The organism is Streptantibioticus silvisoli (assembly GCF_027947535.2).
Classification (GTDB): domain Bacteria; phylum Actinomycetota; class Actinomycetes; order Streptomycetales; family Streptomycetaceae; genus Streptantibioticus_C; species Streptantibioticus_C silvisoli.
Genome location: NZ_JAAGKO020000045.1, coordinates 1 through 56949, shown reverse-complemented (window position 1 = coordinate 56949; position 56949 = coordinate 1). Strand labels below are relative to the sequence as shown.

The following is a 56949-nucleotide window of genomic DNA, read 5'->3' as shown; positions in this document are numbered from 1 at the left end:
ACTGGGCTCGAAAAAATTCATGCGGGTCTGGCTGCCGAGGCCATGATGTACGCGGCGGGTTTTATGGACAACTCGGCCGATCCTGAGAGCGGTGAAGTGGACGGCTATGCCACAGGTCCTCTTGCCATGGCGCACGAGGAGCGCTGGGACTGGTAATCACAGATCGGCTTGGCCTGCGGAGGAGGAATTGTACGCCGCGCAGGCCGGGTGTTGGCACATTTGGTGATCGATTCAATTCGACAGTAATTTGCTCTTCCCAGTATCCTGGGTCGGAAATTCGCTTCAGATATCTGGAGAGGTGTTCGATCGGCGTCGCTGTGGCGCGAGGTCCGTGTGGGGTTAACGGCGGGATCGGACTGCGTTCGGGAAAGGGTGCGTGCGCGTGCTATTTCGACGGCTACTCCTTCGGAGCGGGCATGGCCGTCCAGGGCCAAGTCTGGTCAACGGGGTGTTGTGGCAGCTGCGGGCCCGCGCCCCGCGGCGTGACCTGCCCGATCGCTACCGCCCCTGACAGTCGGTCCGTGAGCGGTTCGCCCCGCCGGGAGCCGTCCGCCACCTCGCCCCGGCTGCCGGAACGCGTCAACGTCGACGTCTGCGGCGGGGCATTGCCGCGCAGTTCGGCGGTGGCGTGGTTGGCGGCGGAGCCGTCCGGTGGGTTGCCGCGGTCGTGGTACTGGCCGGTGACGGGGTGGATGCGGACGTGGTGGCCGCGGGTGAAGACGGTGGTGGGGGCGCCGGCGGCGTCCGGTTGCGCCGGAATGGGGCTGTTGTCATGGCCGTATCAATAACTACAGTGCGTCCGTGATGTCATTCGCGCGGAGACTCCGCATCCTTCCGCTCATGGCCGTGGCGATCCTGGTCGCCGCGCTGACCGCGGCCGTCGCAGCGCCGGCCCAGGCGCACGCGGCGGCCGCCCGTACCGCCGGGCACACCGCCGCCCCGGCGGCCACCACCGGCACGCAGCCGGTGGACTCCTACGCCAACGCGGTCCGGCAGACCGTCTGGGTCGACACCGGGCTCGACGGCGACAAGGACGGCAAGTCCGACCGTGTCGCGGCCGACATCATCCGGCCGAGCGAACCGGCCGCGGCCGGCCAGCAGGTGCCGGTGATCATGGACGCGAGCCCGTACTACTCGTGCTGCGGGCGCGGCAACGAGAACCAGGTCAAGACCTACGACTCCAGCGGCAACCCCGTCATGTTCCCGCTGTTCTACGACAACTACTTCGTCTCGCGCGGCTACGCGGTCGTGCTGGTCGACCTCGCCGGCACCAACCGGTCCGACGGCTGCGTCGACGTCGGCGGCCCCTCGGACATCACGTCCGCCAAATCGGTCATCGACTGGCTCAACGGCCGCGCCACCGGCTACACCACGCACACCGGAACCACCCAGGCACAAGCGACCTGGGCCAACGGCTCGGTCGGCATGATCGGCAAGAGCTGGGACGGCACCATCGCCAACGGCGTGGCGGCCACCGGCGTCGAGGGGCTGAAGACGATCGTGCCGATCAGTTCGATCAGCTCCTGGTACGACTACTACTTCGCGCAGGGCGCCGCGCTCTACGACTCCGGCCCCGACGCCCTGGCCTCCGATGTGGAGAGCAGTACCGCGTCGTCGCACTGTTCGGCCGAGCAGACGGCCCTGCGCAGCGGCGCGCCGCGCGACGGTGACTGGACCAGCGCCTGGCAGCAGCGGGACTACGCGGCCGAGGCCGCCAACGTCAAGGCGAGCGTCTTCGTCGTGCAGGGCATGGAGGATCTCAACGTCCGCACGAAGAACTTCGGCCAGTGGTGGACCGCGCTGGCGGCCAACAACGTGCCGCGCAAGCTGTGGCTGTCGCAGACCGGCCACGTCGACCCGTTCGACTACCGCAGGTCGGCCTGGGTCGACACGCTGCACCAGTGGTTCGACCACTACCTGATGGGCATCGACAACGGCATCGACACCGCGCCGATGGCCGACATCGAGCGCACTCCGGACACCTGGACCACTGACGCGGTCTGGCCCCCGGCCGGCACGGCGGCGACCACCGTCGCGCTGCGGCCCGGCAGCGCGAACGGCCTCGGCACCCTGGGCCTGACCCCCGCGGCGGCCGGCAGCACGGAGAACTTCATGGACAACGCCTCGCAGAGCGAGGACGACTGGGCGTCGCAGGTGGACCAGGCGAAGTCCGACAAGGTGGCGTTCACCACCGGCGCGCTCACCCAGGACATGCGGCTGTCGGGCGGCGGCACGGTGACGCTGACCGCGAGCTCCTCGACCTCCAGCGCGCACCTGTCGGCCGTTCTGGTGGACCTGGGGCCGGCCACCATCCGGAACTACGAGGACAGCGGCGAGGGCATCACGACGCTGTCCACCCGTTCCTGCTGGGGCGACAGCACCGCCGGTGACAGCGCCTGCTACCTGGACACCGCCGCCGACACCGAGAGCACCGGTGCGACGATCTTCAGCCGCGGCTGGGCCGACCTCGGCCACTACGACCCGTCACTGACCGGAGTCTCGCTCACCCCCGGAAAGTCCTACACCATCACCCTCCAGCTGGCCGCCAGCGACCACATCGTCCCGGCCGGCCACCGCCTCGCCCTCATCGTCGCGGGCACCGACAACGGCCTGATCGTCGCGCCCTCCGGCACGCCGAAGGTCACCATCGACCTCGCGCACTCCAGCGCGAGCCTGCCTCTGGTCGGCGGTTCCGCGGTCTTCCCGCAGACCGCGACCCGCTGACCGGCCCGCCGCATCGCGTACGGGCCGACACGGCGTCGCCCCTGGCCCCCGGCATGCGCTGCCGGGGGCCACGCGCTGTCCCGCTGGAGGTCACCGGCGCGGCCGGAGCGGCGGGGCGGGGTCGGTAGCCGGGCGGGTCGCCGGGGCCAGCCCCGTGAAACGGGCGAACTCCGTTGCCGCCTGCCTGAGGCGCGCCACGGTGCGGCTGGTGCCGAGCCGCGGCCGGGCAACGCGGCAGGAGTTCGGGCCCAGTGAGTGCCCGCCGCCGCGAGGGAAGCCGTCCAGGGGGCGACCCCGTTGCTCGCCGGCGCGTCGGCCGACCCGTTCCGCAACGGCGTACGGGCGGAGGGGCTCCCCCCGCGACCGTCTCCCCTGCAACCCTCTCCGTCCACCGGTGGCATCTCCGCCTCCCGCGTCCTCCGTGCGGCCCCGCCGTTCCTCCGATTCCCCTTACCCCGGTCGTCAACTGCCTTGTCCACAAGCACCGTTCAGCCGGGGGAGACCTCGCCGCCCAGGCGTTCCTGCACCGGGCGAAGTGCCGGGGCCGGGCCGGCCACCGCCCAGTCGGTGCCGACCAGCAGGGAGCGGCCGGAGGTGCGGGAGGCGGCCTCCCAGTTCCGCATGCTGGCGGGGCTGCTGAAGGTGGCCATGACATAACTGCCGCGCGACGTCAGGCAGGTGCCCTCGCGCAGGCCGGACCGGTCCGCCTGCATGGCCGGTTCGCAGCCCGCGGCGGCCGCCAGCCCTTCCACCGTGGTCGGCCGGGGCCGCGACGGCTGGTGCTGGGGGACCGCGGGCCCGGCCGCGCATCCCGCCGTCAGTACCGCCACCGTCAGACCTGTCGCGACCATGCCCGCCGCCTTGCGGAATGCCACCCCGTGACCCGTACCGCTCCGACCCGTCATCAGTTCCTCCGTCCGTCACCGGCGTCCGCGCCGACGATGGACCGCGTACCCGGCCGGAGCCGTCCCACCCGTTCGAGCTCACGCGTACCGGAAGCACGGGCCGCCGCCGACCCGACGATCACCGACCGCCCTGACCAGCCAGAGCCCCCCACGCCGACCACGCGCTCCACCGGTACACGGAATTCGTCCGCGGAACCGGTGCGCCCCGTCCGGATGCCGTCGTCCGCGTGCTCCACCGTTGACGTACTCCGTACGCCCCCGCCGGAACGCCACCCTCCCCCCGCGTCCCCTGGCGCGTGGCGCCCCCGGCACGGGGCGGCGGCCACCTCGACGCCCGGCGGCACTCCGCAAGCACCCTGACAGCCCCCGGAACGTTCCCCGGCAGGCGCCGCCCCCACCGCCCCCGCCTCCAGGCCTCACCGTTCAAGCGACCCGCGGCCACGCACCCCCACCGCCACGCATCCCATCCGACCGGCACGCACCCCATCCCACCGGCGCTCACCCCATCCCACCGGCGCTCACTTCGGCGCTCACGCCACCCCCCACCCCCGCGCTGACCGTAACCGACCGGCTGGTCCGTGACGAAAGGACCCCGATCGGGCATACTCCAACCGCCACAGCCGCTGTGATCCCCCGGACCGTGACCCGGTCGGGGGCAGTGGCCTGCGGTCTTTCCGTCCGACGGCCACGGCCCACCACCCATGGCCGGCCGCCGCCCGCGCCCGACAAGACAGGAGCGCCCGCCATGCGTCCCGACGGCCCACAGCCGGTCGAACGTCAGCTGCCCACCGACGAGGCCCACGAACTGATGGCCCTGGTCCGTGATCTCGCCCGGCGCGAGGTGCGCCCGCGTGCCGCCGAGGAGGAGGACGCCGGCGTCTTCCCCCGCGGCGTGTTCACCACCCTCGGCACGTCCGGTCTGCTGGGCCTGCCGTACCCCCAGGAGTACGGCGGCGGCGACCAGCCGTACGAGGTCTACCTCCAGGTGCTGGAGGAGCTGGCCGCCGCCCGGCTCACCGTGGCCATGGGGCTGAGCGTGCACACGCTGTCCTGCTTCGGGCTCGCCGAGTACGGCACCAAGGAGCAGCGCGAGCAGTACCTGCCGGCGATGCTCGGCGGTCAACTCCTCGGCGCCTACTGCCTGTCCGAGCCGAACGCGGGCTCCGACGCCGCCAGCCTGCGCACCCGCGCGACCCGGGACGGCGCCACCTGGACGCTGAACGGCGGCAAGGCGTGGATCACCCACGGCGGGATCGCCGACTTCTACACCGTGCTGGCCCGCAGCGGCGCCGAGGGGCCGCGCGGCATCACCGCGTTCCTGGTGCCCGGCGACGCGGCGGGTCTGAGCGCCGCGCCGCCGGAACGCAAGATGGGTCTGAAGGGCTCGCCCACCGCCCAGATCCACCTGGACGGTGTGACGGTCGACGACGGCCGGCGCATCGGCGAGGAGGGCCAGGGCTTCGGTATCGCACTGGCCGCCCTCGACTCCGGCCGGCTGGGCATCGCGGCGTGCGCCGTCGGCGTCGCTCAGGCGGCCCTGGACGAGGCGTTGGCGTTCCTGGCCGGCAGACGGCAGTTCGGCCGCCCGCTGTCCGACTTCCAGGGGCTGCGGTTCATGCTCGCCGACATGGCCACCGCCATCGAGGCCGGCCGCGCGCTCTACCTCACGGCCGCCCGGCTGCGGGACGCCGGCCGCCCGTTCAGCAAGGAGGCCGCCATGGCCAAGCTGCTGTGCACCGACAACGCGATGAAGGTGACGATCGACGCCGTCCAGTTGCTCGGCGGATACGGCTACACTGCCGACTTTCCCGCCGAGCGTTACCTGCGTGAGGTCAAGGTGCTCCAGATCCTGGAGGGCACCAACCAGATCCAGCGGATGATCATCGGCCGCCACCTGCTCGGCCCGGAGACCCGCGCCTGACATCGTTGCCGGGGCCGTGTCCTGTAGGCGGGGCGCGGCCCCCGACGGTGCGTCATCCGGCGATGCGAATCCGCCTGCCGGTGAAGGCTGTTGACGTTACATCAGGTGACGGGACGTCAGGTGACTGCATGTCGCCTGACATCGCGTCAGTTGACGACACCGGTTGACGTCGCGTCAGTGGATCGTACGGAGGAACTCTTCGAGGACCGCGATGGCGGCCGCGTGCGGCGGCCGGCGGTCGTGGTGGGTGTTCTCAGTGGCGGCTGACAATGCGCTGGGCCGCCCGCAGCGGACGGGATCCGGGGCCGCCGGCGTGCGAGAACGGCTGGGTACGCCAGTCGAGCCCGGCGGGCAGCGTGAGCAGGACGGCCGCGTCCTGCGCCTCGGCGCCCTCCTCGTCGAGCGGCCGGGCGTCGGTGACCGTCCGGCCGGAGCCGGCGCACACCGTCAGCCCGAACGGGTTCCACGGCGACGAGCACTGCGCGTGCTCGGGCAGTCTCTCCTCGCCCTCCAGCAGGGCGATCGGCCGTGCACAGTCCGGGCAGTGCACCCGGAAGATGTCGTAGACGTCCTCGACGTCGGTGGCCGCCGTCGACTCGGCGTACGCCTCGTCGCCGTCGGCCTGATCCTGAGCGTCCGCGCCGAACTCGATGTCGGGCGCGGGCCGCGTGCGGACACTGCGGCTGGGCCGCTTCAATGCGCGCATGGTGGTTCTCCCCCTATGACGGGCACCCTTGTGGGTGATTGGGCCTGGCGTCCTCGCTCACGACCCGTGCAGAGCTTTTCCCGCCCTGTGGGGTCGATAACCGCGCCGCCGCCTTCGACCGGTCGCACGCCCTGTGGCATTGATCACACGCGGGGGCGCAGGGGGCGCACGTCATCTTCGCGGATGGTCCCGCCGTGCTCCAAATTCATCCGGCCGAAATCGGCCGCCGGTCACCCGCTCGGCCTGTTCCGGCCCGTCGGCGGCATCGGCCCAGGCCAGGCCGGCGGCCACCGTTCTCCGGGCCGGAACCCTCCCGCGGCGGTCGACCGCTGTCAACCCCGGCGACCAACACCGACCAACACCGACCGACGCCGACCACCATCGGCCACCGCGGACGGTCGGTGACCCTGATCCGCCTCCGTCAACCCCCGCTGACGATCACCGGCGGTCGTCGGGCACGGTCCGTCCCCGTCAATCCCCGCTGACCCTCGACGCCCGCCGCCACGCCGCCACCCCGTGGCCCGTTCCCCGCCACCGGTCCGTTCCCCGCGCCTCGCGGCTGTCGACGCGCCTTGCGACCCCGTCCGTCGTCGGAACGCCATCGACCCTCCGCCGTCGAAAATCCGCCGAATCGCCGTCGGCGGGACCGTCGGCTCAGGCCAGCCCGATCAGCGCGCTGATCCGCTTGCCGCCGGCGCGCTGGTCGATCTCCAGGCCGAGCGACAGCGCGCGCACGATCTCCAGGCCGTGCTGACCGATGCGCTCCGGGTCCGCCTCGCGCGGTACCGGCAGCACCGGGTCGGTGTCCCACACCGTGACGCGTGCGGTACCGGCGGTCAGCTCCAGTTCCAGCAGGAACGGGCCCGGCGCGTACTTGCCCGCGTTGGTGATCAGTTCGCTCACCACCAGCAGCACCGCCCCGGTCGCCCGGTCGTCCACCTCCATCGCGTGCTCGACGCTCGCCCGTGCCAGGAATTCCGACGCGAAATCCCGTGCCACGGCCGCTGTGCCAGGCCGGCCGTCGAACGCGGCGGCATCCGTTACCGACAACCGCCCGTTCATGGCCACGACTCCACAGGACACCCAGGCCCCCGTTCTCCGACGTACCGCCCCGGGCCTGACGCCCGCAGCTCGCGAGCCGTATACCCCCGATCATCCCCACCATGCGGAACCGGCCAACGGCGAGTCGTGCGCCGTCGTCGCGCACGATAGGTTGACGCCCGTGGAGGAGTTGGACCGGCGTATCGTGGAACTGCTCGTGGCCGACGGGCGCATGAGCTACACCGACCTGGGCAAGGCCACCGGCCTGTCCACCTCGGCCGTTCACCAGCGGGTACGCCGACTGGAGCAGCGCGGCGTCATCCGCGGGTACGCCGCGATCGTCGACGCGGAGGCCGTCGGCCTGTCGCTGACCGCCTTCATCTCGGTCGCCCCCTTCGATCCCAGCGCACCGGACGACATCGCGGACCGGCTGGCCGACGTCCACGAGATCGAGGCGTGCCACAGCGTGGCCGGCGACGAGAACTACATCCTCAAGGTCCGCGTCGCCACCCCCGGCGCCCTGGAACTCCTGCTGTCCCGCATCCGCACCCTGGCCGGCGTCTCCACCCGCACGACGGTCGTCCTCTCCACCCCGTACGAGGCCAGGCCGCCGCACATCTGACGGTCGCCCGCGTACGCCCCGAAAACCCACGCGCGTACGCCTTGGGATCGACGGTGTACGTCGTGAAGGCCGCCCGCGTACGCCTTGGGATCGGCGGTATACGTCGCGAAGACCGCCCCTGGAATCGACGGTATACGTCGCGAAGCCGCCCGCGTACGCCATGACGTCGGCGGCATACGCCTGAGAGCCGGCCGTGCGCCCCCTCTGACAGCCGCCCCCGCACGCCGGGCCATCCGTACGTAAGCGTCCGCCACCCGCGCGTAAGCGCCCCGCCGCCCATGTACCGGCGCCCGCCCCGCCCCGCGCGACCCCCCGCCCGCACCCCCGTCCCGTCCCGTCCCGCCGTCCCGCCAGACTGGTGTCATGAACGAGCGCACCCCCGGTACCGTCCTGCTGCGCAACGGCACCGTGTACAGCCCCGCCGACCCCTTCGCCACCGCCATGGTCACCGAGGGCGGCCACGTCGCCTGGATCGGGTCGGAGGGCGCCGCGGACGGCTTCGCGGACGGCGTGGAGGAGGTGGTCGACCTCGGTGGGGCGCTGGTCACCCCGGCGTTCACCGATGCCCACGTGCACGTCACCTCCACCGGGCTCGCGCTCACCGGGCTGGACCTGTCGGCCGCCACCGGGCTGGCGGACGCCCTCGCCCGGATCGCCGGGTACGCGGCGGGACGACCCGGCGACGAGGTCCTGCTCGGCCACGGCTGGGACCAGACCCGCTGGCCGGAGGGCCGGCCGCCGACCCGCGCGGAGCTGGACGCCGCCACCGGCGGCCGCGCCGCCTACCTCAGCCGCACCGACGTCCACTCGGCCCTGGTGACGCCCGCCCTCCTGCGCCGGGTGCCGGCCGTCCGGGACCTCGACGGCTTCCACCCCGACGGTCCCGTCACCCGCGACGCCCACCACGCGGTGCGCCGCGCCGCCTACGCCACGGTCGGCCCCGTCCAGCGCGCCGCGGCCCAGCGCGCGGCGCTCGCCCACGCCGCCTCCCGCGGCATCGGCTCGGTCCACGAGTGCGGCGGCCCGGACATCTCCAGCGAGGAGGACTTCACCTCGCTGCTCGCGCTGGCCCGCGCCGAGGCCGGTGTACGGGTCCACGGCTACTGGGCGCAGGCCGTGCACGGCGCGGAGGACGCCGAACGCCTGCGGGAGCTCGGCGCGACCGGCGCCGGCGGGGACCTGTTCGCCGACGGCTCGCTGGGCTCGCACACCGCCTGCCTGGCCGCCCCCTACGCCGACGCGCCGCACAGCGGCACCGCCTACCTCACCGCCGACGAGATCGCCGCCCACCTCACCGCCTGTACCGCGGCCGGACTCCAGGCGGGCTTCCACGCCATCGGCGACGCCGCGATCACCGCCGTGATCGACGGCGCCCGGCTGACCGCGGAACGCCTCGGCGCCGACCGGGTACGGGCCGCCCGGCACCGCGTCGAGCACGCCGAGATGCTCACCCCCGACGGCATCGCCGTGATGGCCGCCCTCGGGCTGGTCGCCTCCGTCCAGCCGGCCTTCGACGCGGCCTGGGGCGGTGACGACGGCATGTACGCCGCCCGCCTCGGCACCGACCGGGCCCGCACCCTCAACCCGTACGCCGCCATGCTGCGGGCCGGCGTGCCGCTGGCCCTGGGCTCCGACAGCCCGGTCACCCCGCTCGACCCGTGGGCCACGGTGCGGGCCGCCGCCTTCCACCGCACGCCCGGGCACCGGATCTCGGTGCGCGCCGCCTTCACCGCGCACACCCGCGGCGGCTGGCGGGCCGTCGGCCGCGACGACGCGGGCGTGCTGGTCCCCGGCGCGCCCGCCGACTACGCCGTCTGGGACGCCGGCGACCTGGTGGTCCAGGTGCCCGACGAGCGGGTCGCCAACTGGTCCACCGACCCGCGCTCCGGCACCCCCGGCCTGCCCGACCTCACCCCCGGTACGCGGCTGCCGGTCGCGCTGCGCACGGTGGTCGGCGGCCGTACGGTCCACACCCGGCCGAACGAGTGACGCGACCGTCCGCCGTACCGCCGAACGATGCGCCACCGGCCTGTCGTCCTCGTTCGACCGGCCCGCACTGACCTGCTGATTCATCGAATTGCCGCAGGTCAAGCGGCTGTTGACAGGCGACGGGCGCGGGCGAGTAGTTTCGGGCCGTCCACCACAGGACGTCCGACCCGGGAACCTCCGTGCTCCCCCCGCCCGCCGCTGGGCCACGGGGCGGCGTGCCGCACCGCCGGTACGCCGCCACTGGGAGCCAGGTCCAGCGCCCGCGGCGGGGGAGCACCACCCGCCAGGGCCCCTTCCCCGCTCCGGCGGGCGGAGGGGGGTGCCACCAGGCCGGCAGGTGCGACCCGGGTGGGGCCCGGACGTTCAGTAGACAACGGCTCTCGGTCGACCCGCAGCCAGCGGGTCCCAGGTCGGCCCGAAGAACGTTCCGGGTCCCCATCCGCAGCCCCCGGTGCCCCGAGGGGCGCGCTCCCGCACCGTTTCCGCCGCACCGGTTCCCCTCTCACCTGTCGCCGTCAGCGCACCGCTTCCCGCCTCACCCGCCCCCGTCAGCGCACCGGTCGGCGCCCCGCTTCCCCCGCACCGTCCCCGTCGGCGTGCCCTTGACATCCCCTTTGCGTCCCCACGGCCCGGGTTCACGGGTCGGCGGGGTACCGTCAGCCCAGCAGCGCGCCCCCGGCCCCGGTCTGCCCGCGGACGGGTTCGTTCTCCGGGGACACGGTTTCCGGGGGACACACAACAGACCCGCAGCAGAAAGGCCGCGACCGTGCCACCGCGACCCGACACGCACACCGACACCGCGCCCGACGCCGAGGACGGCCCCGCCGCCGGTCTGCCGGTCGGCGCGGCGCGGACCTCCGGGGGCCCCGGGGACGGCCCCGCGGGCCCGGACGGCACCGCACGGCGGCCGGGGCGGCTGCGGCGTGTCGGACGGGCGCTGCGCGCCGACTGGCGGCGCAGCTGCCTCGCGGCGCTCAGCGGTGTGGTGCTCACCCTGGCCTTCCCGCCGTTCGGCTACTGGCAGCTGTCGGTGGTGTCGGCCGCCGCGCTGAGCCTGCTGACCCGCGGACGGCGGGCCGGGCAGGCGGCGTGGACCGGGTTCGCGTTCGCGCTGCCGTTCTTCCTGTGGCTGCTGGAGTGGCTGCACGCGGTCGGCTGGGACGCGGTGGTCGGCCTGTCGCTCATCGAGGCGTGCTTCTTCGTGCCGATGGGCGCCGGTCTCGCGCTGACCTCACGGCTGCCGGGGTGGCCGCTGTGGGGGGCGTGCCTGTGGGTGACGCAGGAGTGGGCCCGCGACCGGGTGCCGTTCGGCGGCTTCCCGTGGGGGCGGCTGGCGTTCGCCAACACCGGCTCGCCGTTCACCGGCCTCGCCGCGGTCGGCGGCGCGCCCCTGGTGACGTTCGCCGTGGCGCTGTCGGCGGGGCTGCTGGCGGCTGCCGTGGTGGCCGGGCGGCGGCTGTGGAGCGAACCGGCCGCCCGACGGCGTGCCGGGGCCGTGCTGGGCGTCTGCGTGGTGCTGGCGGCGCTCGTGCTGGGGGCGGGCCGGACGGTGCCGTCGCAGACCACGCCGGACGGCACGCTGCGGGTCGCGCTGGTCCAGGGCAACGTGGCCCGGCCCGGGATGCACTTCCTGGGGCGCCCCATGGAGATCCTCGACAACCACATCGCCGCCACCATGAAGCTGGCCGCCGACATCAAGGCCGGCCGGGTGGCGAAGCCGCAGCTGGTGATCTGGCCGGAGAACTCCTCCGACATCGACCCGTTTCAGTACCCGCAGGCCTACGCCGCGATCGACTCCACCGTGCGCGCGGTCGGCGTGCCGGTGCTGGTGGGCGCCCTGGTCGACGGCCCGGACCCCGAACACGTGCAGAACGAGGGCATCCTGTGGGACCCGGTCACCGGGCCCGGCGCGTCGTACACCAAGCAGCACCCGGTGCCGTTCGGCGAGTACGTGCCGTTCCGCAAGGAGTTGACGCCGCTCATCCCGCAGCTGAAGGAGATTCCCCGGGACTTCTACCCCGGTGACCACGACGGCGTGATGCGGATGGGCCCGGCGACGCTCGGCGACGTCATCTGCTTCGAGGTGGCCTACGACGGCATCGTCCGCGACACCGTCAACGGCGGCGCGCACGCCATCGTCGTGCAGACCAACAACGCCACGTACGGGCGCAGCGGCCAGCCCGCGCAGCAGTTGGCGATGTACCGGCTGCGGGCGGTCGAGCACGGCCGGTCGGTGGTGGCCGCGGCGACCAGCGGCATCAGCACGTTCGTCGCCCCGGACGGCACCGTCAAGGCGCGTACCCAGGAATTCACCCGTGCGGTGCTGAACGTCAACGTGCCGCTGCGGTCGGGTTCGACGGTCGCGGACCGAGTCGGCGCGGCGCCCGAGTGGCTTCTCGCTATGGTGGGCCTCCTGTCCTGCGCCGCCGCGATCCGATTCGGCAGACGGGGACGTACGGAAACAAAGGGGAAGCAGTGAACGACGGCGGCAACGCCACCGTGGGCGCATCCGGAGCGCGGCAGTTCGCTCCGCTCGGCGAGGTCCTGGTGATCATCCCGACCTACGACGAAGCCGAGAACATCCAGCCGATCGTCTCCCGGGTCCGGTCCGCCGTTCCCGCGGCGCACGTGCTGGTCGCCGACGACAACAGCCCGGACGGCACCGGCAAACTCGCCGACGAGATGGCCGCCGCCGACGACCACGTCCACGTCCTGCACCGGCAGGGCAAGCAGGGCCTGGGCGCCGCGTACCTGGCCGGTTTCCGGTGGGGCATCGAGCACGGCTACGGCGTGCTGGTCGAGATGGACGCCGACGGCTCCCACCAGCCGGAGGAGCTGCCCCGGCTGCTGACCGCGCTCAAGGGCGCCGACCTGGTGCTCGGCTCGCGCTGGATCCCGGGCGGCCGGGTGGTGAACTGGCCGAGGTCCCGCGAGATCCTCTCGCGCGGCGGCAGCACCTACTCGCGGCTGATGCTCGGCGTCTCCATCCGCGACGTCACCGGCGGCTACCGCGCGTTCCGCCGCGAGACGCTGGAGGGGCTCGGCATGGACGAGGTCGCCTCCGCCGGGTACTGCTTCCAGGTCGACCTGGCCTGGCGGGCGCACAAGGCCGGCTACCACGTGGTCGAGGTGCCGATCACCTTCGTGGAGCGCGAGCGCGGCGACAGCAAGATGAGCCGGACCATCGTGGCCGAGGCGCTGTGGCGGGTGACCACCTGGGGTGTGGGGGACCGGGTGGAGCGGCTGCGCGGCGGTCCCGGGCACAATTGACGTATGACCTTCGGCACGTCCGACCGGACCACCCGGCGGGAGCCGCCGCCCCGGCGCTCCCGCATCCGTTTCCTGCTCCCGCTCGCCGTGCTGCTGTGGGCGGCGGTGGAGATCTGGCTGATGGTCGTCGTGGCCGACCGGATCGGCGGCGGTCTGGTGCTGCTGCTGTTGCTGGCCGGCGTGGTGCTCGGCGGGGTGGCGGTCAAGCGGGCCGGGCGCCGGGCGTGGAACAACCTGAGCGCCATGCTGCGGACCGCGGCCCCGCCCGGCGCCGACGGCACCCCCGGCGGCCCGGCGGAGCCGGCCGCGGTCCCGACGGCCGGCGGCACCGGCACCGCGATGCTCGGCGGCCTGCTGCTGATGATCCCCGGTTTCGTCTCCGATGCCGCCGGCCTGCTGTGCCTGTTCCCGCCGACCCGCAAGCTGCTGGGCGCCGCGGCGGGCCGGCTGGGACGTCGCGGGCCGCTGGGCGGCTACGGGGACGTGGGTGGCGCCTTCGAGCAGGCCCGCATGCGGATGCCGGACGGCAAGGTGGTGCGGGGCGAGGTGGTCCGCGACGATTCCGGCGCCGGGCCGGACGGCCGACGCGACGGTGACCAAGGTCACAGGCCGCCGGGCGACGGTCCCCGCCCTCCACTGACCCCCTGAGGCGCGTCCCGGAGCGGTCGGCCGGGGCGCCCCCGACCGGCCGACGGTGACGCAGGGTGACCGGATTCCGGGGTCGGATGGGTGTTCCGGGGGTGCCGGGGGCCGGGTGCGGGATGGCGAGATCCGGCTGCGGTATCCCGGCGGCCGTCGCGGCCCGGCGGATCACCTGGCCGGGCCCGGTGGGACACGATCCCGGATTCGGCGCCGGCGGACCGGTGGCCGCGGGGAATCCGGACATGACGAACCGGCCGTCGGCACCGAAGTGCCGACGGCCGGTCGCGCCGGAAGCTCAGTCCGGCCGGTCCACCCGACGGACGGCGGCGCCGTCGGCCGAACCGGGGTGCGGTCCTCGATCGGGCCGCGTCACGCGGTCTTGCGGTTGTCACGCGGATGGACCGCGATGTTCATCCCGCCGGAGCGCAGGACGGCCAGCCGTTCGGCCAGTACCTCCTCCAGCTCCTCCCGGGTCCGCCGCTCCATCAGCATGTCCCAGTGCGTGCGGGCAGGCTTGGTCTTCTTCTCCTCGGGGCCGACGCCGTCCACCAGCAGAGCCTGGACGCCGCAGGCGCGGCACTCCCACTCCGGCGGAATCTCGGCTTCCATGGAGAACGGCATCTCAAAGCGATGCCCGTTATGACATGCGTACTCCACCGTCTGGCGCGGGGCCAGGTCGATGCCGCGGTCGGTCTCGTAGCTGGTGGCCCCGAGTCGCGTGCCGCGGAGAGCTCGCTCACTCATGAATCGTGCCTCCCGGGCTTTGTCGCCCACAGGACAGGTGTCGCTGTCGTCGTCATCCGGTCAACGTCCGGTCGGCGGTGAAGATTCCCGATGGTGGACACCTGGGCCCGTCCATCACTCTCCGCCACCCTCGCCGGAGGCGCGACGCGCCGTGGTACCGCCTCTTCATGCCGCCCATGTTCTACCCGTCGCCGCCCGTTTTGTCACATGTGACGGCGGAAGTCACCCATCGTCCGTGTGTGGCTGTGCGTGCAGTAACGGTCCCTCCGGCTGGTCAACGGCGTACACTACCCCGCCCGTACCCCAGGGCCTAAATCAGGTCCGGGGCCGAACGGCCCACGGCGGCCGCCGCGCGATCCACCGGAACCCTGGCGAGCAGGACAAAGCCGACGACGAAGAACACCACAAGTGAGATGATGGCGTCCCGGTAGCTGCCGGTCAGCTGATATCCCAACCCGAAGATCAGAGGTCCTAGCCAACTCGTGCCCCGATCGCTCACCTGATACACCGCGAAGTACTCGGCTTCCTTGCCGAACGGGATCAGGTGCGAGAACAGCGACCGCGACAACGCCTGGCTGCCGCCCAGCACCATGCCGATCGCCGCCGCCAGCACGAAGAACCACACCGGCCGGTGCGCGGGCATGAAGAAGGCCACCGAGATGGTCACCGTCCAGGCCACCAGCGCGCCCAGCACCGTCCGCTTCGCGCCGTACCGCCCGGCCAGCCGGCCCAGCAGCAGCGCCCCGGCCACCGCCAGCACCTGCACCAGCAGGATCGCGCTGATCAACGTGGTCTGGCCCAGCCCCAGCTCCTCGGAGCCGTAGACCGACGCCTGCGAGATGACCGTCTGCACACCGTCGTTGTAGATCAAGAACGCCAGCAGGAAGGCCAGTGACAGCGGGTAGCGGCGCAAGTCCCGGAAGGTCTCGGCCAGTTGGCGTATCCCCTGGGCGACCGTGGGGGCGCCGCCGTGGTCGAGCACCACCGGGCGCTCGCGCAGCCGCAGCAGCGGCACCAGCGCGAAGACCGCCCACCACAGCCCGGCCGACGCCATGCACAACCGCACCGCGGTGCTCTTCGACAGCCCGAAGCCGTCGTGGTCGAGGAAGAGCACCAGGTTGACCACCAGCATGCTCGCGCCGGCCACGTAACCGCTGGCCCAGCCGCGCGAGGAGACCCGGTCGCGTTCGTGCGGCTCGGCGATCTGCGGCAGGAAGGAGTTGTAGACGACCACCGAGGCGCCGTAGCCGACGTTGGCGACGATCAGCAGGAGACCGCCGAGCAGGTAGCGGTCGCCGCGCAGGAAGAACATCGCGGCCACCGCCGCCGCCCCCAGGTAGGCGAACAGCCCCAGCACCGGCTTCTTGCGCCCGGTGCGGTCCGCCACCGCGCCGGCCAGCAGCATCACCGGCACCGACAGCAGCACCGACGCCGAGACGCAGTACGGGAAGTACGCGCCGGCCCGCACCGGGATGCCCAGCGGGTGCACGTAGCCGTGCGCGTCGGCGGCGGCCTTGGTGATGTCGGTCAGGTACGGCCCGAGGAAGACGGTGAGCACTGAGGTGGAGAAGACGGTGATCGCGAAGTCGTAGACGTACCAGCCGCGTTGCTCGCGCCGCCGCTCCGCCGGCCGGGCGGCCCCGGGCGACGCCGCCCGGCTCGTCGCGGCGCCACCGTGCGTGCCCTGGGTGACCACGGGCTGTCCCCTTGTCCGTACGGGAGATGCCCGCACCGGTCGTTCGCGGTGGACGCCGCCGTCCGCGGGCCGCAGGTCAGCCCGCACCGGGCCAGGCACCCCGCTCGGTCAGCACGGCGCGCAGCGTCTCGATGTGATCGGTCATGATGCCATCCACGCCGAGATCGAGCAGGGACATCATCCGGTCGCGATCGTTCACCGTCCAGACGTGCACCTGCAAGCCCCGGCGGTGTGCCGCCCGCAGGAACGCCGCGTCCACCACCGGCACCCCCGCGTGCCGCTCCGGCACCTGCACGCACACCGCCCGGCCCGCCCCGGTCCGGCCCGCGCCGCCGCCCGGCAGCCGTGCCCAGCTCAGCAGCCGCAGCGCCGCCACCCCGCGGGTGCCCAGCGAGGTCGCCAGCCGGGGCCCGGCCAGTGCCCGCACGGCCTCGACGCGCCGCTGGGAGAACGAGCTGACGCACACCCGGTCCCAGGCGTCCGCCGCCCCGATCGCCGCGACCAGCGGCCGGACGGCCGGTGCCGCCTTGACGTCCACGTTGAACCGGGCGAGCGGGAAGGCGGCCAGCAACTCCGCCAGCAGCGGCAGCGGTTCGCGGCCGCCGACCCGCGCGGCCCGCACCGCCGACCACGGCAGGTCCGCGATCGCGCCCCGGGCGTCGGTGACCCGGTCCAGCGTCGCGTCGTGGAAGGCCACCAGCACACCGTCGGCGGTCGCGTGCACGTCCGTCTCCAGGTAGCGGTACCCCAGGTCCACCGCGCGCCGGAACGCGGTCAGGGTGTTCTCCAGGCCGTCCGCCGCACCGCCGCGGTGCGCGAAGGCCAGCGGCGCCGGATGGTCGAGGAACGGATGGCGCGCGGTGGCCCGGCCGGGCCCGGCACCCGCCGGCGGGGAGAGGGTCACCGGGGCAGTATGCCGCCCGCCGCACCGGCTGCCTGCCCCGCCTCCCGCGGCTCGGCCCGCCCCGGCCCGTCCGGCGGTCCGCCGCTCGGCCCGGCCGCCCGCGGTGTCCCGGCCGCAACGGGGGCCGGCAGCGCGCAGGCCCGCAGGAACAACTGGGCCAGCGGGCCGATGGCCAGGGCGTACAGCACGGTGCCCACCCCGAACGACCCGCCCAGCGCGACGCCGGCCACCAGCACGCCGACCTCGATCACCGACCGCACCAGCCGGATCGAGCGCCCGGTGCGCAGGTGCAGGCCGGTCATCAGCCCGTCGCGCGGACCGGGACCGAAGGACGCCGAGATGTACAGGCCGGTCGCCAGCCCGTTCAGCACGACGCCGGCCGCCAGCAGCGGCACCCGCAGCGCCAGCCCGTGCGGCGCCGGCACCAGCCACAGCCCGGCGTCCATCACCGACCCCACCAGCAGCACGTTGGAGACCGCGCCCAGCCCCGGGCGCTGCCGCAGCGGCCACCACAGCGGCAGCACCAGCGCCCCGACCACGATCGACACCACCCCGATACTGACCCCGGTGTGCCGCGAGACGCCCTGGTGCAGGACGTCCCAGGGCGCGAGCCCCAGCCCGGCGCGCACCATCAGCGCGCAGCTGAAGCCGTAGAGCACCAGCCCGGCGTAAAGGTGGACCAGCCGCCGGACGAACCGCGTACCCGGACGGGCAGCGGAACGTGGCAGCCGTGCGACACGTGGCACAGCGATCACCCCCTGGTGTGATTGGCCTGACCCATGTCACTGTGGAGGCATCAACGGGCCAATTCCATGGCCAATTCCAGGAAGGTGGATCGGAAGATGGCTCAGTGGACCGCCGTGGTCGGCACCGCCCACCTGGCGCGGCTCCTCGTCCCGCGCGACGCCCGGACCCGCGCGGCCGACGCCCGCCGCGCCCCCGCCTACCGCGAACTGGCCGAACGCGTCCGGCTGCTGCTGCTGGAGGGCCGGGTCCCGGTCGCCGCCCGGCTGCCCGCGGAACGCGAACTGGCCGTCGCCCTCGGCGTCAGCCGCACCACCGTCGCCGCCGCCTACGAAACGCTGCGCGCCGAAGGCTTCGTCAGGTCCCGCCGCGGCGCCGGCAGTTGGACCGCCATGCCGGACGGCCGCCCGATCCCGGCCGGCGGCCTGGAACCGCTGCCGCCGGAGGCCGCCGCCTCCGTCATCGACCTCGGCTGCGCCGCGCTGCCCGCCCCGGAACCCTGGCTGACCCGCGCCTTCGAGGGCGCGCTCGCCGAACTGCCGCGCTTCGCCGCCACCCACGGCGACTACCCGGCCGGCCTGCCGCTGCTGCGCGAGGCGGTCGCCGACCACTTCACCGCCCGGGGTGTGCCCACCATGCCCGAGCAGATCATGGTCACCACCGGCGCGATGGGCGCGGTCTCCGCCGCCGCCCGGCTCTTCGGCGGCCTGGGCGAGCGCATCGCCGTCGAGGCCCCCAGCTACGCCAACGTGCTCCAGCTGCTGCGGGAGAACGGCGCCCGGCTCGTCCCGGTCCCGATGGCCGGCGCCGACGGCTGGGACACGGGCGCCTGGCGCCGCACCTTCCGCGACGCCGCCCCCCGGCTGGCCTACGTCATCCCCGACTTCCACAACCCCACCGGCACGCTGGTCCCCGACGCGCGCCGCCGCGAGATGGTCGACGCCGCCCGCTCGGCCGGCGTGGTGCTGATCTCCGACGAGACGATGGCGGAGCTCAACTTCCACCCCGAGGACGGCGTGCCGCGCCCGCTGGCCTCCTTCGACCACGGCGGCGGCACCGTGCTGACCGCCGGCTCCGCCAGCAAGGCGGTCTGGGGCGGCATGCGGATCGGCTGGATCCGGGCGGCGCCCGAACTGGTACGGCACATGGTCGCCGCCCGCGCCCACCTCGACATGGGCTGCCCGGTCGTCGAACAGCTCGCGGTGGCGTGGCTGCTGCGCGGCGAGGGCTGGACCCGGGCGCTGCAACTGCGCCGCGAGCTGGCCCGCGACAACCGCGACGCCCTGGTCGCCGCCCTGCGCCGGCACGCCCCCGACTGGAGCTTCACCGTCCCCGGCGGCGGCCTGACCATGTGGGTGCGCACCGGCGACCTGTCCGGCTCCCGGCTGGCCGACGCGGGGGAGCGCTACGGCGTACGCGTCCCGGCCGGCACCCGGTTCGGCGTCGACGGCGCCTTCGAGGGCTACGTGCGGCTGCCGTTCGCGGTGGGCAACGCGGTCGCCGACGAGGCCGTCGCCCGGCTGGCCGCCGCCGCTGAGGCGGTCCGCACCGGCACCGCCGGCTCCGGCCCGCTGGGCACCCCGACACTCGTCGCCTGATCAGACGTCGGCCGCCGGGGCCGGGTCGGCACCGGAGGACCGCTCGGCGGGCGCGGGGGCCGTCGGCGCTGCGGTGCCCGTTGCCGGCGGCGGGGGCGGCGGCGGTGCCGTGGCTGTCGGCGGTGCGGTGAAGGGGGCCGTGGGTCGGGCCACCGGTGCGGTGGCCGTCGCCGGCGGGGGCGTCAGCGGTGCGGTGGCCGCCGGCGGTGCGGTGGCTGTCGGCGGTGCGGTGAAGGGGGCCGTGGGCCGGTCCACCGGTGCGGTGGCCGTCGCCGGCGGGGGCGTCAGCGGTGCGGTGGCTGTCGGCGGTGCGGTGAAGGGGGCCGTGGGCCGGTCCACCGGCGTCGGGGCTGTCGGCCGGGCCGTGGGCCGCTCCACCGGTGCGGTGGCCGGCGCCGGGGTCCTCGGCGGTGCGGTCGGCCGCGCGGGCGCCTTCACCGGTGGGGCCATCTCCGGCGGGGCCTTGACCGGCGGGGCCGTCTCCGGTGGCGCCTTCACCAGGTCCACCGCCTGCGGTGCGGCCGGCAGCAGCGACAGGATCGCCTCGCGGTGCGCGCCGGTGGTCTCCTCGTCGTGCGGGTCCGGGGTGGCTGGCACCTGGAGGCGGTGCACGGCGCCGTCCCCCAGACGGGCGTACCCGCGGCCGGGCGGCAGGTGGGCACCCTGTGTGGTGTGCGGCGGCACCCCCAGCACCGCGCGGGCCTGCGCCGGATGGGCGGGGCCCAGCAGCACCCTGGCCCGGGTGCCGGTGCGCAGGCCCTCCGACAGCCCGTCGGCGGCGTCGAGGTGCTCGGCGACCGCGAGGGTCACCCCGGCCGCCCGGCCGTGCCGCAACGGCACGTCCAGCAGGTCCTGCGGGTCCGGACGGCCCTCGACCCGGGCCAGCTGGGCCAGCGCGGCCGGATGGTCCACGATCAGCCACAGCGGCCGCCGCACGTCGGCCGGGGCCGGGTGGCCCGCCTGCCGGGCCCGGTTGACCGCGATCAGCCGACGTTGCGTCTCGTGGGCCAGCCACTCCAGGGCGGCCAGCGTCCCGGCCAGCCCCGACTCCACCCCCAGCACGCCGGGGCGCCCGGCCAGGAAGCCGTACTCCCCGGACCCGGCGCCGTCGACCACCAGCACGTCACCGTGGTGCAGCGCCTGGAGGGCCAGCGACCGCAGCAGCGTGGTGGTCCCGGTCCCCGGGCCGCCCAGCGCCAGCAGGTGCGGCTCGGTGGACCGCGGCCCGGTGCGCCACACGACCGGCGGCAGGTCCCAGCTCTCCTCGCCCCGCAGCACCGGGATGGTGCGCTGGACGTCGGTGGCGTCGGTGAAGCCCAGGATCGCCTCGTGCGGTGAGGTGACGAAGCGCTGGGCCGCGATCCCGGTGGCCAGCGCCGGCAGCGCGGTCAGGGTGAGGTGGTTGTCCTCCTCGTCCCAGTCGAAGCGGTACTCCCGGCCCCGGCCGGCCTTGGCGTGCAGCAGCTGTTCGACCCGGGCCCGCGAGTCGGGCTCGCCGTCGGTGAAGTACCCCGGGTAGCGCAGCCGCAGCAGGGTCAGCCGCCCGTTCTCGAACTCGTGGTCGGTGAAGACGCCCCCCGCGTCACCGTGGTGCGTGTACAGCGGTGCCGGATCGTCGGGGTCGGTCAGATATGGCACGAGGGCCTCGTAGACCGCCTGAAGCTTGGCACGTTCCGGCTCGCTCGGGCCGGCGGTGGCCGGTCTGCGGTCCCGGCCGGTCCAGCCGGCCGACATCAGCAGGGTGACCCCGGCCAGCAGGGGGCCGTACGGCAGCAGGGCCACCACCACGACCCCGGCGACGGCCAGCAGCAGGGTCGGGCCGCGGCGGTCCTTGGCGGAGTGGATCCACCAGCCGGCCACCCAGCCGGCGTGCCGGCGCAGGCCGCGGCCCACGGCGATCAGCGGCTTGAGGACGTCGGCCGCGTTGTCGGAGGCGTTCCGGGCCAGGTCACGTCCGCGCGCCAGCGACGGCAGGGCACGGTCGGTCAGGATGCGGGGCAGCGGGCGCCGGGACACGGGATCTCCTGAGGGGGCGGGCCTGCGGGGACGGGCCTGGAGCGGACCGGGCCCGGAGCGGGGGCGGGCCGGCGGGCGGCGGGAGCGGGACCGGCCCCGGCCGACCGGAACGGGTCAGAGCTTGATGCCGCCGATCAGGGTGGCCAGGCTCGCGCCGCCCGCCCGGATGCTCGGCGCGATGGCGGTGCTCGCCAGGTAGAAGCCGAACAGCGAGCAGACGACGGCGTGCGAGACCTTCAGCCCGTCCTTGCGGAAGAACAGGTAGGCGATGATGCCCAGCAGGACGACGCCGGAGATGGTCAGGATCATGGGGTACTCCTGGGGGTGGGGGCGGTCACCATGAGTTCTTCCAGGTTCGCCCAGGGTAATTACCGTGGAAAGATGCCATCCGGGGTACTTTTCGCACTTTTCGCCCGTCCGGCGGTCCGCCGGGCTCCGCCGTCGGCGCGATCCCGGCCGGCGTCCCGGCGCCCCTGGCACGCCGTCACCCCGCCGGGCCGCCAATGTCCCCCGACCGAGTGAAGCCCCGTCAGGCGATATTCGCCCCCGGGGGTGAGAAGGTGAGTGGTGATGACCGGCCGCCCCCAGCGACGACGCAGGAGCCAGCGATGACGCGCACCCCGGACCAGGAGCCGACCCCGAACGGCCCGGAGGACGGCCGCACCCCGGCCCCCGCGCCCGCCGCCCCGACCCCGGCGACGTCCCCGGCCCCCGCGATGGCCCCCGCCCCCGTCGACGCGGCCGCCTCCGCCTCCGCCGACGGGCCGCCGCCCGCGCACCCGGGCGAGCCGGCGCACGATCCCGAGGTCATCCAGCTCGCGGCCAAGGTCTTCGACCTCGCGCGGCAGGGCGGCACGGACACCGTCGCGGCCTACGTCGACGCCGGTGTGCCGCCGAACCTGTCCAACGACCGCGGCGACACCCTCATCATGCTCGCCGCCTACCACGGCCACCCGGAGACCGTCGCCGCGCTGCTGGAACGCGGCGCCGACCCCGACCGGGTCAACGACCGCGGCCAGACCCCGCTGGCCGGTGCGGTCTTCAAGGGCGAGGACGCGGTGGTCGAGGTGCTGCTCGGCGCCGGGGCGGACCCGGTGGCCGGCACGCCCTCGGCGCTGGAGGCCGCCCGGATGTTCGGCAAGGACGCGCTGGTCGCCCGCTTCGAAGGCCGCTGACCCGGGCGGGACGGCCCGGGCGGCGACTGGGCGGCGCGGGGGGTTCCGTACGCCGTGCGGCCGTCTACTCTTCGTCGTGTCTTCCGCCGTGCGAGACGCCCGGCCCCGGTGGCGACCCCGGTGCCGGGCCCGGTCGCGCGGCGTTCACCGGGACCCCGTCCACGTTCCAGGGAGTGCGACATCGACACCAGCCCCATCACCGCGTCCGCCGCCCCGCCCGGTGCGCGTGACAGCGTTCCGTGCGACCTGGAGACGGCCACCGTCGCCGAGCTGTCGGCCCTGCTGGACGCCGGGACGGTCACCGCTGTCGCGCTCACCCGGGCGTACCTGCGGCGGATCGACGCGCTGGACGTGCGCGGGCCCGCGCTGCGGTCGGTGCGCTGCCTCAACCCCGACGCGCTCGCCGACGCCGCCGCGGCCGACGAGCGGCGGGCGGCCGGCGAGACCGGTCCGATGCTGGGCATACCGGTGCTGCTCAAGGACAACATCGACGTGGCCGGACTGCCCACCACGGCCGGTTCCCTGGCCCTGGCCGACAGCCGCCCGGCCGGCGACGCGCCGCTGGTGACCCGGCTGCGGGTGGCGGGCGCGGTGCTGCTGGGCAAGACCAACCTCACCGAGTTCGCCAACTACCTCACCGAGGGCATGCCGAGCGGTTACAGCTCGCTGGCCGGGCAGGTCCTCAACCCCTACGACCTCAGCCGCACCCCGAGCGGTTCGAGCTCCGGTTCCGGGGCGGCGGCCGCCGCCGGGCTCGCGGCGGTCACCGTCGGCACCGAGACCTCCGGGTCGATCATCAGCCCGGCGGCTGCCAACTCGCTGGTCGGCGTGAAGCCCACCGTCGGCCTGGTCAGCCGCACCGGCATCGTGCCGATCGCCGCCAGCCAGGACACCGCCGGACCGATGGCCCGCACGGTGGCCGACGCCGCCGCGCTGCTGACGGTCATCGCCGGCCCCGACCCGGAGGACCCCGCCACCGCCGCGAACCCGCTGGACGGCCACGACTTCACCGCCGACCTCGCCGACGGCGCCCTGGACGGCGTCCGGCTCGGCGTGGTCGACCACGAGGTGCCCGCGCCGGGCAGCGGCGAACGCGTCCTGTGGGACGCCGCCATGGCCGCGCTGACCGGCCGCGGCGCCACCCTGGTCGAGGTCGCGCTGCCGACCAGGACCGGCTACGACGTCGAGTCCATCGTCCTGAGCTACGAGTTCAAGCGGGACCTGAACGCCTACCTGGCCCGGCTGCCGCAGGACGCCCCGGTGCGCACCCTCGCCGAGGTCATCGCGTTCAACGACGCCCACGCCGCCCGGACCCTGAAGTTCGGGCAGAAGATGGCACTGGCCGCCCAGCAGTGGGACGTGGCGCCGGACAGCGCCGACAGCGGGCGCTACCGGGCCGCGCGCGCCCGCGACCTGGAGGGCAGCCGGGGCCGGATCGATCCGCTGCTGGCCGAACAGGGCCTGTCCGCCCTGCTGTTCGTCGACGCCGAGGGCTGCGACATCGGGGCGAAGGCCGGCTACCCCTCGATCACCGTGCCGGCCGGTTACCTGGCCGCCGGCCGGGCCCCGTTCAACCTCACCTTCCTCGGCCCCGCCTGGAGCGAGCCGGTCCTGATCGGCCTGGCCCACGCCTTCGAGCAGGCCACGCGGTCGCGCCGCCCGCCCTCCGAGGTCAACCCGACGGTCTACGGTGCCGGCCTGCCCGGCTGACCCCCGCGCGCCGGCGACGGTGTCCCGCTCCCCGCGAAGCGGAGGCGGACGCCGAAGCCGGCGCCCAGCCCACGCCGAAGCCGGCGCCCAGCCCACGCCGAAGCCGAAGCCAGCGCCGAAGCCGGCGCCGCCACCCCCGCCGCCCCGCCGGGCGCGCCCCGCCGACGTCAGGAGAGCGTTCACGTGGCCGAGTACCGACTCGACGCCGGGCCCGAGACGGTGACCGACGTCTTCTGCAACACCACGCCGCCGGTCCTGACCGTGGACCCCGGGGACACCGTCGTGGTGCGTTCCCTGGACTGCTCCGGGCACCTGGAGCGCCAGCGGGTGCCCGGCGAGGAGCGCCCGACGCTGCTGGCCGGGCGGCGCGGTCACTGCCTCGTCGGCCCGATCGCGGTGCGCGGCGCCGCGCCCGGCATGGCGCTGTCGGTGCGGCTGGAGTCGCTGCGGCCCGACGCGTGGGGCTGGACGGTGGCCGCGGCCGCCGACAGCCCGCTCAACCGGCGGCTCGGCCTGGCCGGGCGGGAGCCGTCCTGGCTGCTGTGGGAGCTGGACGCCGACGCGGGCACCGGCACCAACCAGTACGGGCACACCGTGGACCTCGCGCCGTTCCTCGGCGTCATCGGCATGCCGCCGCCCGAGCCCGGCGAGCACTCCACCGTGCCGCCGCGGGTGCTCGGCGGCGGCAACATCGACTGCCGCGAACTGGTCGCCGGCGCCACCTTGTTCCTGCCGGTCACCGTGCCGGACGCGCTGCTGTGCGTGGGCGACGGGCACGCCGCCCAGGGCGACGGCGAGGTGTCCGGCACCGCCGTCGAGTGCGGCATGACCACCCGCCTCACCGTCGGCCTGGAGACCGCCCCGCCGGTACGCACCGCGCACGCGGTCACCCCGGCCGGCCGGATCACCTTCGGGTTCGACCCCGACCTCAACGAGGCGTCCGCCCAGGCGCTGGACGCCATGCTGGAGTGGATGTGCGCCCTGTACGGCCTGGAGCGGGCCGCCGCCCTGGCGCTGGCCAGTACCGCGGTCGACCTGCGGGTCACCCAGGTGGCCAACCGCACCTGGGGCGTGCACGCCGTGCTGCGGCACACGGCCGTGCGGTGAGCGTCAGCGGGTGAAGCGGACCGTCACCGGCGCGTGGTCCGACCAGCGTTCGGCGTGGGTGGCGGCGCGTTCCACCACGGCGGACTCCGCGCGGGCCGCCAGCCCCGGGGTGGCCACCGCCAGGTCGATGCGCCAGCCCGCGTCGTTGTCGAACGCCCGGCCCCGGTAGGACCACCAGGTGTACGGCCCGGCGGTGTCCGGGTGCAGGGCGCGGACCACGTCGACGTAGCCGACGCCGTCGTAGAGGTGGCTCAGCCAGGCGCGTTCCTGCGGCAGGAAGCCGGCGCTGGCCCGGTTGGCCTTCCAGTTCTTCAGGTCGGCCTCGCGGTGCGCGATGTTCCAGTCGCCGCAGACCAGCACCTCGCGCCCGGCCGCCGCGCAGCCGGCCCGCAGGTCGGTCAGGTACGCCTCGAACTCCTTGAGGAACCGGTACTTCTCCTCCTGGCGTTCGGTGCCCGCCTCCCCGGAGGGCAGGTAGAGGCTGGCCACCGTCAGGCCCGGCAGGTCCGCCTCGACGTAGCGGCCGCAGGTGTCGAACTCGGCCGACCCGAAGCCGATCCGCACCCGCTCCGGCTCCTGCCGGGTCAGCAGCGAGACCCCGGCGCGGCCCTTGGCGGCGGCCGGCGCGTGGACGGCGTACCAGCCCTCCGGAGCGGCGGCCGCGGCCGGCAGCTGGTCCGGCTCGGCGCGTACCTCCTGGAGGCAGACGACGTCCGCCGCGGTCGCCGCCAGCCAGGGCAGGAACCCCTTGCGCACGGCGGCACGCAGCCCGTTGACGTTCACGGAGGTCACGGTGAGCACGGCACCGACCCTACCGGGAACCCCCGGGCGCCCCGGTACGTACCATGCCGGTGTGGAGAGCAACCTGGAGATACGGACCGTCCGCTACGACCACCCCGACGCGGTGCGGCTGACGGAGCGGGTGCAGCAGGAGTACGTCCAGCGCTACGGCGACCCGGACGACACCCCGATGAGTGCCGCCGACTTCGACCCGCCGGCCGGGGTCTTCCTCATCGTCCACCTCGACGGTGAACCGGTCGCCACCGGTGCCTGGCGCGCGAAGGACGCCTCGCCCGAGGGCCACCGGGACGGCGACGCGGAGATCAAGCGGATGTACGTGGTGCCCGAGGCCCGCCGCCGCGGACTCGCCCGCCTCGTGCTGGCCGAACTGGAGAGGTCGGCCGCCGCCGCGGGCCGGGCGCGGATGGTGCTGGAGACCGGCACCCTCCAGCCGGAGGCCATCACGCTCTACCTCAGCTGCGGCTACACCCCGGTGACCAAGTTCGGCCTGTACCGGGACGACCCGATGAGCCGCTGCTACGGTCTGGAGCTGGCCGGGCGGCCGGGGGACGGACCGGCCTTGCAGCCCCGTGCGGTGGCCCGTTAGCGTCCGGTCGCACCATGACCTTCGCCATCGCGCCCATGTCGGCCGAGCACATACCGGAATCCGCCGCGCTCCTTGACCGCTGGTACGCCAGGACCCGCAGACGCCCGTTCGCGGGCGTCGGCACCAGCGGGTCCACCGCCTCCTCCGCCGGCTACGACAGCGAGGAACGCCTCGCGAAGCTCCTGGCCGAACCCGGCGCCGAAGCGGTCGTCGCCCGCGGCAGCCGCGCCAAGGCGGCCGGTTACCTGGTGGCCGGCCCCAGCGGCGACCTCGGTGACGACCGCCCCGACGACCACGGCGGCCCGCGGGCGGCCCTGGTCGCGCACGGCGGCCACGCGCCGGCCCCCGGCATCGAGACCGAGGCGCTGCGCGAGCTGTACGCGGCCGTCTCCGAACGCCTGGTGGCCCGCGGCCGCACCGTCCACCACGTCGAACTGCCCGCCGACGACGCCGTGGCGATGGCCTGGTTCCGGCTCGGCTTCGGCCTGGAGGCGGTGCGCGGCGTCATCCCGGTCAAGGGCAGCGGACGCCAGCCGCGCGGTGTCGAGGGGCTGTCCATCCGCCGCGCCGGGCCCGCCGACCTGGCACCGGTCGGCCGGATGGCGGCGGAGTCGTCGGCGTACCGGCGCAAGGCGGCGATGTTCCAGCCGCAGCCGGAGGAGGTGCTGGCCCGCCAGCGGGTCCGCTACGCCGACGCGCTCGGCGACCCGGCCTGCGGCGCGTGGCTGGCGATGCGGCGCGGCGAGGAGGCCGGGATGGTCGTGGTGACCCCGGCGCGTCCCGGCCCCTTCACCCCGCAGGACACCGCGGAGCTGGCCGAGGCCTACGTGGAGCCGACCGCGCGCGGTGAGGGCGTCAGCCGGGTCCTGCTGGCCACCGCCCAGGCGTGGGCCTTCGGCCACGGCTACCGTCAGTTGACGGCGAGCTGGCCCACCGCCTCCCCGCTCGCCGCCGGCCACTGGCCCACGCTGGGCTTCACCCCGGTCACCTACCGGCTGTGCCGGGTCATCGACACAACGGGCGGATATTCCCACTGAGACGGAAATGACGCGGCGTCATATATGGCTTGGGGACGGTTATTTGACGCCGCGTCAGTTTGTCGGCGCGATGTGCGGCGGACACGGTCCGCGACCGCCGCGGGGGTGCGGCGGCCGGCCGGGCGGGCGGTGCGGAAAGGCCCGGCGGTGCCGACAAAGGCAGACATTCGCGTGGTCATAACCCCGCTCGTACCGCCTGGTCACGCCCGCGCGCGGGCCTACGCGTCGTAATTGCATGCTGCTGGACGGGTTTATCAATCATTTTCCCGGGGAAGAGCGCCCCGTTCATCGCGCGCTATCATTCCCGCTGGTGAGAACACCTGTTCCAGGAGGTATTCCCGTGCACGGCACGTACAACGGCATGGTTTCCAGCGCGCTTCACGACGTCGTCTGGCAGAAAAGCACGCACAGCAACTCACAGGGAACATGTGTGGAGTTGGCACGGCTGCCGCACGGCGGGGTCGCGATGCGCAACTCCCGTTTCCCGGAAGGGCCCGCGCTGGTCTACACGCGGGCCGAGGTCGCCGCGCTGCTACGCGGTGTGAAGGACGGCGACTTCGACCAGCTGCTGGCCGCCGGCCGCTGAACCGCGGCCTTGCCGGGGGTGGTTCAGCGGTTGCCGGGGGTGGGGAAGAGCGCCCAGACCACCTTGCCGGTGCCGGCCAGCGGGTGCCAGCCCCATGCGTCGCTGCACGAGGCCACCAGGTGCAGCCCGCGCCCCGACTCGGCGATGAAGTCCGGCACCTTCTCCATCGGCCCCTCGTCGCTGGGGTCGCGCACCGAACACACCACCCGTGAGGTCCAGTGCGCCAGGCTCAGGCGCACCGACGGGGGAGCGGCCGGGCAGGAGGCGGCCGGCCAGCCCGGCTCCGCGCCGACGCCGTGCCGCAGGGCGTTGGTGACCAGTTCGGACGTCACGAGCGCGACGTTGTCGAACAGCTCCGACAGTCCCCAGCGTTGCAGGGTGTGGCGGGTGAACATCCGGGCCTCGCGCACCGATTCCAGGCGCGGCGGCAGCTCGCACGCCGAAGAGGCGAGCCGTTGGGTGGGGAACACCACGTCTCCGGACGGCGCCAGAGTTCTGGAGCCCTCAGTCCTCATGATGTCCGGCACCTCGGTGTTCGGGAACGGGGGGTCGACACGTGCACGCACCACATCGTCCCGAACGTAAACGACGGATGCAAGGTCGGATGCACGTGCATCTGCAAAGTTGGCATATGCACGCGCGGATGCACATGCATGAATAGGACGCTGATGGCGGGATCGGGCCCCCCGCGGCGCCCGGTGATGGAACACTTGCCCTCCGTCGAGGAGGGGACCAGTCCGATGTCAGCTCAACCGCCGGGCAGTGGATCGATGATGCGGCGCATCCTGCTCGGTTCCCAGCTGCGCCGACTGCGGGAGGCCCGCGGGATCACCCGTGAGCAGGCCGGGTACTCCATCCGCGCCTCGGAGTCGAAGATCAGCCGGATGGAACTCGGCCGGGTCGGCGTCAAGGAGCGTGACGTCGCCGACCTGCTCACGTATTACGGCGTTGATGACAACGACCGCGAGACGCTGCTCGACCTCACCCGCGAGGCCAGCGTGACCGGTTGGTGGCACGGTTACGGCGACCTGCTGCCGGGCTGGTTCCAGACCTACGTCGGACTGGAGGAGGCCGCGGCCAGCATCCAGACCTTCGAGGTGCAGTTCGTGCACGGCCTGGCACAGACCGAGGAGTACGCCCGCGCGGTCGTCTCCCGCGGCCTGCCCGCCGCCCCCGACGAGGAGGTCGAGCGCCGCGTCGACCTGCGCATGCGCAGACAGCGCATACTCGGCCAGGAGGACGCGCCCTGCTTCTCCGCCGTGCTCGACGAGGCCGCGCTGCGCCGGGCGCTGGGCGGCCCGCAGGTGATGCGCGGACAGCTGAACCGTTTGCTCACGCTGTCGGAGATGCCCAACGTGCATTTGCAGGTCATGCCGTTCGGCCGCGGCGCGCACGCGGCCGAGGGCGGCGCCTTCACCGTGCTGGGCTTCCCGGACGCCGACCTGGCCGACGTGGTCTACCTGGAGCAGCTCACCAGCGCGCTGTACATCGACAAGCGCGACGAAGTCGCCCAGTACAGCCGGGTGATGGACAAACTGCGCGCCGACTCCCTGTCGCCGCGGGCCAGTCGGGACCTGATCCGGGCGATGCTCCAGGAACTGTGACCGGACGCGTCAGTGGTGGAAGCCGGGCGACTGCTCGGCCACTCCCACGTGCTGGCGCTCCAGTTCGGCCAGCGCGGTGCGGATGTCGGACAGCAGCAGTTCGACCAGGTCCCGCGTGACGCCGTGCCGTACCACCACCCGCTGCACCACGACGTCCTGCCGGTCCGCCGGCAGCGGGTAGGTCGGCACCTGCCAGCCGCGCATCCGCAGCCGCTCCGACAGGTCGTACAGCGTCCAGCCGTCCGGCGCCGGCGGCTCGGCCAGCGTCCAGCACACCACGGGCAGCGCCGACTTGCCGTCGTGCAGGACGGTGAACGGGCCCAGTTCCGCCACCGCGTCCGCCAGCCGCCCGGCCGCCTGCGCACAGGCGCGCTGCACCGCGGCGTACCCGTCACGGCCCAGCCGCAGCAGGTTGTAGTACTGCGCGACCACCTCACCGCCGGGCCGGCTGAAGTTCAGCGCGAACGTCGGCATGTCACCGCCGAGGTAGTCCACGTGGAAGACCAGCTCGTCCGGCAGCTCCTCGGCGTCGCGCCAGATCGCCCAGCCCACCCCCAGCGGTGCCAGGCCGAACTTGTGCCCGGAGGCGTTGATGCTCTTGACCCGCTCCAGCCGGAAGTCCCACACCAGGTCCGGTTGCAGGAACGGCGCCACGAACCCGCCGCTGGCCGCGTCCACGTGCAGCGGGATGTCGAGTCCGGTGTCCGCCTGCAACGCGTCCAGCGTGCGGGCCGCCGCCGCCACCGGCTCGTAGTCACCGGTGAAGGTCACCCCCAAGGTGGTGACCACGGCGATGGTGTTCTCGTCGCAGTAGTCCGCCAGCTGCTCGGGTCGCAGCGTCAGGCTGTCCTTGAGCAACGGGATCTGCCGCAGCTCCACGTCGAAGTAGCGGCCGAACTTCTCCCAGCACACCTGCACCGGGCCGCACACCAGATTCGGCCGGTCCAGGGACTTGCCGGCCGCGCGCCGCCGGGCCCGCCAGCGGCGTTGCAGCGCCAGGCCGGACAGCATCGCCGCCTCGCTGGAGCCGGTCGTCGAACAGCCCACCGCCCGGCTGCCGTCCGGCGCGTTCCACAGGTCGGCCAGGATGTGCACGCACCGCGACTCCAGCTCGGCGGTCTGCGGGTACTCGTCCTTGTCCACCAGGTTCTTGTCCAGCGTGTCGGCCATGATGGTCCGCACTTCCGGCTCCGACCACGTCGTGCAGAACGTCGCCAGGTTCTGCCGCGAGTTGCCGTCCAGCGCCAGCTCGTCCTGCACCAGCCGTACCGCCGCCCGGGCCGGCATCGGACCGTCCGGGATGCGGTAGCGCGGCAGCGCGCTGCCGGTGCCGTTCAGCGCGTACAGGTCGTCGGGGGCGTTGCGGCGGTCGCCGTCGACTTCGTGCAGAGCCATGCGGACCTCCCAGGGGTTGCCCTCCATCGTGCGCCCGCCCGGCGGGCCGCGCTTGCGGAGTGCCGGACGCCGCCGGGGACCGCGCCGGTACCTCCCGCTCGGCCCGGCCCGGTCGGCTCCCGCCGGGCGGAAGGCCCCCGGCCCGCCTGGCGTGGAGGGGCCGGCGGCCGCGACTGGACGGCCCAGGGACTGCTGGAGGGCCATGAGCGGCGGGCGGCGCACCGACGGCGGCAGCGGGGGCCGTACGGCCCGGCACGGGCCCCTGGGCGCGGCTTGGCGGCGGGCCGCGGACCGGGTGCCGGTGTGGCTGGGCGGCTTTTTCGGCCTGCTCGGCGCGGTCTGCGCGCTGTCCGCCCTGATCGCGCCGCTGCGGCACGCCATCGCCCCGGCGCTGCGCTTCGTCGGCGCATGGCTGGTGCCCGCCTCGCCCAACCTCGCCCACGCGGTCTTCCTGCTGCTGCTGTCGGCCGCGATGCTGGCCAGGAAACGCGCCGCCTGGTGGGTGGTGACGTTCTACGTGGCGCTGGTGCTGCTGGCCGAGGCGCTGACGGTGACCATGGTGGGCGTCACCCGCTCGGCGGTGTCGCTGGCGGTCACGGCGGCCGTGCCGGCGGTGCTGGTCGCCGGCCGGGGCCACTTTCCGGCCCGGGTGCGGCGCGGCGCGTTCTGGCGGGCGCTGGGGGTGCTGGTGGCCGGTCCGGCGGTGGGCGTGGCCGCCGGGTGGGCGCTGGTGGCCGCCTTCCACGACGGGCTGCCCGCCCGGCAGTGGCTGCTGTGGTCGGCCAACCGGGTGCTGGGCGGCCTGACCAGCACCCGGCGCTTCGGCGGCCGCCCGCCGCAGGCGATCGACTTCCCGCTCGGCCTGTTCGGCGCGCTGGCGCTGCTGAACGCCGCCCGGGCGCTGTTCCGCTCGCAGCGGGCGCGGGCGGCGCTGGGCGCCGGCGACGAGGCCCGGCTGCGCGCGCTGCTGGCCCGGCACGGCGCCCAGGACTCCCTGGGCTACTTCGCCACTCGGCGCGACAAGGCCGTCGTCTTCGCCCCGGAGGCCCGGGCCTCGGCGTGGACCGCCTCATCATGTTCCTCACCGGCCTGCCGATCCGCGAGACGCTGCCCTTCCCGCTGGTCCGCGGCGAGCGAGTCGCGCCGCGGCGCAACGGGGTTCGGGGGCACCGCACGGATGAGTCGTGCGACGGCGTCGTGAACTCCGGTGCGCCGTAACGGGGTTCGGGGCATTCGCGCACGGATGGCTCGTCCGGCGTTGAGGTGGACCCCGGTGCCGCGCGCCGGACGTCGGCGCGCGGGTACGGGCGGGTGCTGCTCACGCGGGCGTGAACTGTGCTGCCTTGCAACGGAGTTCGCGGCCCGCGCACGGACAGCGCGTCCAGCGCCCTCGTGAACCCCGCCGCCCCGCAACGCCGTTCAGGACTCCCGTACCGCCTGCTCGTACAACGCCCGCACCCGCGCGTCGAAGTAGCTGCTGTAGGAGACGTCGGAGGTCGAACCGCCCTCCTGGTAACCGCCGATGACCCCGATCACCGAACCGCTGCCGGTGGTGCGCGAGCCGCCCTCCACGCCCGACAGCCACGGGCTGCCGCTGGTGCCGCCGGTGAACCCCGGGCAGTAGACCCGCAGTTGGGTCAGGCCGCTGCGCCGCGCGGCGCCGTCGCAGATCACCGGCGCGTCCTGGTCGCTGGGGTAGCCGATCAACTGCACCGGACCGCCCTGCGGATGGTCGAAGACGATCGGGTTGCCGCCCACCGCGTCCTCGATCCGCTCGCCGTCCAGCGGCTCGACCACCAGGAACGCCACGTCCGCCGACGGATCGGCCGCCGCCACCCAACTCGGCGCCGCCAGCGCGGTGCGCACCCGCCACCGGCCGGCCGGTTCGTCGCCCCCGGCCCGCAGACCGGGGCTGAAGGCCAGGTCCCCGCGGTAGCCGCCGCCGGTGCCGTCGTGCACGCAGTGCGCCGCGGTGATCACCAGGTCCCGCCGCGGACTGTCGATGACGCTGCCGGTGCAGTAGTGGTGCGCCCGCCCGGTGGTACCGAAGACCGCGCCCACCCGGAACTGCGCCGGGAACCGCGGCGCCGGCGGCAGCCACCGCGCGGTGGCCGCCGGACCGCCGGCGTCCGCCGGACCCTGCCCGTCCGCCGGGACGGCACCGTCCGCCGGCCACACGTCGCCCACCGGATTCGCCCCGCCGGCCCGGTCGGCCGCGCCGGGGTCCGCCGGGGGAGCGGGGGCCGGCCGCGGCCGCGTCGAGCCGGTGGGCGGCCCCTCCGTCCGCGACCGCGCCGCGCGCCGGGCCCGGGACGCCACCGGGCGGGCCGGTGACGCGGGGGCGGCGCACGACAGCACGACCGCGGTCACGCAGGCCAGCGCCAGCCCCGTGAGTCTGCCCGACCGCCTCACCGACACCTCCGCCCGGTCGCCGCACGGCGCGGCACACCCGGCGCGGACCGGTGCGCCCGCGCCCAGCCCAGATGATCCGGCGGCCGCGACCGGCGCGCCGCCAGCGACACTCCCGCGTCCTTCGAACGGCCCACCGCGCGCCGGGCTCCGGCAGGATGGGCGTATGAACGGCGCCGCGCTCACCCCCGTCACCTGGCCGAAGCTGACCGAGGAACTGGCCGACCGGATCGCCGCCCTGGAGCCCGCCGACGGCAGCGCCTGGCCCCGGGTGGCGATCGACGGCGCGACCGCCGCCGACCCCGGCGGACCGGCCGCGGCGCTGGCCGAACTGCTGCCGGCCCGCGGCCGCCCGGTGCTGCGGATCAGCACCGCCGACTTCCTGCGCCCGGCGTCCTTGCGGCTGGAGTACGGCCACCAGGACCCGGACGCCTACGTCGACCTGTGGCTGGACGCCGGCGCGCTGTGGCGGGAGGTGTTCGGCCGGCTCGGCACCGACGGCGACGGCCGGGTGCTGCCCACCCTGCGCGACCCGGTCACCGACCGCTCCACCCGGGCCGGCTACGTGACGCTGCCGCCGGGCGGCGTCCTGCTGCTGGACGGCCCGCTGCTGCTCGGCCACGGCTTCCCGTTCGACCTCGCCGTCCACCTGATGATGACGCCCGCCGCCCTGGAACGCCGCACCCCGCCGGCCGAACACTGGACGCTGCCGGCGCTGCGCCGCTACGACGAGGAGGTCCGGCCGGGGGAGTGCGCCGACGTCCTGGTGCGCTGCGACGACCCGCGCCGGCCCGCCTGGACCGGCTGACCGGCTGACGGGCCGCCGCGGCGCCGCATCACACCAGCCGCTCCAGGTAGCCGTTGGCCACCAGCCAGCCGACGTTGACGGTGGCCGGCGCGCCCGGGACCAGGCCGGCCGCCAACTGGAACTGCAACCCGTGGCCCGGCTGGCCGAACCACGGCGCGATCGGTCCGGCGTCCACGGTGAACGGCTTGACGACCCGGTAGTCGTGGTAGTTGCAGGCCGCGGCCGGGGTGCCGTCCAGGCTCGCCGGCGGGATCGCCCGGGCCGCGTACGGCAGCCCCTCCGGCGCGAGGAAGGAGCCGTACTCGCTGCCGTACCGGTCGATGTCCTCACCCGGCGCCAGCGTCTGCCGCCACTCGATCGGCGAGCCGTCGGGCAGCGTCACGTAACCGTTGTCCGGCGGGTAGATCCAGCCGCCCTGGCCGGAGTTGGCGGTCGGGTCGTAGTACCGGGCCAGGAAGGCCTTGGTCCCCAGCCGGCCGGTGCGCCGGTAGCCGATCAGCTGGCGGCCCACCGCGCCGGCGTCAGGCAGCGACGCGGGGCCGAGGCGGGCGTCGTCGTGGAAGGAGGAGGCGGAGCAGGTGGTGTCCACCCGACGCGCCGGGAGGCGGTCGGCGGCGGTGGCCGACGCGGTGACCGGGAACAACAGCGCGCCGGACAGCAGTGCCACGACAACGTGACGGACCTTCATGGGCTCCCCTGGAGTCGAGTCGATCGCGGCGCTCGGGCCGCACCGGCGACGATGCTAAGGGGCTGACGCGCCGTCAGCATGGGGAAAAGCGCTACCTGGCGAGAACCCGCCTCACTCGTTCGGGTGAGTGGCTCGGGGCGCCCGGCCGGACCGCTCCGATGGCCCAGCTCTCCGCGCGCCACCGGCCGGAACCGGCCAGGCTGGAGGCGCGCGGAGGCGCGGAACGACGGGTAGGCGGGCGGATCGCGGGCAGGAGCGGCACCGGGGAGTCCCGGTGGTACGGGTTCCCCGGGCGGCCGGTACCGGCCATGGCGCCGGGCCGCCGCCGCACGCTCGGAAACGATCGCAGGAGGCTGTCATGGCGACCCTGGAAGAGACCCGCCGCACCGGACCGACCGCCACCATGCCGCACCCCGACCCGGTACCGCCGTCACCGACGCCCACCCCCGGCCCCGGCGGCCCGGAACCCGGCCCGCTGCCCGGTCCCGCGCCGCTGCCCGGCCCCGACCCGGTACCGCCCGCGCCGCGGCCGACGCCGCCCGGGCCCGCCCCCGACCCGGTGCCGGAACCGCCGCGGCCCTCGCCGCGCCCCGGCCCGGCACCGGAACCGGTTCCCGACCCCGGTCCGCTGCGGTAGGCGGCGGTGCCGCACCCCCGGCGGTCCGGCCGGGAACACCCCGGGACCGCCGGGCAGGCGGCCGTCGTGCTGCTGGCCGCCGCGTCGGGCGCGGTCGACGCGCTGGCCTTCGCCGCGCTCGGCCACGTCTTCGCCGGCGTCATGACCGGCAACCTCGCCCTGCTGGGCATCGCCCTCGGCGGCGACCGCTTCGCCGACGTGGTGCCCCCGGTGCTGGCGCTGGCCGGCTTCACGGCCGGTACGGCGGCGGCCGCCCGCGTCTGCCGGGTCCGCACCGCCGCGCGCACCCCGCCCGGCGCCCGCTGGCCGGTGCGCACCCTGGCCTGCCTGGCCTGCGAGGCGGCCCTGCTGACCTGCGCCGCCGCGGTGTGGGCCGGGTGCGGCGCGCCCCCGGGCGGTGCCCTGCGGGACGTCCTGCTGTGCGCCGTCGCCGCCGCGATGGGCGTCCAGACCGGTGCGATGCTCGGCGCCGGTCCCGCCGCGCGCCCCTCGACGTACCTCACCGGGACGCTGGCCACGTTCATCACCCGCGGCGTCACCGGCCCCCCGGACGACGGCGGGCCGGGCGCCGACCGCTGGGTGCCGGTGCGGCTGGCGGCGCTCGTGGTGGGCGCCGGCGCGGCGAGCGCGGTGCTGCGCGGTGCGCCCGTCGCGGCCGCGTTCCTGCCGCCGGCCCTGGTGGCCGCCGCCCTGCTGACCGCGCTGCGGCCGGGCGGTGGCCGGCGCGTCCGGACCGCGGCGTCGCCCGGCGAGGCGTAGGGCCGCGGTGCCGTGCGGTGCGGTGCCGTGCCGTGCGGTGAAGCGTTGGCCTACGGTGCGGTGCCGTGCGGTGCCGTGCCGAGCCGTGCAGTGCGGTGCGGCGTAGCGGTGCCGTGCGGTGCGGTGAGGCGTTGGCCCGCTGTGCCGAGGGCGAGAGGCAATCCGACGTGTCGCCCGGCCAGGCGTAGGCATACGTGAGGCGCTGCCCGGCGAGGCGTAAGCCCCGCGGTGTCGCCCGCCCATGCGTAAGCCCACCGGTGTCGTGCGCCGGGAGGTAACCCGACGTCGCACGCCGATACGTGAGGCCGCGATGTCGCACGACAATGCGTAAATCGGTAAATATGGGGCATCTGCTCGGCTGAGGCGTCACCCGCGCCGGACCGGCGTCCAGCACCGCACCGCGGTCGGGCGGCCGTGCCGGCGCGGGTCCGCCGCAGTCCGCCCCCACGTCCTGGAGGACCCGCCATGCCCATCGCAACCGTCAATCCGGCGACGGGGGAGACCCTCAAGACGTTCGACGCCTTCACCGCCGAGGAGGTCGAACAGCGCCTCGCCCGTGCCGAGGCCGCGTTCCGCGAGTACCGCACCACCGGTTTCGACACCCGCGCGGACCTGATGCGCGCCGCCGCCGCCCTGCTGGAGAAGGAGCAGGACGAGATCGCCCGGACCATGACCACCGAGATGGGCAAGACACTGGCCGCCGCCCGCGCGGAGGCCGTCAAGTGCGCCAAGGCCATGCGCTGGTACGCCGAACGCGCCGAGGGACTGCTCGCCGACGAGTACCCCTCACCGCACGACGTGGAGGACTCCGGCGGCATCGCCGCGCACGTCCGCTACCGGCCGCTCGGCGTGGTGCTGGCCGTCATGCCGTGGAACTTCCCGCTCTGGCAGGTCGTCCGGTTCGCCGCCCCCGCCCTGATGGCCGGCAACGTCGGCCTGCTCAAGCACGCCTCCAACGTGCCGCAGACCGCCCTCTACCTCGGCGACCTGTTCCGCCGCGCCGGCTTCCCCGACGGCTGCTTCCAGACCCTGCTGATCGGCTCCGCCGAGGTCGAGAAGGTGCTGCGCGACCCCCGGGTCGCCGCCGCCACCCTCACCGGCAGCGAGCCGGCCGGCCGCGCGGTGGCCCGGGTCGCCGGCGACGAGGTCAAGAAGACCGTCCTCGAACTCGGCGGCAGCGACCCGTACATCGTGATGCCCTCCGCCGACCTGGCCCGCGCCGCGCAGACCGCGGTGACCGCCCGGACGCAGAACAACGGCCAGTCCTGCATCGCCGCCAAGCGCTTCCTGGCCCACGACGCGGTCCACGACGACTTCGCCCGCCGCTTCACCGACGCCATGGCCGCCCTGACCGTCGGCGACCCGATGCGCGACGGCACCGACGTCGGACCGCTGTCCAGCGAACAGGGCCGCGCCGACCTGGAGGAACTCGTCGACGACGCCACCGCCAAGGGCGCCACCGTGCTGTGCGGCGGCCGCCGCCCGCAGAAGGCGACCCGCGGCTGGTACTACGAACCGACCGTCCTGGCCGGCGTCACCCCCGCGATGCGCATCCACCACGAGGAGGCCTTCGGCCCGGTCGCCACCCTCTACCGGGTCGCCGACCTCGACGCCGCCGTCGCCCTCGCCAACGACACCCCCTTCGGCCTCAGCTCCAACGTGTGGACCAACGACCCCGAGGAACAGCGCCGGTTCGCCGCCGACCTCGAAGCCGGCGGCGTCTTCTTCAACGGCATGACCGCCTCGCACCCCGCCATGCCCTTCGGCGGCGTCAAACGCTCCGGCTACGGCCGCGAACTGGCCGGCCACGGCATCCACGAGTTCTGCAACGCCACCACCGTCTGGTACGGCCGGTGACCGGGCGCGGCGGCGGCGCGACGCCCCGGCAACCGTGATGGCGCAAGCGAGCGAGACCCTGCGGGCCGGCCGCCGCACCGTGGAGATCAAACGCCCCGGCAAGGTGCTTTTCCCCGACGACGGCCTTACCAAGTCCGGCCTCGCGCACTACTACGCCCGCGTCGCCCCGCGCATGCTGCCCCACTTGCGCGGCCGCCCCCTGATGCTGGAGATCCACCCCGACGGGCTGAACGGCGGCACCTTCATGCAGAAGGAGATCCCCCGCCACTACCCCGACTGGGTGCACCGCGCCGAACTGCCCAAGGAGGGCGGCACCGTCACCCACGTGCTGTGCGACGACACCGCCACCCTGCTCCTGCTCGCCGGCCAGGCCTGCGTCACCCCGCACCGCTTCCTGTCCCGCGCCGACCGACCCCACCACCCCGACCGGCTGGTCTTCGACCTCGACCCGGCCGGCGCCGGTGAGGACTTCGAACCGGTACGCCGCGCCGCGCTGGCGCTCGGCGAGCTGCTCGACGACCTGCGGCTGCCGTTCTCCTTGATGACCACCGGCTCGCGCGGCCTGCACGCCGTCGTCCCGCTGGACCGGTCCGCCACCACCGACGACGTCCTCGCCTTCGCCCGCGACGCCGCCGCCGCACTCGCCGCCCGGCACCCGGATACGCTGACCACCGCACCGCGCAAGGCGGACCGCGGCGACCGGCTCTACCTCGACGTCGCCCGCAACGGCTACGCCCAGACCGCCGTCGCCCCCTACGCGGTCCGCGCGCTGCCCGGCGCGCCGGTCGCCGCCCCCATCGGCCGCGACGACCTCGACGACCCCGCCCTCACCGCCCGCCGCCACACCGTCGCCGGCGTCGACGACCTGCTGGCCACCGACCCCTGGCGCGACGCCCCGCGCCGCGGCCGCTCCCTGCGCCCGGCCCGCGACCGCCTGCGCCGGCTGACCGGTACCTGAGGCCGCGCGGCGCCCGCCGGGGCCCGGCTGCTCCCCGGACCCGTTCTCCGGACCCGTTGCCCGGAGCCGACGGCGCCGCGCCCGTAGGGTGACCCGGTGAACATCCGATCGCTGGGCTTCCGCACCGACGTGATGCTGCTGCGGATGGGCGGCTCCACCGTCACCGACCGCGGCGACCACCTCGTGGTGCGCACCCCGCGCAACCCCGGCTTCTGGTGGGGGAACTTCCTGCTCCTGCCGGCCGCCCCCACCCCGGCCGACGCCGGCCGCCGGCTGGCCGCCTTCGAGGCCGGGTTCCCCGGCGCCGCCCACCGCGCCTTCGGCGTCGACGGCACCGCGGGGCAGGCCGGCGACCCGGCGACCCTGCTGGCGCTCGGCCTCACCGCGGAACGCGACACCGTCCTGACCGCCGACCGCCTCACGCCGCCCGCCCGGCCGGTCACCGCGCCCGGCACGACCGAGATCCGCCCGCTGGCCGGCGACGCCGACTGGGCGGCCGCGCTGACGCTGCGCCTGGCGTGGACCCGGCCGGCCGAGGGCACCGAACTCACCTTCCTGCAACGGCAGGTCGCCGGGCACCGCGCGCTGTGCGAGGCCGGCCGCGGCACCTGGTTCGGCGCCTTCACCGACGGCGAACTGCGCGCCGGCGCCGGGGTCTTCACCGACGGGCACGGGATCGCCCGCTACCAGGTCGTCGAGACCGACCCCGGTTTCCGCCGCACCGGCCTGGCCGGCGCCGTCGTCCACCACGCGGGCGTCCACGCCCTGTCCGACCCGGCCACCCACACCCTCGTCATCGTCGCCGACCCCGGCTACCACGCCATCGGCCTGTACCGCTCACTCGGCTTCGCCGGCACCGAACAGCAGACCCGACTCCAGGGGTACGTCCACACGCCGTAACAGCGACCGGAGTTGAGGTGACGTCAGAAGGCGGTACGGGGGCTCACCGCGCCGGGGCGTCCGGGCGGGGCGATGACGGGGACGCCGGCCGCGGTTCGTGGCCGTTGACGTGCGGGCCGAACGGGGGTTTGCGGCCAGGGTGTTGGCCGCGACGGCCTGTCCGGGGTGGAGTTGACGTAGCGTCAGGCGGCGATAGTCGCTGACGCGGGCCAACCAACGCTCCCCGGTCGGCAGTTGACGTTGCGTCAGACTGCGGGCTGCGGCTTGATGTTCCAGCCGGTGACCGCCGGGTGGCCGTGCTCGAAGCCGAGGAAGCTCACCGTGGCGGTGTCCAGGTGCAGCATCGCCCCGCCGGCCGCGGGCAGCCCCAGACGGCGTGCCGCCAGCACCCGCAGGATGTGCCCGTGCGCGACCAGCGCCACGTCACCGGTGCCGGCCCGTTCGGTGTCCCGCAGCGCCGCGTTCGCCAGCTTCAGCGCCCGGTCGGCCCGCTCGCCGATCTCCTCGGGCGACTCCCCGGGGTGCTCGCGCGGCCCGGGCGCCACACCGTCGGCCCACAGGTCCCAGCCGGGCCGGTCGCGGTGGATGTCGTCGGTCGTCACGCCCTCGTAGGCGCCGTAGTCCCACTCGTGCAGGTCGTCGTCGATCACCGGGCCGTCCAGCCCGGCCAGCTCCGCGGTGCGCTGCGCCCGCCGCATCGGACTGGCCAGCACGGCGCCGATCCGCCGCCCGGCCAGCAGCGGCACCAGCGCGCGCGCCTGCTCCTCACCCCGCTCGGTCAGCGGCAGGTCGGTCCAGCTGGTGTGTTTCATCTCCCGGCTCCACTCGGTCTCCCCGTGCCGGATGAGGATCAGCTCGCCCATGTCCCGTACCTCCGTCGTGCCGGTGACCGCGGGCCGCGGCGCCGTGATCGGATCGCGGGGCCGCCGCCGCGGCGGCCGCTTCCCTCGCGGTGCCGTGCTGACCATTTTCCCTGATGGACCGGACCCACGCGCGGCCCGCCCCCGTCAGGCGCCGCCGGCCCCGTCCGCCGGCGGCCGGGTCAGACCCACCAGCAGCCGGTCGAGCACCAGCCCCGCCTCCCGGCGCGCGGCCTCGTGGTCGTCGGCGCGGGCGATGTACAAGCTGGCCTCGGAGATCAGCGCCGCCAGCATCCGGGTCAGCGGCGCGACCGGCAGCGCGTCGATCCGGCCGTCGCCGATCGCCTCGGTCAGCACTTCGGCCAGCAGCAGGTAGCCGTGCTGCTCCACCAGCGCGTCCCACGCGTTGTGCCCGAGCACCGCGGGCCCCTCGACCAGGACGATCCGCTGGAAGTCGGGGTCGGTGCAGGCGTCCAGGAACGACTGGAAGCCGGTGCGCAGCAGTTGCCAGGCGTCCTCCTGGCCGTCCCGGGCCCGCCGGGTCTCCTGCTCCACCAGCCGTTCCGCCATCTCCTGCGCGCACTCGGCCATCACCGCGCGGAACAGGTCGGCCTTGTCGCGGAAGTGGTGGTACAGCGCCCCGCGGGTCACCCGGGCGGCGGCCACGATGTCCTCGGTGCCGGTCGCCGCGTAACCGCGGTCGGCGAACTGGGTCCTGGCCGCGTCCACCAGGGCCCGCCGGGTGTCGGTGACGTGTTCGGCGCGCCGGTTTCCGCGCCCGCCGGGAAGACGAGGGGGTGTCATACGTACATCATCTTCCCTACCGGCCGACCGGAACTGATCCGTCAATCCTACCGATCCGGCCCGGTCGGCCGTACCGTCCGCGCCGGTCAGCGGGGTGCCGGGGCGGCCTCGTAACGCACCGGGAGGCTGAGCGGGCCGCGCATCATGCCGGACGGGATCCAGGCCAGCTCCGCCAGCGGCACCGCCGGCTCCAGCCGGGGCAGCCGGCGCAGCAGCGTGCCGAGGGCGGTGACGGCCTCCAGGCGGGCCAGCGGGGCACCGAGGCAGTGGTGGATGCCGTGCCCGAACGACAGGTGGCGGGCGGCCGGGCGGGCGACGTCCAGGGCGGCCGGATCACCGCCGTCGGCCTGCGGGGCGTCGTGGCCGGCCGAGGACAGCGCCACCGCGACCACACCGCCGCGCGGCACGACCCGCCCGCCCAGTCGCACGTCCTCGGCGGCGTAACGCAGGGTCGAGTGCTCCACGGAGGTGTCGTACCGCAGGAACTCCTCCACCGCGCCGGGCAGCGACTGCGGCCGGGCGCGCAGCAGTCGCAGCTGCTCCGGGTGGCGCAGCAGGGCGTGGACGGCGTTGCCGAGCAGGTTGACGGTGGTCTCGTGGCCGGCGATGACCAGCAGCGTCGCCGTGCCGATCAGCTCCTGCTCCGACAGCCGGTCCTCCCCGTCGCGTTCGTCGCGGGCGGCGACCAGGTCGGAGAGCAGGTCGTCCTCGGGCCGGCGGCGTTTGGCGGCCACCAGCTCGCCCAGCAGCCCGTGCAGGCCGGCGAGGGAGGAGGCGTGGCCGGCCGCGGTGACGTCGAGGACGTCGCTCGTCCAACGGCGGAAGTCCTCGCGGTGCTCCGGCGGGATGCCGAGCAGTTCGGCGATGACGGTGACCGGCAGCGGCGCGGTGAAGGACGCGACCAGATCGGTCTCGCCGGCCGGGCCCAGGGCGTCGATCAGGTCGTCGGCGATCCGCTGGACGCGCGGGGCGAGCGCGGCCGTGCGGCGCGGGGTGAAGGCGCCGGAGACCAGCTTCCGCAGCCGGGTGTGCTCCGGCGCGTCGGCCTCCAGCATCTGGCCGCCGAGCCCGACGCCGGGCTGGTTGAGCACGTACCCGGCGGCGGCCAGCGTCGCGGCGGCCGGCCGGGGGTCCTTCCGCAGCGCCGGATGGGTCAGCGCCTCACGCGCCGCCTCGTAGCCGACGACCAGCCAGCACTCCAGACCGGAGGAGAGCACCGCCCGGTGCACCGGCCCGAGGGCCCGCAGCCTCGCGTACTGCCGCGGCGCGTCGGCCTTGAAGGCCGGGCTGATGACCACCGCCGCGTCGTCCGGCGACCCACCGCCGGCGGTACGCGTGCCCTGGCCGGCGCGGACGTTCTCCGTCATCGATGCCTCTTCTCCCCCGGAGCCGTGCGCGGCGCGCGCCACGCGCATGCGTGCCCGTGCCCCTGCCTGTGCCCGTATCCGTTGCCGTTGCCGGGGCCTGACGTTGTGTTGCTAGACGGCGTCATTGTGGCAGGCGGGGGTGTGTTTTTCGGGGCGGGCGGTGAAGGCGTGAGGCGGTGAAGGCATGGGAGGTGAAGGGCGTGGGCCGGGCGGGCCGGTGGGAGGACGGTCCGCGGTGGTGGAGGGGAACGGGGAGGGCGATGGCGGAACCGCGCCGGCCGCCGTCGCCGGCCGGACGCGTTGTCGCCACCGCGGTCCCGTACCGGTGCCGTCAGCTCGCCGTGCCGCGGTCGCCGTAGAGCACCCAGCCCACGGCGAAGGCGAGCACGGGCAGGGCGAGCGCGACGGCGAACGGCCAGAGCGTGACGTTGACGTCCACCGCCACGAGGTAGCCGACGGCCGCGGCCAGCGCCATGACCTTGCCGACCAGGGCCTGCGCCCGCATCCGGCGGAAGAGCTGCCGTTCGTCCATGTCACGCCGCAGGGACGAGGCCATGTCGCTGTCGCGGCCGCCCCAGACGTAGTAGCCGACCGCCGCGACGACCACGACGACCACCAGGATGATCACGGGGACGGGGGCCCATCCGCGCGACGCGACCGTGATGGCTCCGGCTGCCGCGCCGGCAGCGATGATCTTGAGTGGCGAACGCAGCCGTGGAGAAACCTGCTTCATCATGATCCTTTTTCCTCGTCACTCGGGTCGAACATCGTGTCGACCGTCAGGTTGAAGAACCGCGCGATCCGAAAGGCGAGCGGCAGCGACGGCAGATAGCGCCCGTTCTCGATCGAGATCACCGTCTGCCGCGACACATCGAGAGCCGCAGCCAACTCCGCCTGCGACAAGCCCTGTTGGGTTCGCCGCTCCCGCACCCGATTGCGCATATGTAAAGCTTGCTTGACTCCGCGAGTCATGTCAAGCGAGCTTTACATCCCGGTGTTCGGTCTGCGGTTCAGTGCCGCTGGGGTCTTGCGGGCCGGTGGTTGCTTGCCGGGGGGTGGATTGTCGGGTGGTGGATTGTCCCGGTGGTGGCTTGTCCGGTGGTGGATTGTCCCGGCGGTGGATTCTCCGGCGGTTGCGGGAGGCGGCGGCGCCGGGCCGGGTGCGCGGGTGCGCGGATGGCCGGGTGCCTGGGTGGCCGCTGGCGGCGCCGTGTCCGGCGGTGCCGTGTCCGCCGGTGCCGTGTCCGCCGGTGCCGCGTCCGGCGGTGGCGGCGAGCGCCTCGCGGGTGTTCGCGACTCCAGGCGGCGAGCAGGGCGATGAGCGTTCCGCCGATCGCGGTGGCGGCGCCGCGTACGAAGCCGATGAGGGCGGTTCGGGAGAGCTTCCGGCCCCGCTGTCCGGCGTCCTCCCGGTGCCTGCCGACATCGCGGACGACGCAGGTCCGTCGGTTCTTGCGGAAGTCGCAACACCCCTTCGGGAGCGGCCGCTTTCGGTGGCGGCGCGGATGCCGTCGCGGCAAGAGGGCGCGGCGGGGCGGAGGTTGGGCAGGCGACCGGCGACAGTGGCCGGCTTGCCCCCGAACCCGTGCGGCGCGAACCCGTGCGGCGCGTACCTGGACGGCGCGTACCTGGACGGCGCGCATCCGCCCAACGTGGACCCGCCCAATGCGGACCCGCCCAACGTGGACCCGCCCAACGCGGACCTGGGTGACAGAGAGCCCCCGACCCGGCGGGATCGGGCCCGTTCAAACAATTTCGCTTCCGTATCACTCGAAGTGCTGACTCTCATATGACGGATCATCAGATTGCCGTCCGGAGTACCACGATGGGTCCAGCAGGCGATTGTCCTGGCCGGCGGCGGTCCGGGGGCGGTGTTCCGCCCTCCCCGGACCGCCGCGGAGCGACCCCGTGCGGAGGAGAGAGCGATGAGTGACGAGCAGGTGAACGAGGCCGGGCGCCCGGTCGGGCCGATCGGACTGGTGGCGCCTCTGGACGAGGCCAAGCCGCCGAAGGCCCCGGAGCCGGACGAGACCTGGCACTTCGGCGAGCACCTCAACCCGGAGGAGGAGGGGGAGCCGGACTACGTACCGGTCTACGACGCCACCGCCTGGATCTACTACGCCACCGGCCACGACGCCCCCGTCAGGCCGGTGTTGCTCGCCGACGGCTTCAACTCCGGCCCCAGCACTCTCGACGGGCTCTACCAGCACTTCGAGCGCGGCGAGAGCTACCACCTCATCAGCGAGTTGCACGCCTGCGGCCGGGACGCCGTCATCCTCGGCTACGGCGAGCGCAGCCGGTCGATCCTGGTCAACGCCCGGTTCGCCACCGAGGCGATCCTGCGGCTGATCGCCGAACGGCGCGGCGACGCCCCGCTGGTGGTCGGCGGCTTCAGCATGGGCGGGCTCGTCACCCGGTACGCGCTGGCCAAGATGGAGACCGACGGCATCGACCACCAGACCTCCACCTATTTCTCCTACGACAGCCCGCACCGCGGTGCCTCGGTGCCGATCTGCCTCCAGGCGTTCGCCCATTACATGAAGCAGGTCAACCCGCTCAACGACGCCCTGTCCAACCAGATCAACAGCGCCGCCTCCCGCGAACTGCTCTGGCGGCACATCGAGACCGTCCAGGACATCCCCGAGCAGGACTCCGCCCGGTCCGACTTCCTCGCCGCGCTGGAGCAGGTCGGCAACTGGCCGCGGCGGCCGCGCACACTCGGCGTCTCCAACGGCAAGGGGAACGGCCAGGGCAACGACGTCGAGCCCGGCGTGGTCGCCTTCCGGTCCACCGGCCTGCTCTTCCCCGGCACCGTCCTCTACACCCAGGCGGAGGGCGACAACGTCCTGGTGGCCGATCTGAAGGCGACCTGGGCTGCCGACGAGACGGTGACCACCAGCGGCTTCCCGGAGATCGACGGCGCGCCCGGCGGCCCGCTGGCGTCCTTCGGTATCGCCGCCGACGCCCTCAACAAGATCCTCGGCGGCCGAGCCGAGGCACCGGTCCCGTCGATCTGCTTCGTGCCGTCGGTCAGCGCGGTCGCCGTCCGCGACATCGACACCACCGGGAAGCTGTCCACGGACATCGACGCCCTCGACCCCGCCGAGAGCGAACTCGACGAGTTCCTGTGCGCCTCGCACAACGAGGGCCACACCGAGATCACCGCGGAGCTGTGCGGCTGGCTGCTCGAACGGCTGATCTGACCGCACTCCCGTCCGGCCGGCCCCACCCGGCCGGACGTCCCGATCCCACACCGCGGCCGTCAATTCACCACGACCAGCCACAAGATCATCGGCAGACAGGTCCTGGCGCGCCAAGCTGTGCGACCTGGCGGCTCGGTGGCCTCCCGGCCTGCCGCGTGACCTCACGCAGGCGCGGCACCGTCCTGCGTGTCCGTGGGCTTCGCCGCGCGCCGCAGGGCCACGAGGACCTCGGTGTCAGCGGGGAGAGCGCCCTGAAAGTTCAGGTGGTCGTGGAGGCTGGTGAGGGCTTGCGCGGCTCGGTCGGAGGTGACTCCGGTGACCTGGGTGGTGGCTGATCGCGTGGTTTCCACGGCGGCGTCGCGTTCTCCGAGTGCGAGGTATGCCTCGGCGCGGCGTGCGGCGTAGATGGCGGCTCCGCGGGCTTCGATGTCGGGGCGGTAGGGGTCGGGGTGGGTGTACGCGGTGTCGAAGTAGCTGAGGGCGCGGCGTGGGTCGTTGAGGCTGAGGGCGGCGGAGCCGGCTGCTTGGAGGACTTCGCCGGTGTTCATCCAGTAGACGGTGGGGAGGTCCTCGTGGGTGGGGACGCCGCTTTCGTAGGTGTGGAGGGCGGCGTCGATGGCTCGGTAGGCGGGGGAGGGTTCGCCCATGAGGGAGTGGGCGCGGGCGCGGCGGATGTGGAGCATGGCGGTGACGCGGGGTGAGGCGGGTGCGTTGCGGGTGGTGCGCAGGGCGGTGTCGATGAGGTCGAGTGCGCTGCGGGGGTCGTGGGCGGCGGCGTAGCGGGTGTTGGCCCAGAACGCGGTGATGAGGGCGCCGGTGGTGCGGTCGCCGCCGCTTGCGCTGGCTCGCAGGGCGGTGGCGTAGTGGGCTTGGGCGGCGATGGGTGATCCGCTGTCGTCGCGGCACCAGCCGGCGATGCGGGAGGCTTCGGCGGCGCAGCCGAAGAGGCGGCGGGCTGTGTCCGTGCGGTAGGAGCAGTTGCGCAGAATGGTGCCGAGCAGGCGGAGTTCGGCGAGGGCGGCGTCGTAGACGGGGCCGGCGCCGAGGGCGTCGTCCAGGTGGCGCAGGGCGCCGAGCCGGGTGTCGCAGGCGTCGGCGACGTCGGCGCCGACGCGGGTTCCGGACGTCGCGGCGGCGGTGGCGGGGTCGGCGAGGGCCCAGTGGGCCATGACCGCGCTGAGGGTGCCGCCGGTGATCGTGGTGAGGAATCCGCGGCGGTCCATGTGGCCTCCAGCCGTGTGGTCCAATGCTTCGATGGTTCCCGCAACGGTCCAGGGCGACTCCCACAGGGTGTGGTCGTCTCGCAGAGCAAGGTGGATCCAGGCGGGCCAGCCGAGAGCGCGGACCTGGTCGGGGGTGACTCCTCCGACGACGGCGGCGATGGCCAACTGGGTGGGTTCGGTGGGATGGACCGGGGCGTTCTCGCGGGTCCAGCGGGACCATTTCTCGGGCCGTGCGGACAACCGCCCGTAGCCGAGGGCCTGGTGTTGCGCAGCGATCCGGGCGAGCATCGCTTCCGCCTTCCAACCGTGTTGCAGGCGTAGGCGGTTCAGGGGGTGCTCGGCGTTCGGCGCTGCGGTCAACGGTCCTACCTCCCTCGCCAGTTTCCCGTATCGCGACGCATGGAACGAGCTGTTCGGAGCGGAAGGCAAGCGAAGCAACCGCAGGACAAGCGGGGGCAAGGGGCCGCGCCCCGCTGGTGCTTCCGTGGTGGGCTCGCTGCCGGGTGTGATGGCGGTGGCCCCGGAAAGCCGGGGTTGTCGATCCGATCGCAGGAGGCTTTCTCATGCAGCAGTCCACGCAGGAGGCGTTGGCCGGCAGTCCGGTCAGCACGAGCGTCGACCCGAAGGCCGTCGCCGCGCTCCAGCAGCGCATCGCGCGGTTCCGGAGCAGCGGCGCGGCGGACGACAAGCCGTACACCTACCACCGCTGATCACCCCGTCGCGCGGGGCGGACCAGCGGCTGGTTGCCGGTAGTCCGCCCCGCGCGGTCACCCCCGTGAGAGAGGAAGAGGTCGTGAAGGACGCTGCTGTGCGGATGACGTTCGTCGGTCACCAGACCTGGCTGGTGGAGGCCGGGGGGGCACGCGGTGCTGGTCGATCCGGTCCTGGAGGTGAGTTTCGGGCTCGGCGGTGCGTTCCGCGTCTGGCCGCCCCGCTCGGTGAACACCGCGCTCATGCCGCGGCTCGACGCGGTCGTGCTCAGCCACGAGCACCTGGACCACTTCCACCCCGCGAGCCTGGACCGGCTCGACAGATCCGTTCCGGTGCTGACCGGCATGATGCTTCCATCGGCGGTCGAAGACGTCATCACCGCGCTCGGCTTCACCGTCCACCGCGTCGATCACACGACCGGGACCGCGTTCGGTGACCTGACGGTGCGTCTCTACCCGGCCGGGGCCAGGACGCTGTTCTGGGAGAACCGCGTCGTGCAGCCGGTCATCCGGTACGGCGATGGTCCGGCGGTCTTCATCGGCGTGGACGCCGACCTGTCCGACGAATACGTGGCCGACATCGACGCCGAGCGGCAGCCGATGCCCCGGCTCGCGGTCGTCTCGAACAACTCGCAGATCAGCCCACCCGGCACGCTGGGCTCGGACACCAACCTGCTGCCCGGGGCCGGCGGCGACGCCCGCGCCCGACACACCGGCCTGGCCGTGCTGAAGGAACTCCTGCTCGACTACCCCGAACGCCTCGACGGCGTGCGCGACATCGCGCTGTGCGGCAACGGATTCGTCCCGCCGCACACCCCGCACGGCCCCTACCTGTACTCCGACCACCGCGTTCTCGCCGACGCCGCCAACCAGCTCCAGCACCTGTTCACCGTCCACGGCCCCCGCCCCGGCGACCGCCTCACCATCCCCGCCGACGGTCCCGTCACCCGCGACCAGGCCGACTGGATCACCCCCGACACGGACAGCGAGGCGGCCGGTCGGCGGGCACACGCCGAATACCTCGCCCAGCCCGTCCCACCCGTCCCTCAACCCATCGCCCCGGAGCACGGGAACCCGGAACAGGCTCTCGCCGATCTCGACGCCGCCCTGCGCCGACTCGGCCAGGACCTTGTGCCCACCCCGGCCGGCCAGCTCGCCGCCAGCCTCCACGACTACCTTCAGGGACCGCTGGGCGCACACCGGATCAGCCTGACGCTGCTCGACGCCCCCGGCGGCAACCAGCACTATGCATGGAACATCACCACCGCCGCGTTCGACCCGGCCACCCCCGTGTCGCTGGACGAGGCGATGTCGCGTTACCCATTCGGCCTGCGCATGTACTTCCAGGACTTCATCGGCCTGATTCGCGGCGACGTCCAGGTCTGGGACATCGCCCTGGCCTCCATGCAGGCGTGGAACGTCGGCCGCCCCCTCGACAGCCTCGCCTACACCCTCTTCCAGGTTTACGGCGAACACCAGCGCCCCGACCTCGCACAGCAGTCGTACACCCGCCTGCTGCGCGAAATCCCGGCCCAGGTGTGACCACTCCCGCCACAGCGGGCGAGGCCCTGGCCGGCCTCGCCCGCACCCGCGACAACCGCCCCGCTGAAGTACTGGACGAGGCGACCGCCATCCGCAGGCTCTACGGCCTCCTCGACCGACACCACCCCGGCGAGCCGGCCGCCCGCGGCTCTCTCCGGCTGCTCGCGCGAAACTCCGGCACAACCGTCGCCGCCATCGGCGTCCCGCCCATCGCTGTCCTCAAGGTCCACGCCGACCCCGAGCGCTACCAGGGCGAAGCCCTCGCCTACGCCCTCACCGCGCCCACACCCGTGATCCCCGACCTCATCTGCGCCGACGACGTTTCCCGGTCCCTGCTGATTCCGTACCTGCCCCGGCCTGTCGACTGGTCAGAAGACCGCGTCCCGCACGACCTCGTCACGGCGGTCGCCGCCGTCCACTGCGCCTCCGCGCACTACGACGACGCCACCGCCGAGGCAACCACGTCCCTGCGGATCGACCACCAGGCCGCCGTACCCGCCTGGATCACCGACCGGCATGCCTGGACCGACGTCCTCGCCCTGTGCGGGGAAGCCCACGGATCCGGCCACGTCCCGCTCGGCCACCTCGACCTCAAACCCGACCACCTGCGCCGCCGAGCCGACGGCAGCCCGGCCCTGCTCGACATCGAGACCTTGCGCCCGGACATCACCGGCCTGATCGACCTCATCAGCCTGCCCGCGGTCCTGCGCCAGGCCGGCCATTCCGTTCCCGCTCCATACCTGCTGAACCTGTACGCCGAGGCCACCGGCTGGCACGGTGCCCGTTGGACCGCACAGCTGCTGCGCACCGCCCTGCGCGCGTATCAGTCGGCCACCGCACTCGCTACGCTCGACGGCTTGGCCGACTGACGGCCCATCACCACCTGCGCACCATCGTGGAGACCTCCATGCCCACCGCCCACATCCCTGCCCTCCACTTGGCCGAAGCCGCCGCTGAAACCCTCGGCCTGCGAACAGCACCCGAACACGTCACCGGCCGCAAAGGAGCCGACATCTGGCATCTGGAGAACTGGGCGGTGAAGACCGCCGTCCCCGGAGCGCGTGGGCACCTCGACCACGAAGCGGCCGTCTACGACCTGCTCCACCGCCAGGGCCTCCGCCCCGGAAGCCAGTCCGGCTACGGCGACGCCGGCCGGTGGCTGGCCATCCCCTGGCTCGACGGCTCCTCCATCTGGGACCTGTTCGCCCCTGCCCGCAACGGCACCGCCACCCCGGCGGAGCGCGAGGGTATGCGGCGAGCTGCCGACGCGATGTTCGACGCGCTGCACCAGCTGCACGCCGCGGGCTGGCTCCACGGGGACGTCCAGCCGGAGAACGCTGTCGTCCTGCCGGACGGACACGTCGAGTTCATCGACTACGACCTCGCCCATCACCCCGACCTGCCGCTGCCGTTCCCCTATCGCGCCGGCCTGGTCCACGTCATCTCCCCGCACATCGCCCGCCAACTCGCCGCGACCGGCGAGGACGAAGCCGTCACCTGCACCCCGCAGGACGACCGCCACGCTGCCGGGGCCGGCCTGTCCTGGGCCTGGACCGGACACTGGCCCACTGCTTACCGCGGCCCCGACGACGGCCCGCACGCCGACCTGTTCCAGGACATCGCCGCCGGCCGCCGTCGCGACATCACGGCCGACCGCCCCTGGCCAGACCCTCACCTCGAAGGGCTCATCACCGCTGCGACGCGCGGGTGCGATCGGTAGTACGACAGCGTTGTGGACTGGCTACGGAGCTGTCGACTGTCCGGGGCGCTCGGTGCGAGCTGTTCGCCTCGTGCCCCTCGACCGTGGCGGGTGAGGTCGCCGACCTTGACCGGAACCAGATGGGCGGTGACTCGCGGGTGTTCGGCGCGGCGGCGCGTTCGGCGTTCTCGAAGGTGGTGGCGGGCTGGCGGCGCTCGACCGTGGTCGGTGCGACGGGGGCGATCAGTCGGTCGGCCTCGGTTACGGCCTCGTGGAAGACCTTGGCGGGACCCGCAGCGCCATGTGCCCCCGTGCGTCCGGCCTTTCCTCTCGGCGGCAAGCGCACCATCACCACTCCCCGCTGACCAAATGCCCGATGCCTCCGCTCTCCCCGTACCCCTGACCGAACCCCGAACCCCGAACCCCGAACCCCGGTCGACAGGGTCGCCTCCGGAGAAGGAACCCCCTCCGGGCTCTCGTCAGCCAAGGCGGATCGGGGGCGAGTTCGTACCGTTCCCGCCCCCGACCCGGGCGACCCGCGTAACCCGTCCTGGCAGGTCACAGCCGATTCGACACACGGATGCGCAGGTCAGCGAGACGCCCCGGGCATACAGACTGTATGTTGGTATCAGGGAACTGGGTGCCGTGGGTCATCAGCCCAGTCGGCAGGCCGGTCAGGAGCCGCCCGGGCTCGGGAACGGAGATGGACATGGGACTCCCGCTCAACCTCACGGTCAAGATGGGCAGCTACCTGATCAAGCAGAAGATCAAGCGGGTGGAGAAGTTCCCGCTGATCGTCGAGGTGGAACCGCTCTTCGCCTGCAACCTCGCGTGCAACGGCTGCGGAAAGATCCAGCACCCGGCCAGCGTGCTCAAGAAGCGTATGCCGGTCGAGCAGGTCATCGGGGCCGTCGAGGAGTGCGGCGCGCCGATGGTGTCGCTGGCCGGCGGTGAGCCGCTGATGCACCCGCAGATCGACGTCATGACCAAGGAACTGCTCTCGCGCGGCAAGTTCGTCGTGCTGTGCACCAACGCGGTCCTGCTCCCCAAGCACCTGCACAAGTTCCGTCCGCACCGCAACTTCGCGTGGATGGTGCACATCGACGGCCTGCGCGAGCGGCATGACGAGTCGGTGAGCAAGGACGGTGTTTTCGACCAGGCGATCGAGGCCATCCGCCAGGCCAAGCAGGCCGGGTTCGCCGTCTACACCAACTCCACGTTCTTCAACAACGACAGCCCCCAGGACGTCATCGAGGTGCTCGACTACCTCAACAACGACCTGAAGGTCGACCGGATGGAGATCTCCCCCGGGTACGCCTACGAGAAGGCGCCCGACCAGGACCGCTTCCTCGGCGTCGAGCAGACCCGTCAGCTGTTCAAGAAGGCGTTCGGTGAGGGCCGCCGCAAGAAGTGGCGGCTGAACCACTCCGAGCTCTACCTGGACTTCCTGGAGGGCCGCACCGACTTCGAGTGCACCCCGTGGGCGATCCCGTCCTACTCCCTGCTCGGCTGGCAGAAGCCCTGCTACCTGATGTCCGACGGCTACGCCGAGAGCTACCGGGAGCTGCTGGAGGACACCGACTGGGAGAAGTACGGCCGCGGCAAGGACCCGCGCTGCGACAACTGCATGGCGCACTGCGGCTACGAACCCACCGCCGTCCTGGCCACCATGGGCTCCCTGCGCGAGTCGCTGCGCGCGATGACCGGCTGATCCCGCCTCAGGCGTGCCCGGGTCCGCCGGGCACGCCCGCCGGTCCCACGTTTCCCCGAGGCCGGCCCCGGCGCTCCGCACAGGTCCGCGCGGCGGAACCGGGCACGCCTCAGGGGCCGCGCTCGCGCCCGGCCCCTCGGTCGTGGTGGTCACCGCCTGGTCGTGGCGGTCACCCGTTGCTTCTCGGACTACTTCTTGTCGGACTACTTCTTGTCGGACCGGCGGCGCGGGTCGGCGGTCGCCTTCTTCTCCCCGCTCTCGCGCCGGGCCTCCTCGTCGGTGCTCTCCTGGGACTGCGCGCCCTTCTCGCGCTGAGCCCTGGCCTTCTCCGCCATCTCCTTGGCCAGCCGCTTGAAGTCCTCGTTGGCGCCCATGCCGCACCTCCTGTGGATCGCACGCTTCGCGCGTTCCCCAGGCTGGCACGCCCGGCCCGGCCCCGCACCTCGGACACCGGCGCCGGTCCGGCCCGGCGGCGGGCGGCGCGTCGAACGCCATGACGCCGGGTCCCCACGTACGGGTGAACGGCGGCGACACGGGGTGACCGCAGGGCGGTTTTGCCGGTTGACCCGGTATGACGACGCCCCCGGACCGGTGGCCACCCGTCTGGCCTCCGCGTACGGAACCGGTTCCCCCAGTGCCCGACGAGCCCATCTACCAGGCGTTGGCCCGCGGCTGGGTCCGCGCCGGGCGGACGGTCCCCGGCCGCCACGACCGCGAGTGGGCCGAGCTGGCCGGCCGCCGCCCGTGGCCCGCCTCCCGCCGGCTCCCGCCCGGTGGCGGCTGATCCGGGCCGCCGGGGCGCCCGCGTCAGCCCCGGTCGCGTCGCACCGCGACCATCGCCAGGTCGTCGTCCAGCGGGCGGGCGGTGTACGCCGCGACGTCCCGCGCGAGCCGGGACAGCAGCCCCTCGGTGCCCTCCGCGGCCCAGCGCGGCGCCCGGTCCGGCAGCGGATAGAAGACGCCGGCCGGGTCACGCGCCTCGGTCAGCCCGTCGGTGTAGAGCAGCAGCAGGTCGCCCGGCCCGAAGGGGTGGGTCAGTACGTCGTAGCGGGTCCTGAGCAGCCCGCCGAGACCCAGCGGCGGCGCCGGGTCCGGTGTGATCAACGGTTCGGCGTCACCGCCGCGCAGCAGCAACGGTGGCGGATGACCGCAGTTGACCATCCTGACCAGCGGCTCGTCGTCGGGGATGTCCAGGACGGCGGCGGTCACGAAGCGTTCCGCCGGATGGCGTTGGGCCACCGGGTCCTCGTCCGCACCGCGGCCGGCCGGCGCCCGCCGCGCCCGGTCCGGCGTCTCGTCGGCCTCCTCCATGGCCCAGCGCACGCTGCCCTCCAGGTAACGCACCAGGTCGGGCAGTGACGCCTCGCGGTGCGCCGCCGCCCGGAAGGCGCCCAGCAGCATCGCGGTGTCGCTGAGCGACGACAGCCCCCGCCCGCTGACGTCGCCGATCATCAGCCGCGTCCCGTGCGGGGTGCGCGCGCAGGCGAACAGGTCGCCGCCGATGCGGGTGTCCGCCTCCGCGGCCCGGTAGCGCGACGCGATCGACAGCGGTCCCGCCCGGTGCGGCAGCGGGCGCAGCAGCACCCGCTGGGTCGCCTCCGCCACGGTCCAGGCCCGGTTCAGCTCGCGTTCGCGCCGCTCGCGCAGCGCGCAGAACACCATCAGCAGAACGGTCAGCACCGCCAGCGCGCACAGCTGCACCACCAGGTTCTCGCTGAGCGGCGACGTGCGGTACAGCCCCACCCCGAGCAGCACCAGCACCGCGAACGCGCCGACCACGCCGGTCTGCCGGGCGCTCGCGTACGTCGCCGTCACGGCGGGCGCCACCACCAGCAGCGGCCCGAGGTGCACGGTGGGCGGGGACAGCAGTTCCGCCGTGACGATGGCCGCGACCAGCCCCAGCGTGCTGACGAGCATCCACCGGCCCGGCCGCTCGAACCAGTGCGGTGCCGCGGTGCGGAACCGGAAGCGCATGCCTCCTGCTTACACCCCGGTTCCCGCCCTCGCACGTCCGTTCCCGCCACTCGGCTGCCCGCGGCCGTGAGCCGCCGCGCCGTCCGGTCGGCGGACCGTCGCGTCCGCCCCGCACGCCGCACCCGACTCCCGGTGTCACTGCCGTCCGCCGCGACCGTCACACTCCGCACGATCTTTAAACCTTCCGCCGCCCGATGTCCCTCTATCGCGTGAATCAGCGCGGCGTGTCTGTCTGCCGAACGGCCGCACAGGACAAACTCCGTCCCGGAGGGGCGAATCGGGCCGACAGGTTCTTCGCCCGGTGGGGAGACGGCACAGGCACCGCCTGCGCCGTCAGGGGAGTGCGGGAGGGGTCGGTCGGTCATGCCCGGAATCGATCACCACGCCAGGCGGCGCGTGCCGCTGATCAGGCGTGCGTTACGGCGGCTGTCACGGCCGCCCGCCGACGCGTCCCGCGCGGCCGGCCGCCACCGGCCCGGCTCCCGCGCCGTCCGTCGCCGGCCGACGTCCCGTGCCGTGCGCCGGCGGCTGCTCGCCGTGCCCGCGCTGCTGCTCGCGCTGGGCCTGGTGCTGGCCAGCGGCGGCATCGGCTACGCCGGCGACCGCACCCCCGCGCCGTTCACCGTCACCGGCCACGACCCGGTGGAGGACGCCGCCCGTGAGCCCGGAGCCGTCGGGCGCCTGCTGGACTCCCTGCTGCCCGCTCTCGGCCTGGCGCACCACCACGCCCCCGGCAGGGGCACCGCGCCGCCCTCGCACCACCGGGGCGGCACCGGGCACGGCCCGCACCGGGTACCGCCCCGGCCGTGGTGGCCGGTCGCCCCGCGGCCCCGCCCGACGCCCGCGCCGCGCCACGCCCGGCCCGCGCCGCCCGCCGCCCCGGCACCGCGCTCCCCGCACCCGTCCGGCGCGTTGCCGACCGCCCGCGCCACCGGTACCCCCGCCCGTGCCCCGCGCCCGCCGACGCCGCCCCGCCACACCGCACCGCCGGCGCCGCCCGGGCACATCGGGCTGCCGTCCCCCGTCGCACACCTCCCGGGCGGCGGACGGGGCCACGTCGGGGTCTTCGTCCCGGGCCTGGGCATCACGGTGCGCTGTCCCTTCGGCCTGCTCAGGGTGCGGCTGCTGCCCGGACTGACGCCGGACGTCTGCGAGGTGGAGGTACGCACCGCCGCGTGCTCCCCGCTGCTCGTCATCGACTTCTGGGGCAACCACGTCGTCATCGGGGACCCGCGCCAACTGGCCGAACTGCGCAAGCTGCTGGGTATCGCGGCCCGCACGTGCCACAAGCCCCACCCCACGCCCCACCCCGCCCCC

Annotated in this window: 52 protein-coding genes and 1 pseudogene (1 of these 53 only partly in view); 31 read left to right on the top strand and 22 right to left on the bottom strand. The window is 74.1% G+C overall.

Features of this window, described 5'->3' with window-relative positions; all coding sequences use genetic code 11:
* Both POF43_RS25870 and POF43_RS25865 read left to right on the top strand, forming a co-directional pair.
* Positions 1 to 156, top strand: the final stretch of a protein-coding gene (locus tag POF43_RS25870; protein WP_271323367.1) for a hypothetical protein. The gene continues 336 nt to the left of window position 1, outside the view; the window shows 156 of its 492 coding nt (coding positions 337-492); the start codon falls outside the window, past its left edge; the stop codon is at positions 154 to 156.
* A 684-nt stretch (positions 157 to 840) separates the two neighbouring features.
* Positions 841 to 2724, top strand: a complete 1884-nt coding sequence (locus POF43_RS25865; RefSeq protein WP_271323366.1) for a Xaa-Pro dipeptidyl-peptidase — start codon at positions 841 to 843, stop codon at positions 2722 to 2724.
* 488 nt (positions 2725 to 3212) lie between these two features.
* On the opposite strand, the gene POF43_RS25860 is transcribed toward POF43_RS25865, so the two are convergent.
* On the bottom strand, positions 3213 to 3575 hold the full coding sequence (locus POF43_RS25860; RefSeq protein ID WP_271323365.1) for a hypothetical protein: 363 nt from the start codon (positions 3573 to 3575) through the stop codon (positions 3213 to 3215).
* A gap of 799 nt (positions 3576 to 4374) precedes the next feature.
* Between POF43_RS25860 and POF43_RS25855 the strand changes: the two genes are divergently transcribed.
* Positions 4375 to 5550: an acyl-CoA dehydrogenase family protein gene (locus POF43_RS25855; protein WP_271317699.1), complete on the top strand. Its 1176-nt coding sequence runs from the start codon at positions 4375 to 4377 to the stop codon at positions 5548 to 5550.
* A 253-nt stretch (positions 5551 to 5803) separates the two neighbouring features.
* On the opposite strand, the gene POF43_RS25850 is transcribed toward POF43_RS25855, so the two are convergent.
* Positions 5804 to 6256: a hypothetical protein gene (locus POF43_RS25850; protein ID WP_271317698.1), complete on the bottom strand. Its 453-nt coding sequence runs from the start codon at positions 6254 to 6256 to the stop codon at positions 5804 to 5806.
* Between the two features lie 654 nt (positions 6257 to 6910).
* On the bottom strand, positions 6911 to 7318 hold the full coding sequence (locus tag POF43_RS25845) for an ATP-binding protein (protein ID WP_271325284.1): 408 nt from the start codon (positions 7316 to 7318) through the stop codon (positions 6911 to 6913).
* 160 nt (positions 7319 to 7478) lie between these two features.
* Between POF43_RS25845 and POF43_RS25840 the strand changes: the two genes are divergently transcribed.
* From POF43_RS25840 to fxsA, 5 genes are all read left to right on the top strand, one after another.
* Complete coding sequence (locus tag POF43_RS25840; RefSeq protein WP_271317696.1) at positions 7479 to 7919, top strand: Lrp/AsnC family transcriptional regulator; 441 nt, start codon at positions 7479 to 7481, stop codon at positions 7917 to 7919.
* A gap of 363 nt (positions 7920 to 8282) precedes the next feature.
* Complete coding sequence (locus POF43_RS25835; RefSeq protein ID WP_271325758.1) at positions 8283 to 9908, top strand: amidohydrolase; 1626 nt, start codon at positions 8283 to 8285, stop codon at positions 9906 to 9908.
* A 766-nt stretch (positions 9909 to 10674) separates the two neighbouring features.
* Positions 10675 to 12387 (top strand): apolipoprotein N-acyltransferase, encoded by a 1713-nt coding sequence (lnt, locus tag POF43_RS25830; protein WP_372516123.1) that lies wholly within the window; start codon positions 10675 to 10677, stop codon positions 12385 to 12387.
* Positions 12384 to 13178, top strand: coding sequence for a polyprenol monophosphomannose synthase (locus tag POF43_RS25825; protein WP_271317955.1), 795 nt, complete (start codon positions 12384 to 12386; stop codon positions 13176 to 13178). The genes lnt and POF43_RS25825 overlap by 4 nt, the downstream gene beginning before the upstream one ends.
* A gap of 3 nt (positions 13179 to 13181) precedes the next feature.
* On the top strand, positions 13182 to 13826 hold the full coding sequence (gene fxsA / locus POF43_RS25820) for an FxsA family membrane protein (protein WP_271317956.1): 645 nt from the start codon (positions 13182 to 13184) through the stop codon (positions 13824 to 13826).
* 363 nt (positions 13827 to 14189) lie between these two features.
* On the opposite strand, the gene POF43_RS25815 is transcribed toward fxsA, so the two are convergent.
* The 4 genes from POF43_RS25815 to yczE all read right to left on the bottom strand — a co-directional run bounded on the left by POF43_RS25815 (position 14190) and on the right by yczE (position 17892).
* Positions 14190 to 14564 (bottom strand): RNA polymerase-binding protein RbpA, encoded by a 375-nt coding sequence (locus POF43_RS25815; RefSeq protein WP_271318011.1) that lies wholly within the window; start codon positions 14562 to 14564, stop codon positions 14190 to 14192.
* A 310-nt stretch (positions 14565 to 14874) separates the two neighbouring features.
* On the bottom strand, positions 14875 to 16260 hold the full coding sequence (locus POF43_RS25810) for an MFS transporter (protein ID WP_271324625.1): 1386 nt from the start codon (positions 16258 to 16260) through the stop codon (positions 14875 to 14877).
* A gap of 76 nt (positions 16261 to 16336) precedes the next feature.
* Entirely contained in the window at positions 16337 to 17164 is an 828-nt protein-coding gene (locus POF43_RS25805) for a glycerophosphodiester phosphodiesterase family protein (RefSeq protein ID WP_271324626.1), read from the bottom strand.
* The gene (yczE, locus tag POF43_RS25800) at positions 17161 to 17892 is read right to left on the bottom strand and encodes a membrane protein YczE (RefSeq protein WP_303659692.1); all 732 of its coding nucleotides are present in this window, start codon (positions 17890 to 17892) and stop codon (positions 17161 to 17163) included. Before yczE ends, POF43_RS25805 begins: the two co-directional genes overlap by 4 nt.
* A 114-nt stretch (positions 17893 to 18006) precedes the next feature.
* On the opposite strand from yczE, the gene yczR reads away from it, so the two are divergent.
* Positions 18007 to 19506, top strand: a complete 1500-nt coding sequence (gene yczR, locus POF43_RS25795; RefSeq protein ID WP_282704778.1) for a MocR-like transcription factor YczR — start codon at positions 18007 to 18009, stop codon at positions 19504 to 19506.
* Here yczR and POF43_RS25790 read toward each other — a convergent pair whose 3' ends face one another.
* Positions 19507 to 21522 (bottom strand): hypothetical protein, encoded by a 2016-nt coding sequence (locus POF43_RS25790; RefSeq protein WP_282704777.1) that lies wholly within the window; start codon positions 21520 to 21522, stop codon positions 19507 to 19509.
* Positions 21523 to 21636: 114 nt separating this feature from the next.
* Positions 21637 to 21831, bottom strand: a complete 195-nt coding sequence (locus POF43_RS25785; protein WP_271318922.1) for a hypothetical protein — start codon at positions 21829 to 21831, stop codon at positions 21637 to 21639.
* Positions 21832 to 22238: 407 nt separating this feature from the next.
* On the opposite strand from POF43_RS25785, the gene POF43_RS25780 reads away from it, so the two are divergent.
* From POF43_RS25780 to POF43_RS25770, 3 genes are all read left to right on the top strand, one after another.
* Positions 22239 to 22697: an ankyrin repeat domain-containing protein gene (locus POF43_RS25780; RefSeq protein ID WP_271323351.1), complete on the top strand. Its 459-nt coding sequence runs from the start codon at positions 22239 to 22241 to the stop codon at positions 22695 to 22697.
* 108 nt (positions 22698 to 22805) lie between these two features.
* The gene (locus POF43_RS25775; protein WP_271323346.1) at positions 22806 to 24407 is read left to right on the top strand and encodes an amidase family protein; all 1602 of its coding nucleotides are present in this window, start codon (positions 22806 to 22808) and stop codon (positions 24405 to 24407) included.
* 183 nt (positions 24408 to 24590) lie between these two features.
* Positions 24591 to 25514: an acetamidase/formamidase family protein gene (locus POF43_RS25770; protein ID WP_271323347.1), complete on the top strand. Its 924-nt coding sequence runs from the start codon at positions 24591 to 24593 to the stop codon at positions 25512 to 25514.
* A 3-nt stretch (positions 25515 to 25517) separates the two neighbouring features.
* Here the strand turns inward: POF43_RS25770 and POF43_RS25765 are convergent, their stop codons facing one another.
* Positions 25518 to 26315, bottom strand: coding sequence for an exodeoxyribonuclease III (locus POF43_RS25765; protein ID WP_271315096.1), 798 nt, complete (start codon positions 26313 to 26315; stop codon positions 25518 to 25520).
* Between the two features lie 64 nt (positions 26316 to 26379).
* Here POF43_RS25765 and POF43_RS25760 point away from each other — a divergent pair, with 64 nt between their 5' ends.
* The 3 genes from POF43_RS25760 to POF43_RS25750 all read left to right on the top strand — a co-directional run bounded on the left by POF43_RS25760 (position 26380) and on the right by POF43_RS25750 (position 28524).
* On the top strand, positions 26380 to 26901 hold the full coding sequence (locus POF43_RS25760) for a GNAT family N-acetyltransferase (RefSeq protein ID WP_271315099.1): 522 nt from the start codon (positions 26380 to 26382) through the stop codon (positions 26899 to 26901).
* 14 nt (positions 26902 to 26915) lie between these two features.
* Positions 26916 to 27938: a GNAT family N-acetyltransferase gene (locus tag POF43_RS25755; RefSeq protein ID WP_271315095.1), complete on the top strand. Its 1023-nt coding sequence runs from the start codon at positions 26916 to 26918 to the stop codon at positions 27936 to 27938.
* Positions 27939 to 28278: 340 nt separating this feature from the next.
* Positions 28279 to 28524 carry a DUF397 domain-containing protein gene (locus tag POF43_RS25750; protein WP_271315098.1) on the top strand — a complete coding sequence of 82 codons (246 nt, stop codon included), beginning with the start codon at positions 28279 to 28281 and terminating at the stop codon, positions 28522 to 28524.
* A gap of 23 nt (positions 28525 to 28547) precedes the next feature.
* Here POF43_RS25750 and POF43_RS25745 read toward each other — a convergent pair whose 3' ends face one another.
* Positions 28548 to 29039 carry an ATP-binding protein gene (locus POF43_RS25745; RefSeq protein ID WP_271315094.1) on the bottom strand — a complete coding sequence of 164 codons (492 nt, stop codon included), beginning with the start codon at positions 29037 to 29039 and terminating at the stop codon, positions 28548 to 28550.
* A gap of 225 nt (positions 29040 to 29264) precedes the next feature.
* Here POF43_RS25745 and POF43_RS25740 point away from each other — a divergent pair, with 225 nt between their 5' ends.
* A complete protein-coding gene (locus POF43_RS25740) occupies positions 29265 to 30128 on the top strand; it encodes a Sco1979 family transcriptional regulator (RefSeq protein WP_271315093.1) in 864 nt (287 codons plus the stop codon).
* 9 nt (positions 30129 to 30137) lie between these two features.
* Here the strand turns inward: POF43_RS25740 and gad are convergent, their stop codons facing one another.
* Positions 30138 to 31523, bottom strand: a complete 1386-nt coding sequence (gene gad / locus POF43_RS25735) for a glutamate decarboxylase (RefSeq protein WP_271323348.1) — start codon at positions 31521 to 31523, stop codon at positions 30138 to 30140.
* Between the two features lie 202 nt (positions 31524 to 31725).
* Between gad and POF43_RS25730 the strand changes: the two genes are divergently transcribed.
* Positions 31726 to 32724 (top strand): class-II aminoacyl-tRNA synthetase family protein, encoded by a 999-nt coding sequence (locus tag POF43_RS25730; RefSeq protein WP_271323349.1) that lies wholly within the window; start codon positions 31726 to 31728, stop codon positions 32722 to 32724.
* Between the two features lie 218 nt (positions 32725 to 32942).
* Here POF43_RS25730 and POF43_RS35385 read toward each other — a convergent pair whose 3' ends face one another.
* The gene (locus POF43_RS35385) at positions 32943 to 33935 is read right to left on the bottom strand and encodes a trypsin-like serine peptidase (RefSeq protein ID WP_271323350.1); all 993 of its coding nucleotides are present in this window, start codon (positions 33933 to 33935) and stop codon (positions 32943 to 32945) included.
* Positions 33936 to 34098: 163 nt separating this feature from the next.
* Here POF43_RS35385 and POF43_RS25720 point away from each other — a divergent pair, with 163 nt between their 5' ends.
* Positions 34099 to 34740, top strand: coding sequence for a nucleoside/nucleotide kinase family protein (locus tag POF43_RS25720; RefSeq protein ID WP_271315089.1), 642 nt, complete (start codon positions 34099 to 34101; stop codon positions 34738 to 34740).
* Between the two features lie 28 nt (positions 34741 to 34768).
* On the opposite strand, the gene POF43_RS25715 is transcribed toward POF43_RS25720, so the two are convergent.
* The gene (locus tag POF43_RS25715) at positions 34769 to 35428 is read right to left on the bottom strand and encodes a TNT domain-containing protein (protein ID WP_271315088.1); all 660 of its coding nucleotides are present in this window, start codon (positions 35426 to 35428) and stop codon (positions 34769 to 34771) included.
* A 358-nt stretch (positions 35429 to 35786) separates the two neighbouring features.
* Here POF43_RS25715 and POF43_RS25710 point away from each other — a divergent pair, with 358 nt between their 5' ends.
* From POF43_RS25710 to POF43_RS25690, 5 genes are all read left to right on the top strand, one after another.
* Complete coding sequence (locus POF43_RS25710; RefSeq protein WP_282698909.1) at positions 35787 to 36065, top strand: hypothetical protein; 279 nt, start codon at positions 35787 to 35789, stop codon at positions 36063 to 36065.
* A gap of 6 nt (positions 36066 to 36071) precedes the next feature.
* Positions 36072 to 36824 carry a DUF1275 family protein gene (locus tag POF43_RS25705; RefSeq protein WP_271325411.1) on the top strand — a complete coding sequence of 251 codons (753 nt, stop codon included), beginning with the start codon at positions 36072 to 36074 and terminating at the stop codon, positions 36822 to 36824.
* 465 nt (positions 36825 to 37289) lie between these two features.
* Positions 37290 to 38681, top strand: coding sequence for an NADP-dependent succinic semialdehyde dehydrogenase (locus POF43_RS25700; protein WP_271325410.1), 1392 nt, complete (start codon positions 37290 to 37292; stop codon positions 38679 to 38681).
* Between the two features lie 37 nt (positions 38682 to 38718).
* Positions 38719 to 39639, top strand: a complete 921-nt coding sequence (ligD, locus tag POF43_RS25695; RefSeq protein WP_282704776.1) for a non-homologous end-joining DNA ligase — start codon at positions 38719 to 38721, stop codon at positions 39637 to 39639.
* 96 nt (positions 39640 to 39735) lie between these two features.
* On the top strand, positions 39736 to 40539 hold the full coding sequence (locus tag POF43_RS25690; RefSeq protein WP_271325252.1) for a GNAT family N-acetyltransferase: 804 nt from the start codon (positions 39736 to 39738) through the stop codon (positions 40537 to 40539).
* 245 nt (positions 40540 to 40784) lie between these two features.
* Here POF43_RS25690 and POF43_RS25685 read toward each other — a convergent pair whose 3' ends face one another.
* The 5 genes from POF43_RS25685 to POF43_RS25665 form a co-directional block, all read right to left on the bottom strand.
* Entirely contained in the window at positions 40785 to 41402 is a 618-nt protein-coding gene (locus tag POF43_RS25685) for a histidine phosphatase family protein (RefSeq protein WP_271325253.1), read from the bottom strand.
* A 144-nt stretch (positions 41403 to 41546) separates the two neighbouring features.
* Positions 41547 to 42203 (bottom strand): TetR/AcrR family transcriptional regulator, encoded by a 657-nt coding sequence (locus POF43_RS25680; RefSeq protein ID WP_271325254.1) that lies wholly within the window; start codon positions 42201 to 42203, stop codon positions 41547 to 41549.
* 86 nt (positions 42204 to 42289) lie between these two features.
* Positions 42290 to 43570: a cytochrome P450 family protein gene (locus POF43_RS25675; protein WP_271325255.1), complete on the bottom strand. Its 1281-nt coding sequence runs from the start codon at positions 43568 to 43570 to the stop codon at positions 42290 to 42292.
* Between the two features lie 331 nt (positions 43571 to 43901).
* Positions 43902 to 44306 (bottom strand): hypothetical protein, encoded by a 405-nt coding sequence (locus POF43_RS25670; protein WP_271314994.1) that lies wholly within the window; start codon positions 44304 to 44306, stop codon positions 43902 to 43904.
* Entirely contained in the window at positions 44303 to 44512 is a 210-nt protein-coding gene (locus POF43_RS25665) for a helix-turn-helix transcriptional regulator (protein WP_271314995.1), read from the bottom strand. Before POF43_RS25665 ends, POF43_RS25670 begins: the two co-directional genes overlap by 4 nt.
* Positions 44513 to 45495: 983 nt before the next feature.
* Between POF43_RS25665 and POF43_RS25660 the strand changes: the two genes are divergently transcribed.
* Positions 45496 to 46773, top strand: coding sequence for an esterase/lipase family protein (locus POF43_RS25660; RefSeq protein ID WP_271323681.1), 1278 nt, complete (start codon positions 45496 to 45498; stop codon positions 46771 to 46773).
* A gap of 161 nt (positions 46774 to 46934) precedes the next feature.
* On the opposite strand, the gene POF43_RS25655 is transcribed toward POF43_RS25660, so the two are convergent.
* Positions 46935 to 48356, bottom strand: a complete 1422-nt coding sequence (locus tag POF43_RS25655) for an NsdA family TPR-like regulatory protein (RefSeq protein WP_504993283.1) — start codon at positions 48354 to 48356, stop codon at positions 46935 to 46937.
* A 203-nt stretch (positions 48357 to 48559) separates the two neighbouring features.
* On the opposite strand from POF43_RS25655, the gene POF43_RS25650 reads away from it, so the two are divergent.
* The 5 genes from POF43_RS25650 (at position 48560) to hpnH (ending at position 53658) form a co-directional block, all read left to right on the top strand.
* A complete protein-coding gene (locus tag POF43_RS25650; RefSeq protein ID WP_271314998.1) occupies positions 48560 to 48706 on the top strand; it encodes a hypothetical protein in 147 nt (48 codons plus the stop codon).
* A 156-nt stretch (positions 48707 to 48862) separates the two neighbouring features.
* Positions 48863 to 50248 carry an MBL fold metallo-hydrolase gene (locus tag POF43_RS25645; protein WP_372516122.1) on the top strand — a complete coding sequence of 462 codons (1386 nt, stop codon included), beginning with the start codon at positions 48863 to 48865 and terminating at the stop codon, positions 50246 to 50248.
* Positions 50245 to 51117, top strand: coding sequence for a hypothetical protein (locus POF43_RS25640; protein ID WP_271325649.1), 873 nt, complete (start codon positions 50245 to 50247; stop codon positions 51115 to 51117). Before POF43_RS25645 ends, POF43_RS25640 begins: the two co-directional genes overlap by 4 nt.
* Before the next feature lie 38 nt (positions 51118 to 51155).
* On the top strand, positions 51156 to 51968 hold the full coding sequence (locus POF43_RS25635) for a protein kinase family protein (protein ID WP_271318308.1): 813 nt from the start codon (positions 51156 to 51158) through the stop codon (positions 51966 to 51968).
* Between the two features lie 688 nt (positions 51969 to 52656).
* The gene (hpnH, locus tag POF43_RS25630) at positions 52657 to 53658 is read left to right on the top strand and encodes an adenosyl-hopene transferase HpnH (RefSeq protein ID WP_271325281.1); all 1002 of its coding nucleotides are present in this window, start codon (positions 52657 to 52659) and stop codon (positions 53656 to 53658) included.
* A gap of 203 nt (positions 53659 to 53861) precedes the next feature.
* Here the strand turns inward: hpnH and POF43_RS25625 are convergent, their stop codons facing one another.
* Positions 53862 to 54032, bottom strand: a complete 171-nt coding sequence (locus POF43_RS25625) for a hypothetical protein (protein ID WP_271317721.1) — start codon at positions 54030 to 54032, stop codon at positions 53862 to 53864.
* 260 nt (positions 54033 to 54292) lie between these two features.
* Here POF43_RS25625 and POF43_RS25620 point away from each other — a divergent pair, with 260 nt between their 5' ends.
* A complete protein-coding gene (locus tag POF43_RS25620; protein ID WP_271317720.1) occupies positions 54293 to 54442 on the top strand; it encodes a hypothetical protein in 150 nt (49 codons plus the stop codon).
* Between the two features lie 23 nt (positions 54443 to 54465).
* On the opposite strand, the gene POF43_RS25615 is transcribed toward POF43_RS25620, so the two are convergent.
* Complete coding sequence (locus tag POF43_RS25615) at positions 54466 to 55632, bottom strand: PP2C family protein-serine/threonine phosphatase (RefSeq protein ID WP_271325282.1); 1167 nt, start codon at positions 55630 to 55632, stop codon at positions 54466 to 54468.
* 516 nt (positions 55633 to 56148) lie between these two features.
* Here POF43_RS25615 and POF43_RS25610 point away from each other — a divergent pair.
* Positions 56149 to 56949: pseudogene (locus POF43_RS25610) on the top strand (hypothetical protein); the annotation flags it as partial.

Coding starts and splice junctions, on each gene's coding strand:
- POF43_RS25740 (WP_271315093.1), top strand. CDS start 29,265: ATGTCAGCTCAACCGCCGGGCAGTGGATCGATGATGCGGCGCATCCTG.
- ligD (WP_282704776.1), top strand. CDS start 38,719: ATGGCGCAAGCGAGCGAGACCCTGCGGGCCGGCCGCCGCACCGTGGAG.
- POF43_RS25780 (WP_271323351.1), top strand. CDS start 22,239: ATGGCCCCCGCCCCCGTCGACGCGGCCGCCTCCGCCTCCGCCGACGGG.
- fxsA (WP_271317956.1), top strand. CDS start 13,182: ATGACCTTCGGCACGTCCGACCGGACCACCCGGCGGGAGCCGCCGCCC.
- POF43_RS25715 (WP_271315088.1), bottom strand. CDS start 35,428: ATGAAGGTCCGTCACGTTGTCGTGGCACTGCTGTCCGGCGCGCTGTTG.
- POF43_RS25855 (WP_271317699.1), top strand. CDS start 4,375: ATGCGTCCCGACGGCCCACAGCCGGTCGAACGTCAGCTGCCCACCGAC.
- POF43_RS25635 (WP_271318308.1), top strand. CDS start 51,156: ATGCCCACCGCCCACATCCCTGCCCTCCACTTGGCCGAAGCCGCCGCT.
- POF43_RS25865 (WP_271323366.1), top strand. CDS start 841: ATGGCCGTGGCGATCCTGGTCGCCGCGCTGACCGCGGCCGTCGCAGCG.
- POF43_RS25660 (WP_271323681.1), top strand. CDS start 45,496: ATGAGTGACGAGCAGGTGAACGAGGCCGGGCGCCCGGTCGGGCCGATC.
- POF43_RS25710 (WP_282698909.1), top strand. CDS start 35,787: ATGGCGACCCTGGAAGAGACCCGCCGCACCGGACCGACCGCCACCATG.
- POF43_RS25625 (WP_271317721.1), bottom strand. CDS start 54,032: ATGGGCGCCAACGAGGACTTCAAGCGGCTGGCCAAGGAGATGGCGGAG.
- POF43_RS25675 (WP_271325255.1), bottom strand. CDS start 43,570: ATGACGGAGAACGTCCGCGCCGGCCAGGGCACGCGTACCGCCGGCGGT.
- POF43_RS25845 (WP_271325284.1), bottom strand. CDS start 7,318: ATGAACGGGCGGTTGTCGGTAACGGATGCCGCCGCGTTCGACGGCCGG.
- POF43_RS25670 (WP_271314994.1), bottom strand. CDS start 44,306: ATGATGAAGCAGGTTTCTCCACGGCTGCGTTCGCCACTCAAGATCATC.
- POF43_RS25650 (WP_271314998.1), top strand. CDS start 48,560: ATGCAGCAGTCCACGCAGGAGGCGTTGGCCGGCAGTCCGGTCAGCACG.
- POF43_RS25665 (WP_271314995.1), bottom strand. CDS start 44,512: ATGCGCAATCGGGTGCGGGAGCGGCGAACCCAACAGGGCTTGTCGCAG.
- POF43_RS25700 (WP_271325410.1), top strand. CDS start 37,290: ATGCCCATCGCAACCGTCAATCCGGCGACGGGGGAGACCCTCAAGACG.
- POF43_RS25850 (WP_271317698.1), bottom strand. CDS start 6,256: ATGCGCGCATTGAAGCGGCCCAGCCGCAGTGTCCGCACGCGGCCCGCG.
- POF43_RS25745 (WP_271315094.1), bottom strand. CDS start 29,039: ATGAGGACTGAGGGCTCCAGAACTCTGGCGCCGTCCGGAGACGTGGTG.
- yczR (WP_282704778.1), top strand. CDS start 18,007: ATGGCTCAGTGGACCGCCGTGGTCGGCACCGCCCACCTGGCGCGGCTC.
- POF43_RS25815 (WP_271318011.1), bottom strand. CDS start 14,564: ATGAGTGAGCGAGCTCTCCGCGGCACGCGACTCGGGGCCACCAGCTAC.
- hpnH (WP_271325281.1), top strand. CDS start 52,657: ATGGGACTCCCGCTCAACCTCACGGTCAAGATGGGCAGCTACCTGATC.
- POF43_RS25720 (WP_271315089.1), top strand. CDS start 34,099: ATGAACGGCGCCGCGCTCACCCCCGTCACCTGGCCGAAGCTGACCGAG.
- gad (WP_271323348.1), bottom strand. CDS start 31,523: ATGGCTCTGCACGAAGTCGACGGCGACCGCCGCAACGCCCCCGACGAC.
- POF43_RS25615 (WP_271325282.1), bottom strand. CDS start 55,632: ATGCGCTTCCGGTTCCGCACCGCGGCACCGCACTGGTTCGAGCGGCCG.
- POF43_RS25680 (WP_271325254.1), bottom strand. CDS start 42,203: ATGACACCCCCTCGTCTTCCCGGCGGGCGCGGAAACCGGCGCGCCGAA.
- POF43_RS25730 (WP_271323349.1), top strand. CDS start 31,726: ATGAGCGGCGGGCGGCGCACCGACGGCGGCAGCGGGGGCCGTACGGCC.
- POF43_RS25860 (WP_271323365.1), bottom strand. CDS start 3,575: ATGGTCGCGACAGGTCTGACGGTGGCGGTACTGACGGCGGGATGCGCG.
- POF43_RS25685 (WP_271325253.1), bottom strand. CDS start 41,402: ATGGGCGAGCTGATCCTCATCCGGCACGGGGAGACCGAGTGGAGCCGG.
- POF43_RS25835 (WP_271325758.1), top strand. CDS start 8,283: ATGAACGAGCGCACCCCCGGTACCGTCCTGCTGCGCAACGGCACCGTG.
- POF43_RS25755 (WP_271315095.1), top strand. CDS start 26,916: ATGACCTTCGCCATCGCGCCCATGTCGGCCGAGCACATACCGGAATCC.
- POF43_RS25785 (WP_271318922.1), bottom strand. CDS start 21,831: ATGATCCTGACCATCTCCGGCGTCGTCCTGCTGGGCATCATCGCCTAC.